This window comes from Pseudomonas sp. NFPP02 (assembly GCF_900119355.1).
GTDB classification, from domain to species: domain Bacteria; phylum Pseudomonadota; class Gammaproteobacteria; order Pseudomonadales; family Pseudomonadaceae; genus Aquipseudomonas; species Aquipseudomonas paracarnis.
The window spans coordinates 1-54,843 of sequence record NZ_FPJI01000022.1; the positions used below are offsets into that span (position 1 = coordinate 1).

The window sequence follows — 54,843 nt, forward strand, 5'->3', positions numbered from 1 at the left end:
GCGCATTTGAAGGCCATGGTCTGCGCGCCGATCTGCACCGTACCGCTGGACGGAATGTAGGCGCCGCCGAGGATTTTCAGCAGGGTCGACTTGCCGGCGCCGTTCTCGCCCATCAGCGCGTGCACCGAATGCGGCCGCGCTTCAAAGCTGATCTGCGCCAGGGCTTTCACACCGGGAAACTCCTTGCCGATGCCATTGAAACGCAGGGCCGCGCCGCTCATTTCCACAGGCCGATCTTGGTCAGTTCTTCCTGGAAATTGGCGCGGGTGATCAAGGTCACTTCGTCCATGGCGGTGTATTTGGCCGGTTCCTTGCCGGTGGTGACCCACTCGTACATCGCCAGCGCGGTGTTATAGCCCTCGATATGCGGGCTGGGCAGCATGGAGCCGAAGAAACCGCTGTCGGCTTTCTTCAATTCGCCAATGGCGTCGGTGCCATTGATGCCGATGCCGATGACGTTGGCGGCCTTGAAGCCGGCACTTTCGGTGGCGCGCACGCCGCCGAGCACGGTGTTGTCGTTCATGCCGCCGATGATCAGGTTCTTCGCCCCGCTCGGCAGCTTGACCAAGGCCGAGTTGGTGGCGTCCATGCTGCCGGGGACGTCGAGGGTTTTCAGCGCAGCGGTGAGGATGTGGTCCTTGGGAATACCGGCCTCCTCGAGGGATTTGATCGAGCCGTCTGTACGCTTCTTACCGGTGTCGAGTTCGTTGAAGGTATTGATCACCGCATAGGTGTCCTTCCAGTCCCAACCGCGTTTTTTCGCTTCGGCGGCCATGGCGGCGCCCTGCTTCTGGCCCACTTCAAACGCGGCCATTCCCAGGTATGGCACGTCTTCCATGAAGTTGCCCTTGGCATCGACAAAGCGATCATCCACGGCCATCACTTTCAAACCGTTGACCTTGGCTTTGGCAACGATGGCCGGGCCCAGGGACACGTCCGGCGGGCAGATCACAAAACCCTTGGCGCCATTGGCGGCCAGGCTGTCGATGGCCGACAAGGTTTTTTCGCCATCGGGCACGGCGATCTTGATCACGGTGAAACCATGCTCCTTGCCGGCTTTTTCCGCGAATGCCCACTCCGTTTGAAACCAGGGTTCCTCGGCCTGCTTGACCAGGAAACCGATCTTCACTTCTTCAGCCGATACCCAGCCGCAGAACGCCATTGCCAGTGCCACGGCACCGAGTGTTTGCTTGAACATGGACCACCTCCTTCTTGTTATTGGAAAACGCTTTAGTCGTGGTACATCACAGACCGCCCGCCATCGATCATCAGGCAAGTGGCGTTGATAAAGGGCGCCTCGTCGGTCGCCAGGAACAGTGCTGTCATGGCCACTTCGATGGGCTGGCCAATGCGTTTGGGCGGGTGCAGGTCGAACGCACGCTGGCGTTCGGCGTGGGGGTCTGGGAAACCGTTCCAGTAATCGACGTTGAGCTGGGTTTCGATATAGCCGGGGGCGATGGCATTCACGCGGATGCCCTTGGGCGCGTACTCGATGCCCAGGGCCCGGGTAAGGCCGAGCAGGCCGTGCTTGGCCACAGGGTAAGGAAAGCAACCGGGAATGATGTGGCTGGAATGGGTGGACGCGATATTGATGATGTTGCCGATGCCCTGCTCGATCATGTGCGGCAATACCGAACGGCAGCCGTACCAGGCGCCGTCGAGGTCGATGGCGAAACAGCGGCGCCAGTCCTCTTCGCTCATCTCCAGCGGGTCACGGAACACGTTGACCCCGGCACAGTTGACCAGCACATCCACGCGGCCAAAGCGCTCGATGGCCAGGTTGACCAGTGCCTGCCATTGATCCTTGGAAGTGATATCAACCGGTTGGGCGTAAACCTGCGCACCGTGTTCGCGCCAATGAGCGGCGATTTTCTCGACTTTGTCGCCCTGGATATCCGCAATGATCAACCGCGCCTGCTGGGCCTGGAAACAGGCAACGATGGCTTCGCCAATGCCTTGGGCGGCGCCGGTGACGATCACCACCTTGTTCTTCAGCCGCTCGCCATAAGTCGGCTCGGGCACGGCGGGTAGGGACAACGGTTGCGCCTGCATCGCTTCACCTTTTTATTTTTAGTAGTGAGTGCTGATGCTGGCGACTATAAACCCATCGCCTGAAATATCTCAATATATAAATTAAGATCCCATATATTGAGAAAAATAAAAAAATGTTCGAGCGGGTTAGCTGTGGCGAGGGAGCTTGCTCCCGCTGTCTGCGCAGCAGACTCCCGCTTTTGGGGGGCGCTTCGCACCCCAGCGCAAGCAAGCTTGCTCGCCACAGGAAAGCTCACATCTGGTTTTAGTGTTTACATAAATGAGGCTTCAGCCTTGGGCAAAGTCGCGCAGGGCATCGCCTTCCATGCGATAACGCACCCATTCTTCCTGAGGCTGGGCGCCTATGGATTTGTAGAAGGCAATCGCTGGCTCGTTCCAGTCCAGCACGCTCCATTCAAAGCGCCCGCAACCGTTGTCACACGCGATCTTGGCCAAGTGGCGCAGCAACTTCTTGCCGGCCCCGCCGCCGCGTTGTTCCGGGTTGATGTACAGATCTTCCAGGTACAGGCAGTTACTGCCCAGCCACGTCGAGTAACTGAAAAAGAACACCGCAAAGCCAATCGGCAAGCCGTCGCGCAAGCAGATAAGGCCATGGGCCGTGGCGCCTTCGCTGAACAGGCTGCGTTCGATATCCACCACGCTGGCGATCACTTCATGCCGGGCTTTCTCGTACTCGGCAAGTTCAGTGATAAAGGTCAGGATCTGCGCAGCATCGCTGGGCACGGCGGGGCGAATCTCGATGGTCATGGGCGAGCCTTGGGCAAATTCAAAGGCCACATACTAAGACGGTTTGATGGCCGTTTGCAGTGCAATTGATGCCAATCAGCGCGTTTCACTCCGGCGCGGGGTGAAGCAAGCATCAGCAACCACAGAACAAAGCCTGGGGACGCCCATGGTAAACAATGGGCATAAATCCAACGATCAGAGACCTGCTCATGCACGCCACGCCACCAGTGGGCACCAAGACATTCGCGCTGTTCTGCCTCGCCAGTTTCCTGCTGTCACTGTCTTACGGCTCGACCTTTTTGTTGTCACTGCTGATCCATGCCCGTGGCGGTAATGAACACGACGCGGGCAGTGTCATTGCCACGGCAATGCTCAGCACCTTCGTAGCGGTGGTGCTTTCCGGGCATCTGGCCGATGCGATGGGCGCGGCGCGAGCGATTGCGAGCACCGGCCTATTGTTAGTGGTGGCCTGCCTGGGGTTTGCCCTGACGCCAGGGTTTGGCCAGGGCTTGATGCTGTTTGGATTGTCCCTTGGCTTGGGCTGGGGCGTGTTCTATACCTTGGGTCCGATCATCGTGACGCTGCTGGTGGAACCCCGCCAGCGGGCCAAATATTTCGCCTTGCTCTCGGGCAGTATGTTGAGCGGCATAGGTTCCGGCCCTTTGCTGGGACGCGCCGCCACTGCGCTGGACCTGCCCCTGACAACGGCGTTTTATATTGCCGGGCTCGCCAGCCTCGCCGGGGTGGTGATGTTCTGGCGCATGGGCTCTCGGTTGCGACAGCACGCGAATGTACCGACCTCCAGGATTTCCTGGGCTGCAAGCCGCCGCGTACTGTCTTCCAAGGCGGCGTTCGCCATCCTGATGGTTGGCCTGGGTGGCTGCGTATTCGGGGGGCTATCTTCGTTCCAGACCAGCTATGCCGTTGCCCATAAGCTGGACTATTCGCTGTTCTTCGCGGGTTTCCTGACAGCGGCAATTATCAGTCGCCTGCTGATCGCCGGTTTCGTGGTCAAGCGCGATGCGTACCAGGCTGCCTGCGTATTATCCGGGGTGATGCTCGGCGCGATCACGCTGTTCGCGTTTGGTGTCAGCGGCAACCTCAGTTATGTGCTCGCCGCCGCCACGCTAGGGATCGGGTATGGCCTGACGTATTCAGTGATCAACGGCCTGGTAGCCAACGAAGCGCCCAGCGGCACCACTTCCCAGGCGTTGTTGTTGTTCAGCCTGGCGTACTTTATCGGCGTCTTCGGGTTTCCCTGGCTCGCAGGCAAGATCATCGTTGACTTCGGCCTTGCGACAATGATGTTGAGCGTACTGGTGATCGCGGCCTTCAACTGGGCGATCACGGTGGCACGTGTGATAGCGCGCCGAGTATCGGCACACAAAGTGATACAGGTGAGCTGATACCGTTCGTCGCCCTCCCGGCACGATCGGCAAACGCGGGCAGACCAATACAGGGTAAGGACATTAATCATATGGAGACACCCTGATGAAAAACTCCAAATTTGCTGCCCTCGCCCTCACCGGCCTGTTGTCTGCCGCGTCCTTGAGCGCCTTCGCGGCTAGCTCGACCACTGGCCCCACCGATCCAACGCCGGACGCCACTACCGAGTCGCAAAAATCCATGGGCACGGGCCTGGATACCAACGGTGGCGCGATCATCGACAACAGCGCCGACCCACGCACCAAAGGCAACGACACCCAGCGCCAGGCACCGCCTGCCGTAGGCAACGGCAAGATGGGCCCTGGCACGAGCAACAATGAGCCGAAGATCAACAAGGGCGACGACTCGAACATCCCCGGCGCGCAGAAACAACCAGCGCCTTGATGCACCCTTGGTACGACCAACACCCGACCATTTCCCAGTGAAGAGGTACGCATGAACGTCGATAGAAACCTTGAAAAAGAAGTCCTCACCCGCCTGCTGCACGCCCATCCGCAAGGCTTGGGCAAGGAGGTGCTGGACAATTACCGCGGTGAAAAAGAGGTCGCCAGTGTCTTGGCGTTCCTGCAGGACCGCGGGCTGATCAAGGATGGGCATGTGACCACCGACGACGCCGGCGAGTACGCGTTGAACCTGCCGATCAAGCTCACCGCTTCTGGTGTGGATGAGGCGCGCAAGCTCGACGCTCAAAGTACTCAGTAATCCATTTCTGGCCTGGCCCCGCGACTGGGGCCAGAGGGAGTTTTAGCGATGCCTCGTGGAAGCAAAGCCAAATACACCGACGAACAGAAACGCAAGGCCGCTCATATCGAAGACAGTTATGAGCACAAAGGGTTGCCCAAGGATGAAGCCGAAGCTCGTGCCTGGGCGACCGTCAACAAACAGTCCGGCGGTGGTGAAAAAGCCGGCGGATCAGGCAGGCGCAAAGCACCGGCCAAGAAAACCCAGGACCGGCAGGAATCGGCCAAGCGTGCCGCTGCCAGCCGTGAAGGCCACCCGCGCAGCAGTGGGGCTTCGCTGGGTACGCAGACCAAGGAAAGTTTGATGAAAGAGGCGCGGGCCAAGGATATTCCTGGGCGCTCAACCATGCGCAAAGATGAGTTGGTTCAAGCGCTGAAAAAAGCAGGTTAGACGCAGAACCCGTTGTGGGAGCGGGCTTGCTCGCGAATGCGGTGTGTCAGTCAGCACATGCTTTAACTGATACACCTCCTTCGCGAGCAAGCCCGCTCCCCCAGGGTTGTGCGTATTTATTCAGCCAGCAATGCGTCGACTTCGGTGACGCCAGGTGAAGTGGCCGGCCCCCAACGCGTCACCGCCAACGCCGCCGCTGCGTTCGCTCGACGCGCCGCCTCAACGGGTTTCAAGCCCTGCGCCAACCCGGCAATAAATACCCCTGCATGCGCATCCCCCGCACCATTGCTGTCTACCGCCTGCACCTTGAAGCCAGGTACATGCTCAGTCTCTGCCCCGCGCCCTACCCAGCAACCATTTGGTCCATCACGCACAACCAGCAGTGCCTGCAAGTGCTGATTCAGCATGGGCAGCGCCTGACTCATATCCGCCGCCCCGGTAAACGCGAGGGCTTCAGGGCCATTGCTGGTCCAGATGTCGATACGCGGCAACAAGGCACGCATCAACGCCGAGTCCGGCGCCTTGACCAGCGGGCCCGGGTCGAATACCACCACGATCTCTCGCGGAAGCGCCAGCAGCCAGTCAAGCAACGGCTGCGCCTTACCTTCAAGCAGCAAGCTGTAGCCACTGACGTACACATAATCATCGATACGCGGGACGATCTGAGCCAAGTCGTCGGCACTCAGCTCACCCTCGGCGCCGAGATGGGAGATGAAGGTGCGTTCGGTGCTCGCTTCAGTCAGCGACACGCACAACCCGGTATCTTTGCCAGCGCTGGCCGCCAAGGCCATTTCAACACCTTCGGCCTGCATCGCGGCACGCGCCAGCTCGCCAAAGCGCCCATCGCCATGGCGGCCCAGGTAAACCACCGGCAACCCATTGCGCCGTGCCGCAGCCATTACGTTGAAACCGCCACCGACTTGGAAACTGGCGGAGTTGGCCAGCACGTCACCGCCGCTTGCCGGCAGGGTGTCGAGGCCCATGACCAGGTCGACAATGACCTGGCCGGTGTGCAGCAATCTAGACATTGGCGCTCTCTGCTAAACCCGGACGACGGTCAGAGGCCCCGCCCAAGACTGCATATATTCCGCCAGCCACCACGAAGGTCACGATCCAGCCCAGCCCGTTGTGGCCAAGCCAGGAGTCGGACAGCGGCCCGGCAAACCAAATGTTTTCGGCGGTGGTGCCGATGGTGGTGAAGCTGAACCCCAGCACAATGGCCACGGCCCAGGCGCCAAATGCACGCCACTCCACGCCGCCGCGATACCAGTAGGCACTGTTGGGGCTGACGTCCAGCAGGTCGGTGGGGCTGTAGTAATGACGGTGAATCAGGTCGACCACGAAAATCCCAACCCACGCCGTGATCGGCACCGCCAGCAGCGAAATGAAGGTAATGAACGGGCCATAGAAGCTATCGGCGATCAGCATGAAATAGATGGAGCCGGCAAAAATCGCCACGATATCGACGATCACTGCATGCACGCGCTTGACCTTCAAGCCCAGGGTCAGGGTAGTGAGGCCGGCCGAGTACACCGACAGGTTGTTCGACAGCAACAGGCCGCCGAACGCGGTGATCAGGTACGGCACGGCCATCCAGGTCGGCAGCATGTCGCGGATCGCGATGATGGGGTCGGTGGCCGATGCCAGGTCATTGTTACCCACCGACAACAGGCCACCCAGGGTGATCAGTAGCACCAGCGGGATACCTGCACCAAACGCGGCGGAGGCCACCAGGCGCACGGCCTTGACGCTGCGGTGCTGGTAACGCGACATGTCTGCACCGGCGTTGGCCCAACCGATACCGGTACCGGCAGCCATGGTGCCTACGCCAATGATCATCGCGCTCAACGGCGCCGGGGTGGCGTTGAACACCGCGCTCCAGTCGATGGTGGCACACAGAAAGCCGCCCACCAGAATGTTCAGGCCGCCGAATACGTAGGTGGCCCACTTCTGGATCACCAGCAACGTGGCGTGGCCCAGGCCCGATACGGCCAGGGTCAACAGCACGAAGATGGCAATGAAGATCAGGGTGAGCACCGGCGCGCTCTTGGCCTCCACTGCCGAGCCGAACAGGATGGAGCTCAACGACAACAATACGAAGGCTGCGGTGGTGGTGTTGACGGTTTCCCAACCGAGGCGGGACATCAGCGACACCAATGTCGGGCCGATATTGCCGCGCACACCGAAAATGGCGCGGGACAAGGTCAGGCTGGGCGCACGACCACGGCGACCGGCGATGGAGATGATGCCCACTACGGCAAAGGAGCCCGCGGCGCCAAGAATCGCGACGATGATCGCCTGCCAGATGGCCAGGCCACGAAACGCCACCAGCGTTGCACCAAGGGGCAAACCGAGGATGCTGATATTGGCCGCGAACCACACCCAGAACAGTTGCAGCGGATGACCGTTGCACTCGCCTTCCGGGACCGGCTCAATGCCGCGTGTTTCCAGTTGCCCGGCGGTTTGGCCGGAAGAGGGGCTGCTCATTAAGGGGGGCTCCTGATGCCTGTATTGTTGTTGTGGTTGTGGCAGCGAGTCGAATCTTTATCCGGTCTTCCTGACCCAACGCTTTTGAATGTGGGAGCTGGCTTGCCAGCTCCCACATTTGGTTCCGTGTTTATCGCAAGGCCAATAACCCTTGGGCCAGCGGCTGCAAGTCCAGGCCATTGACCCGCTTGACCTGTTCAACCAACGCCTCAGGCCAGCACTGCATACCCAGGCACGCCCCCAGCATGGCGCCCAGAATCGCGGCAATGGTGTCGGTGTCGCCGCCCAGGCTGGCCGCCAGGCACAGGGCTTCGAAGGCATTCATATCACCCGACGCCACTTGCTGAGCCAAGGCAAACGAGACCACCACCGACTCCTGGGAAGCCACCGAAGTACCGATCAACTCGTAAAGCAGGTCGGCAAACAACGCTTTGTCGCCGCTGCCGACGCTCAGGGTGCGAGCCCAACTGATGCGGGTAGAAATGCGTCCGCCCGCGATCCAGTGACCATGGCTTTCGGCCTGTCGGGCAATCTGGGTCCCGATATTCAGGGCTTCCCCCAGGTCCACGCCATTGATGCCAGCCGAGACCACCGCCGCCACGGCCGCAGCGCTGGAAATACCCAGGTTGGTGTTATGGGTGACCTGGCACGCCTGGATCACCGCCTGGATAAACCGCGCCGGGTCGCTGACATCGGCGGCGATGCCCACCGGGGTGATGCGCATGGCCGCACCATTGGTGGTGCCGTAGCGCCCGGATTCCTCCGGAGTATGACCGGCGAGGATCATATCGATCGCGCGTTTGGTGGACGGCCCGAGCAAGTCCTGAGAACCCTTGGCGCGCATCCCCGCTTCCCAGTCGATCAGGCGCTGGGCAAGCACGGCGGGCTCGATCTGGCCCTGGCCTTGCACCAGTAACTCGGCAACCAGGATGGCTTGTTCGGTGTCATCGGTGATGGAACCGGCAGGCATGTTGGGCGCAATGGGCTGGTCCGCGTCGGCATCTTCCAAGGCGGTGATAGCACCGAAGCGCTTTTGTACCTGCTCGCGGCTCAAGGATTGGGTGGGCATGCCCAAGGCATCGCCCAGGGCCAGGCCATAAAAGGCGCCAAGTGCGCGATTTTCTCGGCTCATTTCGACGCTCCAAACTGCAGATGCAGGCGAAAGTGCAACGGGTCAAGCAGGCTTTCGACATGCTCCATGAAACGCTCGCGACGATCATAGGTGGTGCGCGACGCCTTGAGAAATACCGTACCGCTGGGGCGCCCGAGTAATTCGGCGTCTTCATCGCTCAGGGGTTCAGCACCGATCCACTGGTCACCGTCGGCCCCGACGTAGCCGTAGGCGGCCAGGGTGATGGTCAGGGAATTATCGATCAGCCCAATGTGGGGCAGGTTTTCCAGATCGCCAACGGCCGGCATCAACGAGCGTTCCAGCGACACCGCTGTACCGTCAGCCGTGCGCCGGAGGCGGTCAAGGGTAATGAACTGGTCGGTGCCGAAACGGCTGAACAGATCCGGGCGCGTCACGGCTTCGAAACGCAGGACGTCGGTGCTTACTTGGGCGCCCGTATCGGCCAGGGCCTGGGCCCAACCGCTGCGTTGGTCCAACACCATGCCGTCAAAGGTGACAATCGAACCGACGCCGCTCTGGGTGGCGATGTAGTTGCGACGCTTGAGCTCGGCCAGCGCCTCGCGCAGCGTGCCGCGGCTGACCGCAAACTCCTCGGCCAGTTGGTGCTCGCCCGGCAACAGAAAGCCGTCGGCCATGACTCCACCTTCGATACGGCGGATGAGCTCATCGACGACGCGTTTTTTCTTATCAAATCGAACATGTCTAATCATGTACAAATTGATAACCGAAAGCGCGCGTTTACCGCAAGAGGATTATTTCAGGCTAAAGACAAAAACCGCCTCAGGGCTCCAGGCCGATGGGGAAAAACTCCCCGCTGCTCCAGACGCCAAGCCAGTTCTGACCGTTGATCGGACGGCTCACCGCCAGCTCCACCAACTGGTAAAAAACGTTTCTATGCACTAGGGCTTCGAGGTTGGTGCGAACGCGCACATAGGGGGCGGGTTCCTGGGTGATAGGGTCGGTCACCACCCGCAGCGGGTGCTCGAGACCTGCCTCGACCTGTTCGTCGACGTTGGTGGTAAAGCGTAATACCTGGCTTTCGCCCTGCCCTTGCACTTCCAGTGTCACTGCAACAAAGGGTGCGTCATCGACACGGATGCCGACCTTCTCCACGGGCGTCACCAGGAAATAATCATCGCCGTCGCGGCGGATGATGTTGGAGAACAACTTGACCATCGGCTTTCGCCCGATAGGTGTGCCCTGGTAGAACCAGGTGCCATCGCGGGCGATGCGCATGTCGATGTTGCCGCAGAAATCCGGGTTCCACAAATGCACCGGTGCCGGCCCCTTGCCCTTGGGCAGTTGGGCCAATAGATCATTGGCCTTGGCGGAATCGGTCATGGCGGGCTCCTCTGTCTTACTGATCACTCATACCCAGCAAACCGCGGGCATATTGCGCCAGGGGGCGAGCGATCAAATCTTGTGGCGATGTGTCGTGGAACGTCAGTAAACCGCCACGACTGCGAATACGTGCAGTATCAATCAAATACTGGGTGCTGGTCTCGATCAACATGACTTGGATCACCCCGCTGTCCAGGCCAAGGCGGTCCAGGGCTTGCTGGTCGGTCCACTCGTCGGCGTTGCCGATACGGTCATCGGCTGCCGCAAAACGGCAATACAGCAGGTAGTGAGCACCGACGGCACGGGCTTCGGCCATGGCCTGTTCAAGACCTTCGGGCTGGCGGGCGCGACGCACCATGGGGAAATATTCAACGAAGCCATTGAATGCTTCCTCGGCCACCACATTGGGCCGCGGGTAGGCGCTGCCCGGCGGCACGAAGGCGCCTTGGGCGATAAATACAAAGGAATCCGGCTGTATGCGCACCGAGGCGGTACGGCGCGTATCGCTGTGATCGAGCAGCCCGGCATCGCTCATCTGATAGCGGGTGCCTTCGGCCATATCACTGACGGTCATGCAACCGCCCAGGGCCAATGACGCCAGCAGCAAAACCAGACTACGCATCCTAATCCTCCAGAGGCCGGTGACAGGAAACCGGCGAATGGGGCGTGGGATGCAGAATCCGCGCCATTCAGCTGCGCTACAAATCAAATGTGTGAACCCGCAATATCTAGCTTAGCCACCAATGATCTTCATGATCGTGGCACCGCCGGAGAACGCCACTTCCTGCTTGTCAGCCAAGGCCTTCATCAACAAGCCCTGCAACGCCGGCAACGCCTGGTGACGCGGTTGATCGAGCAAGTCACCGACATAATGGCGATTGCTGGACGACAGGCACCCATGCAGCCAACCGGTGGAGGACAACCGCAACCGCGAACAGGTACGGCAGAACGGTACGCTCTCGTTGGCGATCACACCGAAGAAGCCTTTGCCCGGCACTTCGTAGCGTACCGCCGTCGCATCGACGGGTGCGTTGGCTTGCAGGTATTCATGTTGCTCGCCGATCAAGCTGAGCAGCTGTTGCAAGCTGACGAACTGTTGCAGGAACGCGTTGGAGTCTTTGGCCAGGTGCCCCATGCGCATCAGTTCGATAAAGCGCAGCTCGTAGCCACGCGCCAGGCAGTAATCGAGCAACGGCATCACCTGGTCCAGGTTCTGGCCGCGCAACGGCACCATGTTGACCTTGATCTTGATTCCGGCAGCACTGGCCTGGTCCATGCCATCGAGCACGGTGGCCAGGTCGCCGCCACGGGCGATACTGCGGAAAGCGTCGGCATCCAGCGTGTCGAGGGAGACATTGATGCGCCGAATACCGGCTGCCACCAGCAACGGCAGTTTACGCGCCAGCAGTTGGCCGTTGGTGGTCAGGCTGATGTCGCTCAGGCCCATCTGCCCTACCGCCCCCATGAAGGCTTCCAACTTGGGGCTGACCAACGGCTCACCGCCGGTAATGCGCAAGCGCTCGATACCCGCCGCTTCGATCAGGTAAGCCACGCCTCGGGCCATGGCCTCGGCCGACAGTTCATCCTGGGCAGCCACCAGCCGCTTGCCGTCAGGCACGCAATAGGTACACGCATAATTGCAGGCTGAAGTCAGGCTGATCCGCAAATTGCGAAAACGCCTGCCTTGACGATCAACGATCATGGATCACTCCGGCAGAGGATAATTCGGGCGCGCTAAAAGCTGACTCATAACTCAGCTTTTAGCAAGGTCCTTGCCTGAGTATATTCCTGGGTTACTGCGCCTGGCAGTAAATCGTTGCGCCATCACTGTGGCGAATGACTTACGTGGCAGGGGTGTCGCCGCTCTTCTCGGCGCCCGGCAGTTCCGGGCTGTGCTTGCGCTTGTTGCCCATGCGCACGCCGATGTCCATCAGGAATTGGAAGAAACCTTCCTGGTCTTCCAGCACATTGCTCCAGAACGGCGAGTGGTACAGCGCCACAGCGCCATGCACCAAGGCCCAGGCGGCGCAGTAGTGGAAATACGGTGGCACGTCTTCAAGCTTGCCTTCGCTGATACGGCCCTTGATCAACAGGGTCAGGCGTTCGAAGTTCGAGGCGCGGATCTTGTGCAGCTCCTCGACCATCTCCGGCACCTGGTGACCTTTGACAACCTTCTCTTCCAGGCGGTCGAACAGGCGGTAGCGCTGCGGATCACGCATGCGGAACTCGAAGTAAGCGCGGGACAGGGCTTCCTTGTCTTTGTCGACATCCGCCGAGTGCAGCAACTCGTTCAAATCACGCTCGTAGTCGAGCATCAGGCGCAGGTAGATTTCGGCCTTGGACTTGAAGTGTTTGTAGATCGTGCCTTTGCCGATACCCACGGCATCCGCAATCATCTCGACGGTGACGCTGTCTTCACCTTGTTCGAGGAACAGCTTGAGCGCGGTGTCGAGAATTTCCTGCTCACGGCGGCGAAATTCACGGACCTTACGGGGTTCTTTGTGCATGAGGAAGAGTCTGCAAAGGTCGGAAATAGGGAGGGTTGCGCAGGGCCATGGATACGTGGCGATACGATTTACCCGGTGCGAGGGATTATCCCGACTGAACGGTCGTTGGGCAATGTCTATGTGAACCCGTCAGGCACATAACTTTCAATGCACCAACGATTTCGCCGTTATCAGTCAGAAATAATACGCAACACCTGAACCTGCCCATCAGCGCAATGAGAACTCAAGCGAAGGCCGCGTATTCCAAATCTGTTTAAAAAACGATCAATCACGACTGGACTGAATGGGATAGTGGTCAATACTTCAACTGTCGGCGCGACATCTCCCCCAAGTGACGCGTCGACCTGGGTACCGACGGACTGCGTGCCCTTGTTTTACTCCTAATGGTCTTAGCCCGGATTCACCCCCCAGAACCCGGGTTTTTTTTGCCTGGGATTCGACCGCCCTAACCGGCCACGTGGGCCAGCGGGAACAGGCGCTTGAAGTTCTCGGTAGTCTGCTCGGCAAAGCGCTCGTACGACTCACCGCGCAGCATCGCCAGGTAATCAGCCACGTCACGTACATATTCGGGCAAGTTCGGTTTGCCGCGATGGGGTATGGGCGCCAGGTACGGCGAGTCGGTTTCCACCAGCAGGCGGTCGGCGGGCACCTGGCGGGCCACATCGCGCAGCGCGTCGGCATTGCGGAAGGTGACGATGCCCGACAGGGAAATATAGAACCCCAGGTCTAGGGCCGCCTTGGCCATATCCCAGTCTTCGGTAAAGCAGTGCAACACGCCAGCCTGCGACAACGCGGCTTCACGCAGCAAAGCCAGGGTATCGGCACGGGCGCCTCGGGTGTGCACGATCACCGGCTTGCCCGTCTGCTGGGCGGCTTGCAGGTGCAGGCGGAACGAGGCCTGCTGCAACTCGGCAGCTTCAGGCTCGTAGTGATAGTCCAGGCCGGTTTCGCCAATGGCCACCACTCGCGGATGGTTGAGTTCGCCCAGTAGCCAGTCCAGAGCCGGCGCTTCGCCTGGCTTGAGGTCAAGCGGGTGAATGCCCACCGAGCAATCGACGTCGGCGTAGCGATCAGCCAGGGCTTTGACGTCGGCGGCGTTGTCGGCGCTGACGCCAATGCACAGGAAGTGCCCTACCCCACGCTGGCGGGCAGCTTCAAGGGCGACGTCGAGGGAGCCGCCGTGCTGGGCAAGGTCGAGGCGATCAAGGTGGCAATGGGAATCTACGAGCATAGGAATCTGAGCTTAAGTCACAAAAGAGGTAGGGCCAACGATACACCCGTCAGCCACGGAATTTAACGGCGCCCGAGCAGGCCGACCCACTGCACCAGCAACGCCTCGAGCAACAGCACGCGGTTGAGGTTGGCCTTGCCGAGGACTTTCTGGCGCTGGGCGAGGATCCAGTCCTGGATGTTCAGCACTTTGTCCTGGGCACTTTTTTGCGCCAGGTATTGCACGACCTTGCGCATATCCGCCAAGCCCAGGCCGTTCTCATCCTGGGTGAGCTGGTAGCGCAGGATCAGGCTGGACCAGTCGCAGAACCAGTCGAACAACAGCAACAGCGGAATATCCTTCCAGGCGCTTTCGGCCAGTTGCGTGGCGGACAATTCCTGCTTGAGCAGTTTCTTCACGCCATCCACGACCAGTGCACGCTGTTCGCGCACGCCCTGAGCCTGCAGCTTCACTGCCGCCAAAGGCGAGCCAGCCGCCAGGGTCAGCAACTCGCCTCGTTCTTCTGCGCTGCATTCCGGCAACGCCTGCGCCAGCCATTGCAGGCTCATGGCTTCGCTGGGCAACGGGCAAGCCTGCTGCACGCAACGGCTGCGAATGGTCGGCAACAAGCGGCTGGACTGGTGGCTCACCAGCAACAGCACGGTATCGCCGGACGGCTCTTCAAGGCTTTTGAGCAAGGCGTTGGCCGCGTTGATGTTCATCGCCTCGACCGGTTCGATCAGCACCACTTTGCGCCCGCCCATCTGCGCGGTCTGCACCACGAAGCTCACCAGGTCGCGCACTTGGTCGACCTTGATGGCCTTGTCCGCTTCCTCGGGCTCCAGCACATAGTTGTCCGGGTGACTGCCAGCCTTGAGCAACAGGCAGGACTTGCACTCGCCACATGCCTCCAGATTGACCGGGCGTTGGCACAACAGGCTGCCCATCAGGCGCTCGGCGAGGTGGCGTTTACCGATGCCCACCGGCCCATGCAGCAGATAGGCGTGGGCGTGCTGGGCGCGCCCCGCCAGTTGCTGCCAGAGGCCGTCCTGCCACGGGTAGGACTCAGCCACGGCTACGCTCCAACAAAGTGGGCAGCAGCGCGTCGATAGCCTGTTGCACCTGACTCAGCGGCTGGGCGGCGTCCAATAGATAATAACGTGCGGGTTCGGCCTTGGCGCGCTGCAGGAAAGCGCTGCGCACTGCATCAAAGAAGGCTTGGCCTTCCAACTCGAAACGATCCAGACGACCTCGCGCTCTGGCGCGGGCCATGCCCACTTCCACCGGCAGGTCGAACAACAGGGTCAGGTCGGGGCGCAGATCGCCTTGCACGAAGGTTTCCAGGGTGGTGATGCGCTCCATGGACAACCCCCGGCCCCCACCCTGGTAGGCGTAGGTGGAATCGGTAAACCGGTCGCAGATCACCACGGCACCCCGCGCCAGGGCCGGGCGAATCACTTCGGCCAGGTGCTGGGCACGGGCGGCAAACACCAGGAGCAACTCGGTGTCCGGATTCATCGGCTCGTCACCCGGGGTCAGCAGGACGTCGCGAATGCGCTCGGCCAACGGCGTACCACCCGGCTCACGGGTCAGCACCACCTCGATGCCCTGCGCACGCAGGCGCTCGGCCAGGTAGTCACGGTTAGTGCTTTTGCCGGCGCCTTCCGGGCCTTCCAGGGTAATAAACAAGCCAGTCACAGGCAGTCCTTAGTCAGAGTCATTGCGGGCTTTGCGGCGCGGTCGTGTCCGGCGCGGGCTCGATCGGAGCGTCGGGGGTAGGCGCATCGCTGGAAGGTGCCGAATCTTCAGGCGGTTTCACCACCGGTGCCGGGCTGGAACGGTAATCGGCACGGCGCTTGAGTTGGAACTCACGCACGGCGGCATTATGCGCATCCAGGTTATCCGAGAATATATGGCTACCATCGCCACGGGCGACGAAATACAGGCTGCTGCCCGGTACCGGGTTCAGTGCTGCATGGATCGCCTCGCGACCGACCATCGCGATGGGCGTGGGCGGCAGGCCAGCAACCATGTAGGTGTTGTAGGGGTTGGCTTCCTTGAGGTGGGCGCGGGTCAATTTACCGTTGTAGCGCTCACCCAAGCCGTAGATCACGGTGGGGTCGGTCTGCAGCAACATGCCGATCTTCAGGCGACGCACAAACACACCGGCAATCTGCCCGCGCTCCTGAGGCACCCCGGTCTCCTTTTCCACGAGCGACGCCATGATCAGTGCTTGGTAAGGGTCGGTGTAGGGCGCGTCGGCGGCACGCTTGCTCCACTCCTGGGCGAGTACATCGTCCAGGCGGTTGTAAGCTTTTTTCAGGAACTCGACATCAGTCATGCCGCGGACAAAACGGTAGGTGTCGGGGAAGAACCGCCCTTCAGGAAACACACCTGGGTGGCCGAGCTTATCCATCACTTCGCTGTCAGTCAGGCCCGCGAGGGTCTGCACGATCTTTTCATGCTTGGCCAGGGCGGTGCGCACCTGACGGAAATTCCAGCCCTCCACCAAGGTCAGGCTGTACTGCACCACTTCGCCGCGCTGCCACAGGCCGATCAAACCCTCGGCGGTAAGGCCCGGGCTCATGCGGTACTCGCCGCTGTGCAGTGGCTGGCCTTCGAGGTTGAAGCGCCAGTACAGACGCAACCAGAATGCATCGTCGAGCACGCCGTCGGCTTCCAGACGATTGAAGGTGCCCGTCGGCGTAGCGCCAGCGGGTACGTCGAGCAACTGCTCCTGAGGCAGCTTCAGGGGCTGCTTGAGGGCAGAGTCGAGTTTCCAGGCAGAAAAGCCCACGAGCAAAGCCGCCGAGATCAGGCTGATCTGCAGCAGTAACACCAGTTTTCGTATCAACTCAAATATCCAATAGCGCGCGAACAATGCCCTGCAGTTTACGGGTGAGCGGCCCAACCGGCCAGCTCATCGCAGCGCAGCCTCGCACCGGCCAAATGCCATAAACACTGTTGCAGACGAAGACTTCATCGGCCTGTTGCAACTGCTCCACACTGATGTCGGCCACGGCCACCGGGACGCCCAGCGCTTGTGCCTGGGCCAGCACTTCAGCGCGCATCACGCCCGCAACGCCACAACGGCTCAGATCAGCGGTTAGTAACAAGCCGTTGCTCACCAGGAATAGGTTGCTGAATATGCCTTCGATCACCCGGCCAGACATATCCAGCATGAGGCCTTCGGCATGTTCGGTATCTTGCCATTCCGCACGCGCGATCACCTGCTCCAGGCGATTGAGGTGCTTGATACCGGCCAGCAACGGCTGCTGCGCCAAGCGCGTGGCACACGCGAACAGGCGCACGCCTTCGACTTCATGGGTGGGCGGGTAAACAGCGGGCGCGCTGCCCTGCAAGATGCGGCGCACCGGGGCGCCAGGGTTGATCCCGTAACCGCGCAAGCTGTCGCCACGGGTGAGGATCAATTTGAGAATACCGTCGCCAAGGGCGGCGGCGAAGCTCAGCACTTCGTGGCGAATCAACCCGTGATCCACCACCAATGCCAAACGCCTGCAACCCTCTTCCAGGCGTTGCAGGTGACGGTCGAGCAGCAACGGCTGCCCGGCCTTGACGGCGATGGTCTCGAACACCCCATCGCCATAGGCCAGGCCGCGATCTTTCAGGGGCACGCTGTCCGCTGGCTGACCGTCGACCCAGCTGTGCATCACTCGGCGAACCGGCGGAACACCAGGGAACCGTTGGTGCCACCGAAACCGAACGAGTTGGAAATCGCCACGTCGATCGGCATGGGCTGCGCTTCGTGGGGCACGAAGTTCAGGTCGCAGCCTTCGTCCGGCTCATCAAGGTTGATAGTCGGCGGAGCGACCTGATCCCTGATTGCCATCACACTGAAGATCGCCTCGACCGCGCCCGCCGCACCCAACAGGTGGCCGGTCATGGACTTGGTGGAGCTGACCGCCAGCTTATAGGCGTGCTCGCCGAACACCGACTTGATGGCCTCTGCTTCCGCCAGGTCGCCGGTCGGGGTCGAAGTGCCATGGGCGTTGATGTACTGCACCTGGTTGGGGTTGACCTTCGCATCGCGCAGGGCATTGGTGATGCAACGCGCAGCACCCGCTCCGTCGGACGGCGGTGAAGTCATGTGGTAAGCGTCGCCGCTCATGCCAAACCCGATCAATTCGGCGTAGATAGTGGCACCACGCGCCTTGGCGTGCTCCAGCTCTTCGAGCACCAGCGCACCGGCACCGTCGGAGAGCACAAAGCCGTCACGGCCCTTGTCCCACGGACGACTGGCACGGGTCGGCTCGTCGTTGCGGGTCGACAGCGCACGGGACGCGCCGAAGCCGCCCATGCCCAGGCCGCACGCGGCCATTTCGGCGCCGCCGGCGATCATCACGTCGGCTTCGTCGTAGGCAATGTTGCGTGCCGCCATGCCAATGCAGTGCGTACCTGTGGTACACGCCGTGGCGATTGCGTAGTTCGGTCCCTGTGCACCCAGATGAATGGACAGGAAGCCGGAAATCATATTGATGATCGAGCCCGGTACGAAGAACGGTGAAATTCGACGTGGGCCAGTCTCATGCAAGGTGCGGCTGGTTTCTTCGATATTGGTCAGACCGCCAATGCCTGAACCCATGGCCACGCCGATGCGGTCACGGTTGGCGTCGGTGACTTCCAGTCCGGCGTTACGCACAGCCTGAAACCCGGCAGCCAGGCCGTACTGAATGAACAGGTCGAGCTTGCGGGATTCTTTGATCGAGAGATATTCCTCGACATTGAAGCCCTTTACCGAGCCGCCAAAACGGGTGGAATAGGCAGAAAGGTCCGTGTGTTCGATCAGACCAATACCACTGCGGCCAGCCAGAATGCCCTGCCAACTGCTCGGCACATCCGTACCCAGTGGCGACAACATACCCATACCGGTGACTACGACGCGTCTACGCGACACAGCACTCTCCTTTTTCTAATGACGACACTTTTCATCGCCGCTAAAGAAAAAACCGCACGCCTTTACAGCAGTGCGGTTTTTCCCTGACAGCAAGCGACGACTACAAACTATTACGCCTGGTGGCTAGTAACGTAGTCGATGGCAGCTTGAACAGTAGTGATTTTTTCAGCTTCTTCGTCCGGGATTTCGGTCTCGAATTCCTCTTCCAGAGCCATCACCAGCTCAACGGTGTCAAGGGAATCGGCACCCAGGTCTTCTACGAAGGAAGCAGTGTTGACCACTTCTTCTTCCTTAACGCCCAGTTGCTCGGCGACGATTTTCTTGACGCGCTCTTCGATGGTGCTCATACCTTGTTTAACTCCTAATGGACAAATTCAGGCAGCTGGCCAGTGGGTAAGTGTATAGAAAGCCATTTCAGCTTTTCAACTGAAAGCTTCACCCTGTACCCGGTCGGCCACCTGCCTATAAATTAAGTTGCAGCTTTATAACGGATTTTAGACAGCTCGTATGACATTTTTTTGAAGCGATCCGTCACAATTTAACTCATGTACATCCCGCCGTTAACCGGGATTGTAGCCCCAGTCACGTATGCCGCACCGTCAGATGCCAGGAAAGTGACCACATTCGCGATCTCTTGGGCCTGGCCCAGACGGCCCAGCGGAATCTGCGTCAGCAAGGCTTCGCGCTGTGCTTCCGGCAGTTCGCGGGTCATATCGGTGTCGATGAACCCAGGGGCCACCGAGTTGACCGTAATCGACCGCGAGCCGACTTCACGCGCCAGTGCGCGGCTGAAACCTTCCAGGCCGGCCTTGGCAGAGGCGTAGTTTACTTGGCCTGCGTTGCCCATGGCACCCACTACGGAGCCAATATTGATAATTCGGCCCCAACGCGCCTTGGTCATGCCGCGCAAAACGCCCTTGGACAGGCGAAACAGACTGTTCAGGTTGGTATCGACCACGTCGTACCACTCGTCGTCTTTCATGCGCATCATCAGGTTGTCACGGGTGATCCCGGCGTTGTTCACCAGGATAGCCGGTGCACCGAACTGAGCAGTGATCTGGGCCAGTACGGCAGCCACGGACTCATCGCTGGTCACATTCAGTTCAAGACCGGTACCTTGCACGCCGTTTTCCTTCAGGGTCGCGGCGATACGCTCGGCGCCCGAGGCGGAGGTGGCGGTGCCGATCACAACGGCGCCCTGACGGCCCAGCTCCAGGGCGATCGCCTGGCCAATGCCACGGCTTGCGCCGGTAACCAGTGCAACTTTACCTTGCAGACTCATGCAGGCTTCTCCTAAGTACGGGATTCAGGCCAGTGCCGCGCGAGCGGCAGCGAAGGCTTCTGGGGTATTGAGGTTGGCGGTCGACACACCGTCGGCGCAGCGCTTGTTCAAGCCGGCCAGGACTTTGCCCGGGCCGCACTCGACCAGTTCGGTGGCACCGTTGGCGGCCAGGGTCTGGACCGATTCAACCCAGCGAACTGGCTTGTACAGCTGCTCCAGCAGGTCGCGCTTGAGGGTGTCGAGGTCGGCGGCCACGGCCGCGCTGACGTTCTGCACCAGCGGGATCTGCGGCGCCTGCCAGTTGATGGCAGCGATAGACTCGGCAAAGCGCTCTGCCGCCGGGCGCATCAGTTCGCAGTGGGACGGTACGCTCACCGGCAATGGCAGCGCTCGCTTGGCGCCACGGGCCTTGCAACCCTCGATGGCACGCTCGACGGCCGCCTTGGCACCAGCGATCACCACCTGACCTGGGGAGTTGAAGTTCACCGCGCTGACCACTTCGCCTTGCGCCGCTTCGGCGCAGGCCTCGATCACCACCGCGTCGTCCAGGCCCAGGATAGCGGCCATGCCGCCCTGCCCGGCCGGAACGGCTTCTTGCATCAGTTGACCACGACGCTCGACCAGCTTGACCGCTTCAGCCAAGGTCAGGCTGCCCGCGGCCACCAGGGCGCTGTATTCGCCCAGGCTGTGACCCGCGACGAAGGCAGGGCGTGCGCCGCCTTCTGCCAGCCACAAGCGCCACAGGGCGATCGAAGCGGTCAGGATGGCCGGCTGGGTTCTATCGGTTTGGTTGAGCAATGCTTCCGGCCCTTGCTGGGTCAGTGCCCACAGGTCATAACCCAGGGCGTCGGAAGCTTCCTTGAAGGTGTCCAGGATCAGCGGGTATTGCGCGCCCAGCTCGGCCAACATGCCGAGGGACTGCGAACCCTGCCCTGGAAAGACGAATGCGAGGGATGTAGACATGTAACAAGCCCCTAATGATCTGGTCGTCAAAAATGCTCGCGCCTACTGTGGGCGCGAACGAAACTGACTGATTGGATGGTCAATTGAACTGGCCGGTCACATTTAAGCACTCCCGGGCCAATTCGCCTAAGGCAACAGATCCTCGAGACGGCCGTGCAAGCGTTGCGGCAGGTTCTCCTGAATCTCGATCAAGGCCCGCGCAATTGCACTTTGAAAGCCCAGCACACCGGCCGAGCCATGGCTTTTTACCACAATGCCCTGCAAGCCAAGAAAGCTTGCACCGTTGTGCCGTGCTGGCGCCAGGTCAGCCTGCAAGCGTCGCATCAGGGGCAACGCCAAGGCACCCACCATACGTGCCCCCAGGTTGCGCTTGAACAAAGCTTCAATACGCGTGGCAATCATGGTTGCCAGGCCTTCGCTGGACTTGAGCAGGATATTACCGACAAAGCCGTCGCACACCACCACATCAGCTTCACCACGGTACAAACCATCACCTTCAACAAAGCCGATGTAGTTCAAGCCCCGCGCGCTTTGTAGCAAGGTGGCGGCAAGCTTGACTTGCTGGTTGCCCTTGATGTCCTCGGTACCGATATTCAGCAGGGCAATCCTGGGTCGGGCCACGCCCAGCGCTTCGGCGGCCACCGAGCCCATTACGGCGAACTGCAGCAGATGCTCGGCGCTGCAATCAACATTGGCGCCCAGGTCCAGCAGTTGGCAATAGCCCTTCTGCGTCGGGATCGCCGCCACCATTGCCGGCCGATCAATACCCGGCAGGGTTTTGAGCACGTGCCGCGACAAGGCCATCAACGCGCCGGTATTACCGGCACTGACACAGGCGTGCACCTTGCCATCACGCAATAGCTCAAGGGCCACCCGCATTGAAGAATCGGGTTTGCCACGCAGGGCAACCGCCGGCTTTTCATCCATGCTGATGGTTTCGCTGGCTGGCGTAATCGTCAGGCGCGCGCGATCCACCGCCGGATGGCTGGCAATCAGTTCTTCAAGTAGGGAGGGTTGACCGACGAGGGTCAGATGCAGCGAGGGCGTGGCAGACAGGCTGGCAATGCAGGCCTGAACAATGCTGCGGGGACCGAAGTCCCCGCCCATTGCGTCAATCGCGATGACTTGAGCAGACAAGTGATTACTCGTCAGCGCCCTTGTCGATCACTTTACGGCCACGGTATACGCCTTCTGGCGATACGTGGTGACGCAGGTGAACTTCACCAGTGGTCTTTTCCACGGACAGGGTGCTAGCCTCGAGAGCGTCGTGCGAACGGCGCATGTCACGGGCGGAGCGGGATTTTTTGTTCTGCTGAACAGCCATAATTGATTAACTCCTAAACGTTTGGGTCACGCTTTAACTGCGCCAATACACTGAACGGGTTGGACCGCGTTACCTCGTCCTCGCTCGGCTCGGCCTCGTCATCGAGACCCTCCGGCTGCTGGCATTCTTCCGGATGATGAGCAGGCACAATGGGCAAGGCGAGCAAAAGCTCCTCCTCGATCAGTGCATGCAGATCCAATGGATCTTCGCCCAGTTCCAGCACGTCATAACCTTTCGGCAACGACTGGGTATTCGCACCCTCTTTCACCACAGCATAACTGCATTCGCTGTGGATCGGCAGGGTGACCAGCTCAAGACAACGCTGGCAAACCATTTTGACTTCGGTGTCGATAACGCTGTGGATTACCACAGATTTACGTTCATCTCGTTCAAAAACGAATTTCGCCTGCACCGTACCGACAGTGTCGGAAAGCGGGTCGCAGAGTCTCTCCAAATCGGCCAGCAGCACTTCACCTTGAAGGGTGGTGCCACGATCAGCCAATTTGCGCGGGTCAACGTGAGGTGGAATCGGGTCATTCAACATAGGCGCAGCATTATAGGGATGCACCCGGCCATGTCAAAGGAAATTCAGCCCTGTGCGTCAGCCGGTCACGTCGATAGAATCGGCGACTGCCTTGAGGAGACGTATATGCTGCCTTTATTACTCGCGTCCAGCTCGGTTTATCGCCGGGAATTACTGAGTCGCCTGCACCTGCCGTTCACCTGCAGCTCGCCGGATATCGACGAAAGCCACCGCCCGGATGAATCCGCCATCGAACTGGTCAAGCGCCTGGCCGAACAAAAGGCCCGCGCCCTCGCCACCAGCCATCCTGGCCATTTAATCATTGGCTCGGATCAGGTCGCCGCACTGGAAGGCCGGATCATCGGCAAGCCGCACACCTTCGAAAATGCTCGCGAGCAACTGCTTGCTGCCAGCGGCAAGCGTGTGAGCTTCCTCACGGGCCTGGCACTGCTCAACAGCGAAACCGGGCACTGCCAGGTGGACTGCGTGACGTTTACCGTACACATGCGCGAACTGGATGCAGAACGTATCGAGCGCTATCTGCGGATCGAGCAGCCTTATGACTGTGCGGGCAGCTTCAAAGCAGAAGGGCTCGGTGTGAGCTTGTTCCGGAGCACCGAGGGACCGGATGCGACCAGCCTGGTTGGGCTGCCACTGATTCGACTGGTGGACATGCTGCTGACCGAAGGCGTACAGATCCCTTGAAACCCTCGTAAAGCAATGTGGGAGCTGGCTTGCCTGCGATAGCGATGTACCAGGCGACACTTATATCGACTGATCCATCGCTATCGCGGGCAAGCCCGCTCCCACAGTTGATCTACACCTAGCTTGGAATTTCAGCGCAGGGACGGCCCCTGGAAGCCCATGTACAGGGCTAGCTTCTCCGCCACGCTAGCACCGAGCTTTTTGGAGAAGCGATCAAACGGCGATTCCTCGACCGTAAAATCCACCAACTCCTTCTCGCCAATCACATCCCGCGCCACCGAGCTGGCACTGCCCAAGCCGTCAATCAGGCCCAGCGGCAATGCCTGCTCGCCCGACCAGACCAGGCCGGAGAACAGCTCCGGATGCTCCTTATCCTTCAACCGGTCACCACGGCCCTGCTTGACGCTGGCAATGAACTGACGATGGGTAGTGTCGAGCACGCCTTGCCAGAACGCGGTTTCATCCGCCTTCTGCGGTTGGAAAGGATCGAGGAACGACTTATGCTCGCCCGAGGTGTAGGTGCGACGCTCCACCCCCAGCTTCTCCATGGCACCCACAAAACCGTAACCGGCCGCCGTGACACCAATAGAGCCCACCAGGCTGGCCTTGTCGGCATAGATCTGGTCTGCGGCGCTGGCAATGTAATAGGCACCCGAGGCACCCAGGTCGGAGATCACGGCATAGAGCTTGGTATCCGGATGCAAGGTGCGCAGACGACGAATTTCGTCATACACATAACCCGACTGCACCGGGCTACCGCCTGGGCTATTGATGCGCAGGACCACGCCTTTGACCTTGGGGTCCTCAAACGCCGCGCGCAGGCTGGTGACGATATTGTCGGCACTGGCGGGCTCCTTGTCGGCAATCACGCCGCGCACCTCGATCAAGGCAGTGTAATGACTGCCACGGGCGGCGCTCTTTTCCATGTCCATCAGCGGACTGAACAGCGCCAGCATCCCAAGCAGGTATACAAAGGTCAGCAGCTTGAAGAAAATCCCCCAGCGCCGCGAACGTCGCTGCTCCTGGACGCTGGCCAGGAGGGTCTTCTCCAAAAGCTTCCAGCTTTTATCATCACTGCTCTGTGCCTTTTCAGGCGCCTTCCACTCGTCACTCATGCCATTAACCCCAGCAAAGACTTACAGGGCCCGGCTGAGCCAGGCCTGCAGTTCAGAAAAATGATCAATCGTCAGCCTCGGCTCGTATTGCTGCAACGCCTCGGCAGACTGGGCGCCATAGCTGACAGCGACGCTGTCCATGCCCGCATTGCGTGCCATCATCAGGTCGAAAGACGCATCACCCACCATCAATGCCTCGCGTGGCGTTACGCCACAGTGCGCAAGGATCTGCTCCAGCATCAAGGGATGAGGCTTGCTGGCGGTTTCATCCGCAGCGCGGGTGATATCAAAGTAATCTTCCCAGCCGTGAGCCTTGAGCACACGGTCCAGGCCGCGACGAGCCTTGCCGGTGGCGACCGCCAGGTGATAGCCCTCGGCACGAAACGCTTGCAGCGATTGCACCACACCTTCAAACAGCGGCGAAGGCGTAGCTTCCAGCGCAATGTAGTGGTCGGCGTAGTGCTCGCGAAACGCTACCAACTCGGCGTCGCTGATGTCGGGGTACAAGGTGCGAATGGCTTCAGGCAAACCCAGGCCGATAATGCCCTTCACCGCCAGGTCCGTGCACAACTCAAAGCCCGAGCGGGTCGACGCCATGTGCATGGACTCGACGATGCGGCCAATGGAATTGGCCAGCGTCCCGTCCCAATCGAAGATCAGCAGCTTGTAGTCAAGGTGCGACACTCAAACGCTCCACGGTCTTGGCCCACATTTCATCGACCGGCGCCTGCAATTTCAGCTCGCCGCCATCGGGTAGCGGCACGGTGAGCATGTAGGCGTGCAGGAACAGGCGCTTGCCGCCCAGGTCGCGAATTTCCTTGGAGAAATCTTCGTCGCCGTACTTGGTGTCGCCCGCAATGCAGTGGCCCGCATGCAGGGTGTGCACACGAATCTGGTGAGTGCGGCCAGTGACCGGCTTGGCCTCGACCATCGTGGCGAAGTCACCGAAGCGACGCAACACCTTGAACAGGGTCAGGGCTTCTTTGCCCTCCTCGTCCACTTCGACCATGCGCTCGCCGGAGCGCAGATTGCTCTTCTGCAGCGGCGCACGCACGCTCTTGATCGAGCTGGCCCAATTGCCGCGCACCAGCGCCATGTAGCGTTTGTCCACACCATCGCCACGCAGGGCGGTGTGCAAGTGGCGCAACATGCTGCGCTTCTTGGCGATCATCAACAGGCCGGAGGTGTCACGGTCCAGGCGATGCACCAGTTCCAGTTCCTTGGCATCCGGGCGCAACTGACGAAAGGCTTCGATCACGCCGAAGTTCAAGCCACTGCCACCATGAACCGCAATGCCACAGGGCTTGTTGATCACGATCAGCTTGTTGTCTTCGAACACGATCGACGCTTCCAGGCGCTGCAACAACCCCTGGGCCAGCGGTACCGGTTCGTCGCGTTCAGGCACGCGCACTGGCGGCACACGGACGATATCGCCCGCCTGCAGCTTGTACTCAGGCTTGATGCGCCCCTTGTTCACGCGCACTTCGCCTTTACGCAAAATGCGATAAATCAAGGTCTTGGGCACGCCTTTGAGCCTGGCCAAAAGAAAGTTGTCGATGCGTTGGCCGGCATATTCCGGCGAGACCTCAAGCAGCTGGACGCTGGGGGTCGGGGGGGTGGTAGTCGTCATGGCGGCGATGATAACAATTTTTTATGGAATTGAAGCACTTAATCATTACTGCTATAGTCGCGAACGCCGCCAAAAGCGGCCTGGACAGAGGACATGCGGCAAACTGCCGGCCCTGACCATCGCAATTCATCAGGACGCGAGGCCGTCCTACGGGGCTTTCGCCACCCAGGAAGGCTCAAGATTGTAACAAGCGCAGGTGACATGAGGCCTGAAGCGAGTGCAGAAAGCAGAGTGAATACTCGCCTTTTGCGCCGATATTTACGGCCAGTTCACAAAGTGCAGTCAGTTTTGAGCCAGACCATGGCGAATGCTTCGGAAACAACGCCTGTTAAGAGCTGAGTGAGAGCGCAACCGCCCACACCTAGTCTTGTTTAGCCATGAGCGTGGACTCCCCATTGGAGAACACGGTAAATGCCAACCCGCTGCGGATTCTGCGCGCGGCAGCACCCGAATTATCAGGGATACGTGTAGGGTGGAGATGCACAACCGTCGGACTGTGTAGCACTAGGCTTGTTTTAGACGCTTCATCTCGTCCACAGTCGCCGGTTGATTCCTCCTCCTGACCTTAGCTTTTGTTGAAGTGGTGCCTTTGTCACCACCGCTAACGAGCAGGACGCGTCCGTCGCGATACCGGCCCAATTGGCCGATTTTGCTGGACACTGGAGTGGCCAACCACTCTTGACGCACCTGACACCGACCGTGAGAAGTCGTGTGTGCCGAACGCCGTTTCCGGCAGCCCGGAAACCGACGGTACAACATGAAAAGAATGCTGATTAACGCAACTCAACCCGAAGAGTTGCGTGTTGCACTGGTAGATGGCCAACGCCTCTACGACCTGGACATCGAATCCGGTGCACGCGAGCAGAAAAAGGCCAACATCTATAAAGGCCGTATCACTCGCATCGAACCAAGCCTTGAGGCTGCCTTTGTCGATTTCGGCTCCGAGCGCCACGGCTTCCTGCCCCTCAAAGAAATCTCCCGCGAATACTTCAAGAAAGCCCCTGAAGGCCGCGTGAACATCAAGGACGTCCTGAGCGAAGGCCAGGAAGTCATCGTCCAGGTCGAAAAAGAAGAACGTGGCAACAAGGGCGCAGCCCTGACCACCTTCATCAGCCTCGCCGGTCGTTACCTGGTGCTGATGCCGAACAACCCACGTGCAGGCGGTATTTCCCGTCGCATCGAAGGCGAAGAGCGCAACGAACTGCGTGAAGCGCTGAACGGCCTGATCGCACCGGCCGACATGGGCCTGATCGTTCGCACTGCAGGCCTTGGCCGCAGCAGCGAAGAAATGCAGTGGGACCTCGACTACCTGCTCCAACTGTGGACCGCTATCAAAGAAGCGTCCCTGGATCGTTCCGCGCCGTTCCTGATCTACCAGGAAAGCAACGTAATCATCCGCGCCATCCGCGATTACCTGCGCCAGGATATCGGCGAAGTGCTGATCGACAGCGTTGAAGCCCAGGACGAAGCCCTGACCTTCATCCGCCAGGTAATGCCGCAGTACGCCAGCAAGATCAAGCTGTACGAAGACAGCGTTCCGCTGTTCAACCGTTTCCAGATCGAAAGCCAGATCGAGACCGCCTTCCAGCGCGTGGTCGAACTGCCTTCCGGCGGCTCCATCGTGATCGACCCGACCGAAGCCCTGGTGTCCATCGACATCAACTCGGCACGTGCGACCAAAGGCAGCGACATCGAAGAAACCGCCCTGCAGACCAACCTGGAAGCGGCTGAAGAAATCGCCCGCCAACTGCGTCTGCGTGACATCGGCGGCCTGATCGTGATCGACTTCATCGACATGACCCCTGCCAAGAACCAGCGCGCCGTGGAAGAGAAAGTCCGCGAATGCCTGGAAGCTGACCGCGCTCGCGTGCAAGTCGGCCGCATCTCGCGCTTCGGCCTGCTGGAAATGTCCCGTCAGCGCCTGCGTCCATCCCTGGGCGAGAGCAGCGGCATCGTCTGCCCGCGTTGCAACGGCACCGGCATCATCCGTGACGTTGAATCGCTGTCCCTGGCGATCCTGCGCCTGATCGAAGAAGAAGCCCTGAAAGACCGCACCGCCGAAGTTCGCGCACAAGTGCCGATTCCGGTTGCCGCCTTCCTGCTCAATGAAAAACGCAACTCGATCACCAAGATCGAACTGCGCACCCGTGCCCGTATCGTCATCCTGCCGAACGATCACCTCGAGACGCCGCACTTCGAAGTACAGCGCCTGCGTGACGACAGCCCGGAAGCCCATAGCGGGCAGTCCAGCTATGAAATCGCCGCGGCTGCCGCCGAAGTCGAAGAAGTCCAGCCAGCCGCTGCGACCCGCACCCTGGTTCGCCAGGAAGCCGCGGTGAAGACTGCACCGGCCCGTGCCAACGCACCGGTACCGACCGAAGCTGCCGCCCCGGTTGCCGCGCCGGCCGCGCTGCCTGAGCCAAGCCTGTTCAAGGGCCTGGTGAAGTCGCTGGTCAGCCTGTTCGCCACCAAGGAAGAGCCTGCTGCACCGGTTGTGGTTGAAAAGCCTGCCACCGAGCGCCCAGCACGCAATGAAGAGCGTCGCAACGGTCGCCAGCAGAGCCGTAACCGCAATGGCCGCCGTGACGAAGAGCGCAAGCCTCGCGAAGAACGTGCCCCGCGTGAAGAACGCGCACCACGTGAAGAGCGTGCGCCTCGCGAAGCCCGTGAAGACACCCCGACGGTAGCCCGTGAAGAACGTGCACCGCGTGAAGAGCGCGCCCCACGTACCCCACGCGCTCCACGTGAAGATCGCAAGCCGCGTGGCGAGCGTGAAGAACGCGTGCGTGAACTGCGTGAGCCTCTGGACGCGGCACCTGCCGTTGCCGTTGCCGCAGCCGTTAGCACCGAAGAACGCCCGGCCCGCCAGCCGCGTGAAGAACGCGCACCACGCGAAGAGCGCCAACCGCGCCCGCCACGTGAAGAGCGTCAACCACGCGCCGAGCAAGCCGCTGCTGCCACCGAAGAAGAAGTACTGACCGGCGAAGAGCAGTTGCAGGAAGACGGCCAGGACAACGCCGAAGGCGATCGTCCACGCCGCCGCTCCCGCGGCCAGCGTCGTCGCAGCAACCGTCGTGAGCGTCAGCGTGATGCCAACGGCAACGTAATCGAAGGTTCGGAAGAAACCGGCGAGAACGCAGAAGCTGCCAACAACGAGCCAACAGGCGCCGAACTGGCTGCCGGCTTGGCCGTTACCGCTGCCGTTGCCAGCTCAGTCATCAGCGCACCTGCTGAAGCCCAGGCTCACGAGCAAGCCGAACGCGCTACCGCTGCCGTCGAAGACACTGTTGCCGTAGAAGCGCCAGCCGCCGAAACCCCAGCGGTTGAAGCGCCGGTTGTTGAAGCGCCAGTCGTTGAAGCCACGACCCCTGTCGAAGCCCCAGCGGTTCCGGAAGTGGAAGTTGCCCCGGTTCGCGATGCACAGCCAGAAACCGACGTGGTTGCCGTTGAACCAGCTCCATCGGTTGAGCCTCAGCCAGTAGTCGAAGCGGCTGTAGAAGCTCCGGTGGTCGAAGAAGCTGCCCCGGCTGTGCGTGAAGTTCGCGAAGAACAGACCGCCTTCCAGTGGACCGCCGAACCGGCTGCACCGGTTGAAGCGCCAGCGCCTGCCCCAGTGGTAGAAGAAGCACCGGCACCGGTTGCTGAAGTCGTCGCCGAGCCAGCCCCAGTGGTTGAGCCGACGCCGGTTGCTGAGCCTGCGCCCGTGGTTGAAGTTGAAGCCCCAGTGGTTGCCGAAGTGGCCGCCCCTGTGGTTGAAGCTGCACCTGCAAGCGCCCTCACCGAAAACGGCCGTGCGCCGAACGACCCGCGTGAAGTGCGTCGTCGCCGCAAGGAAGCCGAAGCTGCTGCAGCCGCAGCCAAGGCGGTAGAGCACGAGGCCCAGGAAGCAGAGCACGAGCCTAAACCCCTCGTCTGATTCCATAAGCCACTAAAAAGCCCCGCCTGAGTGATCAGGCGGGGCTTTTTAGTGGCTGATTATCTCGACCTGGAATGCGATCACTGCGGGAGCTGGCTTGCCTGCGATAGCGTCGATTCAGCCAGCGTGGCGGTGACTGACACACCGCTATCGCAGCTGAGGTATCTACACAACTTTGTGGGCTGTAACGGCAGACGGTAACCACGATGCGAAGCGAGTCGCTCTTGATCTGCTTTTGATCTTAGGCGCCCCGTCAAACCACGCCGGCCGGTATTCGACAGGGATTTTGGGGGTGAACCGGCAGCGATTTAGCCGCCGTCAGGGCGGAACCTTAAGTGGCCGTTACCGCAGGAATGGATATGTACACAATCCAACTGTGTTGACTGTCAGGCCGCTATCGCAGGCAAGCCAGCTCCCACATTGGACGGTGGTGCGTCAGGTAGATAAGCGCCGGCTATCAGGCCGTTACGGGAGCAAGCTCCCTCGCCACAGGTCCAACGTCGGCTCTAAGTAGATACCTATGGCTATCGTAGGCAAGCCAGCTGCCACACTTAACCTGCAGTAAAACTCAACCGTTGCGGCACATCCACATCCCAATGCACACCAGGATCATCTACCTGCACTTCTCGCACCTGAGTTTGTGCAAACAACGGCCTGGCCCCACGATCCCCACTCAGAGCCATCAGCGCCGGCCCAAACCTGTGATGGAAAGCCACCGGGTGCCCGTACTGCCCGGCAGATACCGGTACAGTGACGCCCTCCACGCAGGCAATCACCCGTTCGATACTCGATGACCGAATAAACGGCATATCCCCCAACACCACCAGCCACCCATCCGCTGCACCGCTGGCCTTGACCGCCGCCGCAATGCTGTCGCCCATACCGCTCGAATCCAGCAGTACAACCTGACAGCCATAAGCCTCTGCCAGGCGGATAACCTCCCCGCGCTCCGGCGACGTCACCAGCCAGCGCGTTACCACACGCTCAGGCAAGTTGCGCAACACCTGCTCGATGACCGGCCGGCTAACGCCATCCAGCCCCACACACGCGGCGAGCAATTTGTCTTGATCAGCTCCAGCTTCGGCACGAAAACGACTGCCCTGCCCCGCCGCCAGCACAATCGCCGTCACCGTCACTCGGCCACCACTGCCATCGGTTTTTTCTGCATCGGTGCCACCCCGTTTTTGATCGCAACAATTTCCGCCATCAGCGACAGCGCAATTTCCGCCGGCGTATGGCTGCCGATGTGCAGGCCGATCGGCCCGTGCAAACGCGCAATGGCCTCCGCCGACAGGCCCAGCGCGGCCAGGTTCTCCCGACGCTTTTGGGTATTGACCCGCGAACCCAGGGCGCCGATATAGAAGGCCGTGGAGTTCAGCGCCGTCAGCAACGCCATGTCATCCAAACGTGGATCGTGGGTCAGGCAGACAATGGCCGTGCGTTCATCGGTATGGATGTTCAACACCGCCTCGTCGGGCATGCCCGGCACAAAGCGTCCATGCTGGTCTTCCCAGCCGTAGACGAACTCTTCGCGGGGGTCGCAGATCAGCACTTCGAAATCCAGCAGACGTGCCATTTCCGCTACGTAGCGCGACAGCTGCCCGGCGCCGATCAACAGCAGGCGCCAGCGCGGGCCATAGATGGCGCGCAAGCGTTCGCCGTCGAAGCTCACCACGTCGGTCTTGCTGGCGGCGCTCAAGGTCACTTCGCCGGTGGCCAGGTTCAGCTCGCGAGCGATAATCTGATGATCTTCACAACGCGCCAGCAGCGTTTCGACCCAACCCCACTCTTCCACGCGCTCCTCGGTGAGCCGCAGGGTGCCGCCGCAGGGCAGGCCAAAACGCGCCGCCTCGTCGCGGGTGACGCCGTAGGTCACCAACTGCACGGGCGGGCCGTCAGCGGGTAAGCGGCCGTCCTGCAGGCGCGCGATCAAGTCATCCTCGATGCAACCGCCCGACACCGAGCCAATCACCACGCCATCACCGCGCAGGGCCAGCATCGCCCCCGGCGGGCGCGGCGCGCTGCCCCAGGTTTGCACCACGCTGTACAACATCACGCGCTGCCCGGCGCGGCGCCATTGCAGCACGCTGCGCAGGACGTTCAGATCCACACTGTCCATCAGGCCTCCGGTAAGTACTGTCGCGCTCACTGTAAACCAAAAATATCGGTTGTATCCCGCCAGAAACGCAAACGCCCCGAACCAGTCGGGGCGTTTACGGATAGCGCTGGCGTCAGTTCACGCCCGCAGCCACTTACTTGACGACAGGCGCCGGGCCTTCAGCCACGCCCAGGTCATCGAGCTCGCGGGTTTCGGAGATACCGGTACCGCCAGACGCCAGCTCGCTTTGCAGCTTGTCGGTGTCCAGTTCCTTGACCCACTTGGCCACAACGATGGTGGCAACTGCGTTACCCACCAGGTTGGTCAGCGCACGGGCTTCGGACATGAAACGGTCGATACCCAGGATCAGCGCCAAGCCGGCAACCGGCAGGTGACCAACGGCCGACAGGGTGGCGGCCAGTACGATGAAGCCCGAACCGGTCACGCCAGCAGCGCCTTTGGACGACAGCAGCAGCACCAGCAGCAGGGTGATCTGGTGAGTGATGTCCATGTGGGTGTCGGTCGCCTGAGCGATGAACACAGCCGCCATGGTCAGGTAGATCGACGTACCGTCGAGGTTGAAGGAGTAACCGGTTGGAATCACCAGGCCGACCACGGACTTCTTCGCGCCCAGGCGTTCCATCTTGATCAGCATACGCGGCAGTGCGGATTCCGACGACGAGGTGCCCAGTACGATCAGCAGTTCTTCACGGATGTAGCGGATCAGCTTCAACACGCTGAAACCGTGAGCGCGGCAGATAGCGCCCAGCACCAGCACCACGAACAGAATGCAGGTGATGTAGAAGCAGATCATCAACTGGCCCAACTGCACCAGGGAACCGACACCGTAGGCGCCGATGGTGAACGCCATGGCACCCAGGGCACCGATTGGCGCGAGCTTCATGATCATGTTGATGATGTTGAACATCACATGGGCGAAGCGATCGATGAAGTCCAGCACCGGCTTGCCGTAGGCACCCAGGCGGTGCAGGGCGAAACCGAAGATCACCGAGAACATCAGCACTTGCAGGATGTCGCCGTTGGCGAAGGCGCCGACGATGGTGTTCGGGATGACGTTGAGGATAAAGCCGACGATGCTCTGGTCTTTACCGGCGGTGACGTAGGCCGCCACTTTGGAAGCATCCAGGGTCGCGACGTCGATGTGCATGCCGGCGCCCGGCTGCACCACGTTGACCACGACCAGGCCAATCAGCAGGGCGATGGTGGAAACGATTTCGAAGTACAGCAGCGCGTAGCCGCCGGTCTTGCCCACCGACTTCATGCTTTGCATGCCAGCGATGCCGCTGACCACGGTACAGAAGATGATCGGGGCGATGACCATTTTGATCAGCTTGATAAAGCCGTCACCCAGTGGCTTGAGGGCCACGCCGGTCTGCGGGTAGAAGTGGCCGAGCAAAATACCGATAACGATTGCAACGATCACCTGGAAATACAGGGATTTGTAGATTGGCTGACGAGTCGTCATTGCAAAGTTCCTCAATCGTCCCGTGTGGCAAATATCCGCCATTGCCCACGGCACTTGAATTGCGAACCCTCCTGCACTGGAGGGATTTGTTGTTTGCGAAGCCTGTAGGAGCAAGCCTGCGCTGTAATCCTTATCGCAAACAGCGTGCCACTTTGCTTAAACACGCTGAAGGCCTTTAGACATCAGGGCTTTGGGTTCACGGGCGACTCCGGAGAGTGCAACACAGTGGCGGATTTCCGCCCACTCATCCTGTCTCGTCCTACAATTTGGCGGATATCCGCCTTGTCGCGCCACTGGGTGATGGCTACCATCCGCCACTCCATGGATGAGGCCGTTGCATGCGTGAACGTACCATCGCCAGCCATTACGCCCGAGCGGCCCTCGGCGGTGCGCGCCGAGCCGGTTTCGACTACTCGGGGGTGTTGCAGCAGGTGGGCATCACCCCGGAACTGCTGACCGAACCCCGCGCCCGCATCGCTCCAGAGCAATTTGCCCGCTTGCTGCAAATGCTCTGGCTGGGGTTGGATGACGAATACCTGGGGTTTGCCGAAGGGCCGAGCAAACGCGGCACTTTCGCCATGATGTGCCACGCGCTGATCCATTGCCGCACGCTGGAGAAGGCGCTGGAGCGCGGCTTATTGTTTTATAGCCTGTTCCCCCAAGGCCCACGCTGGCAACTGACCAAAGAAGGCGACATGGCGCGCCTGAGCCTGGACGACTCACAGCTATGGGACCCGGACCACTTCCTCAGTGAATGCCTGCTGGTGATCTGGCATCGCCTGGGCAGTTGGTTGATCGGCCAGCGTATCCGGCTGCAGCAGGCCACCTTCAGTTACCCGATGCCGGCCCATGCCGGTGAATATGACCTGCTGTTCCCCTGCCCCCAGGTGTTCGGCGCGCCGACCAGCAGCCTAGTGTTTCCCAGCCGCTACCTGAGCCTGCCGCTGTTGCAGGATGAACGCACCCTCAAGCACTTCTTGCAGCGCTCCCCTGCCGACTTGTTGTCCCGGCCGGATGAAGGTGACAGCCTGAGCAGCCAGTTGCGCCGCCTGCTGAGCCGCGACCGCACGCCCTGGCCAGACCTGGAAGCCGTCGCCCAGCACTTGCACATCAGCCCACAGACCCTGCGTCGGCACCTGCGCGAAGAAGGCACGAGCTTTCAAGCATTGAAAGATGAGTTACGCCGGGATATCGCCATTTACCACCTGGGGCGGGCGGATTTGTCTTTGCAGGAGATCGCCGAGCAGTTGGGGTTTTCCGAACCGTCGGCGTTTCATCGGGCGTTCAAGAAGTGGACAGGGCTGACGCCGGGGGCCTATAGAGCGCAGGAGAGTTAGCGGTGTATTGGCTGGGAGGGCCTCATCGCAGGCAAGCCAGCTCCCACACTTGAATGTATTCACACATCAAAATTTGTAAACCCGATCAACTGTGGAAGCTGGCGTGCCTGCGATGAGGCCAGTGCAGATCACAAGGCAGGAAAGTGAATCCTGAACGCCGCCCCACCCAACGCTGAATCCCCCAACGTCAACCGCGCGTGATAGCTTTCGATGATGTCCTTGACCACCGCCAGCCCGATCCCCTGCCCCGGGTGCTGGCGATCTAGCCGTTCGCCGCGCTGCAGGATCCGTGCACGCTGGTCCGGTGGTACGCCGGGGCCGTCGTCTTCGATACACAGCTCAATGCCATCGAGGTTTTCCACCAGGCTGATACGCACTTGCTTGAGGCACAGGCGGTAGGCGTTTTCCAGCAGGTTGCCGAGCATTTCGAGCAACGCGCCCTTCTCGATGGGCACTTCGCAGGCCTGCGGTAAATCGAAGGTCACGGTGACCCGCTTGTCGCGGTAAACTTTTTCCAATGTATCGCACAGGCTTTGCACCACCGGTTCCAGGCGGACCTGGTGGCGCACCAGGCCACTTTTACGCAGGCTGGCACGCTGCAGTTGGTAACCGATCTGCTGGCTCATGCGTTCGATCTGCGATTGCAGCACCCACGCCTGGCTACGTTCTTCGGGGCGCTGGGCCATGTCTTCGCTCACGCCCTGCAACACCGCCAGTGGCGTTTTCAGGCTGTGAGCCAAGTCATCGAGGGAGTCGCGGTAGCGCGCACGCTGTTCGCGCTCGCTGTGCAGCAAGCGGTTCAGGGAGCCGGTCAGGCGCAGCAGTTCGCGGGGGTGTTCTTCGCTGAGGCTTTCGCGGGTGCCGCCTTCGATCTGGTCGAGTTCATGGCTCAGGCGTCGCAGGGCTTGCAGGCCCCAGGTCAGGCCCAGCCACAACAGCGTCAACAACACCAGCAAGGCCGCGCCGAACCCGAGGTAGAGGTTCTCGCGCAGGCCTTCGAGGGTCAGTTGGTATTCGCGTACCGGCTGCAGGGCGACAATGCTGAACGCCGCGCTCTTGCCTCCCAGCAGCCGGACCTCGACGTCATACACGAAAAATTCCTGGCCATTGGCCTCGCGAATGCGCGCAAACTCGTTGCCGCGCCCGTCGTAGCGCGGTTTGTAGTTGATGTTTTCTTCCTGGGTCGCCCGCGAGCGCCATACCAGATGGCCTTCACGGTCGTAGATATAACCCAGCAGCCGACTGTCGGTGAGGTTGAAACGCTCATCGGGCAGCTGCGCCGGCATCAGCAGGCGGTTATTGTCGACCCGCGCCGCAGATATCAGGGTGGTCACATCCGACGCCAGGCGCTGTTCGATGGAATCCTGCAACGCCAGGCTGAACGCGCCTTGCATGGCCGGCAACAGGCCGAGCATAAACAGCACGGCCAGGGTGGCGGCCGCCAGCATCAGGCGCACACGTAGCGAACGAATCAACGGCAGCGCTCATTGAACAGGTAGCCCAGGCCACGCACGGTGTCGATCGGCTTGAACCCGGCCGGGCCTTCCAGCTTGCGGCGCAGGCGGCCGACCAGCACTTCGATCACGTTTGGATCGCGCTCGTCGTCATCCGGGTACAGTTGCTCCATCAAACGGTCTTTGGCGACCACTTGTTGATGATGACGCATCAAGTATTCGAGGATCCGATACTCGTAGGCGGTCAGCGCCAAGGGTTGCTCGTCCAGGGAGGCTTGCTTGCGGTTGAGGTCCAGCAGCAGCGGCCCGGCAACGATAGTCGACTGGGTAAAACCGCTGGAGCGGCGCAGCAAGGCGTTCATGCGTGCCTCCAGCTCTTCGAACTGGAACGGCTTGACCACGTAGTCGTCGGCCCCGGCCGCCAAGCCTTCAACCTTGTCCTGCCAGTTGCCGCGGGCGGTGAGGATCAGGATCGGGAAGGTCTTGGTCTGGGTGCGCAACTGGCGAATCAGGTCCAGGCCGCCCATGCCGGGCAGGCCAAGGTCGATGATCGCCAGGTCATGGTTGAATTGGCCGGTCTGGTACAGGGCTTCTTCGGCATTGGCCACGGCTTCGACCACATGCCCGCTGTCGGTCAGGCGGGTAAACAGGTGATGACGCAGCAGCGCCTCATCTTCCACCACCAGCAATTTCATAAGGTTCTCCACTGCAATTCAACTAGCCGACAGGGGGATATCATAGCGGCCCTGCAGCTCTTGGGGGCGCAGTTTTATGCCATTGTAGTGGCCAGTCAGGTGCGCGTAGCCGCTGCGATAGTCGGGTTGCGCAGGGGTAGCGCCCAGGGCCTGGCCCCACGGCGCGGCCTGGGTGCCGGCGTCTTCGAAGCTGACACGATGGATCAGGTTGCTGGATTTCTTGGTTTTCTCGCTGCCAAAGGCCGCAAAGGCGCCATCGGACGCCTGCACGCCGGCAGTGGCGCCGAGCATGGTCAAGGCCAACATCAGCTTTTTGATCGCAGTCATGGTGGTTACCTCATACGCATTTAAGCTGTGGGGCCCAGACTACGCAGGCGCCCCTGAACTCCCCCTGAACAGGCTCTGAACCGCAGCTGAACCGCATCGGGCTATCCACTGGCGCACCAACTCGGCAAAATACCGCGCATGACGCCCCTACCCGCTTGCTGCACCCCACTCGATGATCATTGGCCGTTGCCGGTTTCTTTGCCGGGCACGGTGTTTTTGAGCACGCGATTCGACCCGGCTTTATTGAGCCACGGCGATTTTCAGCGCTGCGATGTGCCGCCGCCCGCGAGCATCCAACGCTCGGTCGCCAAGCGCCAGGCGGAATTTCTCGCCGGCCGCCTGTGCGCGCGCGAAGCGCTGCAACGACTCGATCATCTGCACTGCATCCCGGCCATCGGCGAAGACCGTGCCCCGGTCTGGCCAGGGCATATCAGTGGTTCCATCACCCACAGCACCGGGCACGCTGCGGCGATTGTCGGGCACAAGGCGCAATGGCGCGGGCTGGGCATGGACCTGGAGCATCTGCTGACGGTGGAACGGGCCGAACGCCTGGCCGGGGAAATTCTGACGGCCGATGAGCTCCAGCGCATGGCCGCCCTGCCCCGTGAGCAACACGCCTTGCTGGTGACGCTGACGTTTTCGGTGAAGGAAAGCTTGTTCAAGGCGCTCTATCCGATCGTGCACAAGCGCTTTTATTTCGAGCATGCCGAGGTGTTGGAGTGGTCAGCGGCTGGGAAGGTGCGCCTGCGGTTGCTGACCGATCTTTCGCAAGAATGGAAGCATGGCAAAGAGCTGGAAGGGCAGTTTGTGGTGCAAGGGGAGCAGTTGTTGAGCTTGGTGGCTATCGCAATGTAGGAGCGAGCTTGCTCGCGAAAAACTCACAGGCGCCGCGTTTATTCAGGCAGCACGCGTTATCGTTGAGGTTTTTCGCGAGCAAGCTCGCTCCTACAGTTAGGTTTTCAGGGTTTATCTTGATCCCTGGGCCAGCTCAGGCTGAAACACGCCCCACCCAGGTTATTGCTCTTGCTGATCAGCGCCCGCCCGCCGTGCCAATAGATAATCCGCCGCACGATCGACAAGCCCAGGCCATGCCCGCCAGAAGCGCGGGTACGGCTGTCATCCAAGCGCAGGAACGGCGTGAAGATCCGCTCCCAGGCGCTTTCCGGCACACCAGGGCCGTCGTCTTCCACATCGATGCGACAGCGCACCTGCCCCACCTGATAACTGATCAACACCTGGCCTCTGGCGTGGCGCATGGCGTTACTCACCAGATTTTGCAGGGCACGGTGCAAGTAGCGCGGTTCAGCGTCGACCCAGGCGTCATCCCAATGTGCCGAAGACAGGCAAATACCCCGAGTGACGGTGACCTGCGGGCGCAATGGCGATAATTCGCCAATCACCTGATCGAGCAATGCATCAAGGTCTACGCGCTGGAAATTCAGCTCCGGCGCACCCTGTTCCAAGCGCGCATAAGTGAGCATCTCGTCCACCAGGCCATCGAGGTCCTGGATATCGCCATCCATGCCTTCCAGGTATTTGCGCCGCGCCTCGGGCGTGGCGGCGTCACCGATCATCTCCAGGCCAAAACGCAGGCGCGCGACGGGTGTGCGCAACTCGTGGGAGACCGCGCGCACCAGCTCACGCTGAATCGCCAGCAATTGCTGCAGGTGCTCGGCCATGCCATTGAAAGCTGCCGCCAGCCGCCCGACCGAGTCTGCACCGCGCGCGGGTACGCGCACTTCCAGGTTGCCCTTGGCGATACGCGTAGCCGCCGCCTCAAGGCCTTTGAGCCGACGCTCAAGTTGACGCACCAGCAGATAGACGATCAAGCCGATCAGGGTCAGGCCGATCAAGGTGATCAGGATCAGCCATTGCGCCGGGTACGGGTTCATCTGGTACAGCGGGCCGATCTCCAGTACCCACGGGGTGCCGACCATGCCGGCAAACACGCGAATCGAATCGCCGCCCTTGCCCAGCGCCATCACCGTATCGCCCTCCGCCACGCGACGACGCTGGTCGTCGTCCATGTCGGCCTGGTCAAGGGCCATCAGGTGCATTTCAAAACCAAAACCCTTGGCGTGTTTGATGTCGGCCAGGCGCTGGGGCTGTTCGGCCACCGGGAAACGCACCAGTTCGTCGGCCAGCAGGTAAATAGTCGCACGGGCCAATTGCTCGCTGATCTGCTGCACTTCGCCCGTGAGCACCAATTGCTCTTGCTCGCTGACTAACCGCAGCACTCGCGCCGCATGAGGCCCGGTCTGCTCAACCAGGACCTGGCCGCGTTGCAGGCGGTTGCGCTGGCCCAGGTCCAATTGCGCATCGGTGAACGTGCGCAGCTCTAGCGGGATGCCCAGCAAGCGCTCCCACACCGCCAAGGCGCGCTGCCGTTCAATGGTGCTCATGGGTTGCAGGTTATCGCCCATCAACGCAAAGGTGCCGTGGGCCAGGCGCTCACGGTACTGGCCGCTGCGCACGTCATTAAGCAGGTGCAGTGCCAGAGCGCCGAGCAACGCCACCAGGATCAGCGCCGCGCACATGCCGCCGTAGATGCGCAGGAAGATCGAGTTCACAGCGGCATATCGGCAGCGGCTTCGGGGACGAACAGGTAGCCTTTGCTGCGGATGGTCTTGATCAGGCGTGGGTGGAGCGGATCGTCGCCGATCTTTGGCCGAATGCGCGAGATACGCACGTCAATGGAGCGATCCTGGCCGTCATAGCCGATACCACGCAGCGCTATGAAGATTTCTTCGCGGGACAGGATGCGCCCGGCGTTCGCAACCAGCAGCCACAGCAAGTCGAATTCAGCGCTGGTCAGTTCGATGCTGCTCTCATGCAACCAGGCTTCGCGCAAGGCATTGTCCACCACCAGTGGGCCAAACTGCAGGCGGCGTTGATGTTCCATTGCGGGCGGCAACACCGGCTCGCTGCGGCGTAGCAGCGCCTGGATACGCGCCAGCAACAACCGCGGGCGCACGGGTTTGCACACGTAGTCGTCGGCGCCCATGTCGAGGCCCAGCACCTGGTCCATGTCGTCGGTGCGCGCGGTAAGCATCAGGATCACGCCGTCATAGCGCTCGCGCACTTTACGGCAGATGCTCAGGCCGTCTTCGCCGGGCAGCATCAGGTCGAGGATCACCAGGTCCGGCTGCTCGGCGATGATGCGCGCCGCGGCCTTGGCACCATCGCCTTCCACCGACACACGCAGGCCGTTGCTTTCCAGGTACTCACGGGTCAACTCGGCGAGTCGCTCGTCGTCCTCGACGATCAGTATCTGCCAGGCTTCTTGCTCCATGCGCTACCTCGGTTCTCTATTGTAGGAGCGAGCTTGCTCGCGAAGAACGCAAGGGCACCGCGGTTATCCGGGTTTACCGCATTATCGTTGACGATTTTCGCGAGCGAGCTCGCTCCTACAGTTGTCATATGGAGCAAGCACGCTATCGCCCAGATCAAGGCCGATTGTAGCCATGCACCGGCCCTTGAACACAAGCCGGGAAATCCATTCGGTCATGGCGATTTTTTGTGGTAGGGTTCGCGCCCTCAAAATTCCCGCCGGCAGTTTCTACCCGGGAATATTCGGTGACAAACGGTGTAATCCAGTAGTAATGCGGCCTACACGGGTGTTCCATGATTCATACACATTTTACCCACAGCGTTATCCACAGGTAGTGCGTTGCTAAGCCCCCAAAAACGCATTATCTTGTACCTCGGCGCTAAAAAAACCCTACATGTAGGGTTTTCAGCGAAAAGACCAAACACAGATCAGACAAGAAACTCAAGCGCTTTCTTGCTCGCGTTTGGTTGAACCAAAGCATTTTTTGAAAGCCCAAACCGCGCACGCGGATGGCGGCCGTTTTCCAACCCGATTGGCAGAAAACGGTACGGGTGTTGCAGGGCTTGAATGGGGCCACTGTCACCCACCAGGAATACGGCGAAGGGCTCCCCGGCCCCGAACCAAAGACTTCGGCATGGAAGCGGCGCGATGAGCTCCCTTCCTCCTGTCCCGAAGTTGTTATGCCAGGCCCAGGCCTGCTGTAAGTGCTTCAGGACGGAACGGTGGGCACCGTGATGGTGCCCAAATAAATATAGAATGTGGAGACACCCCCTCATGCAAACCGACACAACTCGCGAGAACCCGCAGGGCTCCGTGCCGCAGGCCGCTGATTCGAACCTGGATCTGTCCGCCACTGCACCTGGCCAACTGCGCGTGATCAAGCGTAACGGCACTGTCGTTCCTTATACCGATGACAAAATCACCGTCGCCATCACCAAAGCGTTTCTTGCAGTTGAAGGCGGCACCGCTGCCGCTTCGTCGCGCATCCACGACACCGTTGCACGCCTGACCGAACAGGTCACCGCGACCTTCAAGCGTCGCATGCCATCGGGCGGCACTATCCATATCGAAGAAATCCAGGACCAGGTAGAACTGGCCCTGATGCGTGCCGGCGAGCAAAAAGTGGCCCGCGACTACGTGATCTACCGTGACTCGCGCGCCAAGGAGCGTGCAGTACGTTCTCCGGCCGAAGAAGCCGCCGTACAAGCGCACCCGTCGATCCGCATCACCCTGGCCGACGGCAGCTTCGCACCGCTGGACCTGGGCCGCCTGAACACCATCATCACCGAGGCCTGCGAAGGCCTGGAAGAAGTCGATGGTGACCTGATCCAGCGCGAAACCCTGAAGAACCTGTACGACGGCGTGGCCCTGACCGACGTCAACACCGCCCTGGTGATGACCGCCCGTACCCTGGTCGAGCGTGAGCCGAACTACTCGTTCGTGACCGCCCGCCTGCTGATGGACACCCTGCGTGCCGAAGGCCTGGGCTTCCTGAAAGTCGCCGACAGCGCCACTCACCACGAGATGGCCGACCTGTACGCCAAGGCCCTGCCGGCCTACATCGCCAAAGGTATCGAATTCGAATTGCTGAACCCGATCCTGGCCACCTTCGACCTGGAAAAACTCGGCAAGGCGATCAACCACGAGCGTGACCAGCAGTTCACCTACCTGGGCCTGCAAACCCTGTACGACCGTTACTTCATCCACAAGGACGGCATCCGCTTCGAACTGCCGCAAGTGTTCTTCATGCGCGTGGCCATGGGCCTGGCGATCGAAGAGAAGAACAAAGAAGACCGTGCGATCGAGTTCTACAACCTGCTGTCGTCCTTCGACTACATGTCGTCGACCCCGACCCTGTTCAACGCCGGCACCCTGCGTCCACAGCTGTCGAGCTGCTACCTGACCACCGTGCCGGATGACCTGTCGGGCATCTACCACGCGATCCACGACAACGCCATGTTGTCCAAATTCGCCGGTGGCCTGGGCAACGACTGGACCCCAGTGCGTGCACTGGGCTCGTACATCAAGGGCACCAACGGCAAGTCCCAGGGCGTCGTACCGTTCCTGAAAGTGGTGAACGACACCGCCGTTGCCGTGAACCAGGGTGGCAAGCGCAAAGGCGCTGTATGTGCCTACCTGGAAACCTGGCACATGGACATTGAAGAGTTCATCGAGCTGCGCAAGAACACCGGTGATGACCGTCGTCGTACCCACGACATGAACACCGCCAACTGGATCCCTGACCTGTTCATGAAGCGCGTCTTCGATGACGGCAAGTGGACCCTGTTCTCGCCATCCGAAGTGCCGGACCTGCACGACCTGACCGGCAAGGCCTTCGAAGAGCGCTACGAGTACTACGAAGCCCTCACCGAGTACCCAGGCAAGGTCAAGCTGTTCAAGACCATCCAGGCCAAAGACCTGTGGCGCAAAATGCTGTCCATGCTGTTCGAAACCGGCCACCCATGGTTGACCTTCAAGGACCCATGCAACCTGCGCAGCCCGCAGCAGCACGTGGGCGTGGTCCACAGCTCGAACCTGTGCACCGAGATCACCTTGAACACCAACAAGGACGAGATCGCCGTTTGCAACCTGGGCTCGATCAACCTGCCGAACCACATCGTCAACGGCAAACTGGACACCGCCAAGCTGGAGCGTACCGTCAACACCGCCGTACGCATGCTCGATAACGTCATCGACATCAACTACTACTCGGTGCCACAGGCGCAGAACTCCAACTTCAAGCACCGTCCGGTTGGCCTGGGGATCATGGGCTTCCAGGACGCGTTGTACCTGCAGCACATCCCTTACGGTTCCGATGCAGCGGTCGAGTTCGCCGACAAGTCCATGGAAGCGGTCAGCTACTACGCGATCCAGGCTTCCTGCGACCTGGCCGACGAGCGCGGCGCCTACGAGACGTTCCAGGGTTCGCTGTGGTCCAAGGGCATCCTGCCGCTGGATTCGCAACAGATCCTGATCGAAGCCCGTGGCCAGAAGTACATCGACGTCGACCTGAACGAAACCCTGGACTGGGCCCCGGTACGTGCCCGTGTGCAGAAGGGTATTCGTAACTCCAACATCATGGCCATCGCACCGACCGCCACCATCGCCAACATCACTGGCGTGTCGCAGTCGATCGAACCGACCTACCAGAACCTGTATGTGAAATCGAACCTGTCGGGCGAATTCACCGTGATCAACCCGTACCTGGTTCGCGATCTGAAGGCCCGTGGCCTGTGGGACTCGGTCATGATCAACGACCTGAAGTACTACGACGGTTCCGTGCAGCAGATCGAGCGCATCCCGCAAGAACTCAAAGAGCTCTACGCGACCGCCTTCGAAGTGGACACCAAGTGGATCGTTGACGCCGCCAGCCGTCGTCAGAAGTGGATCGACCAGGCCCAGTCCCTGAACCTGTACATCGCCGGCGCTTCGGGCAAGAAGCTGGACGTGACCTACCGCATGGCGTGGTACCGTGGCCTGAAAACCACTTACTACCTCCGTGCCCTGGCCGCCACCAGCACCGAGAAGTCGACCATCAACACCGGCAAGCTGAACGCAGTGTCCAGCGGCAACCACGGTGATGACTCGGTACTCGCAGCGCCAGCCGGCCCGGCGCCGGTGCCAAAGGCCTGCGCCATTGACGAGCCGGATTGCGAAGCTTGCCAATAAGCTGAACCTGCCCTGGGTTTAACCACCCGAGGCAGAAAAGCCCCCGATACACCTAGGGTGTATCGGGGGCTTTTCCTTGGGCGGGCATAAAGCCCTTGTTGCGGTATTGCTGTTCGGTCAATACCTGGATGGACAGCGTGAAGCAGATGCAAATGTGGGAGGGGGCTTGCTCCCGATAGGGTGTCAGTCAATGGATACTTGGCTGATTCACCGCTATCGGGGCAAGCCCCCTCCCACATTTTAAAGCGCTAACCTATCAGGTCATCTGAATGATGGTCTGCATGATGGTGCTTTGGGTGGAGATGGTCTTGGCGTTCGCCTGGTAGTTGCTCTGGGCCTTGATCAGGTCCACCAGCTCGTTGGTCAAGTTGACGTTGGAGTTCTCCAGGGAACTGGCCTTGATCGACCCCAGAGTGCCAGATTCCGGTGCGTCGTAGCCCGGCTGGCCCGACGCGAAGGTCTCTTTCCAGGTCGTACCGCCGGCGGGCTGCAGGCCCTGCTCGTTGTTGAAGCTGGCCAGGGAAATCTGGCCGATGGCCTTGCTCTGCTGGTTACTGAAGGTGGCGAAGAGCACGCCGCTGCCATCGATTTTCAGGCCGGTGATCTGGCCGGTGGCGTAACCATCTGTGACCGGCGGGTTACGGTAGCTGGCCGAGTTGTACTGGGTGACGGTGCCCATGTTGATGGCGATGCCATCCTTGTTAGCCGTCGCATCGTTAGCTTTCCATACTCCATCGGTCACCGTGCCAGGTACCCAATCCTTGATGGTCAAGGTGTTACCGGCAACACCGCCGGTCACGATGCTCTTGAGGTTACCAGCACCATCGAAGCTCAACGTCGACGGCACAGGCGCCTTCACGTCAGCACCGGTACCGGTAGGAGCCGAACCATCAGGATTGCGGCCATCGATCAAGGTGTAGGCCTGCCACTGGTTGGCATCGGTTTTGACCAAGTACTGCACCATCGGGTGCGCATTGCCCTGGGAGTCGTACAAGGTGGTGCTGTATTGCGTGGTGAAGCTTTCGGACTTGGTTGGATCAAACGGGTTCTTGGACTGATCGATCACCGGCGACGAGGAGTTCAGGTTGCTGGAAGAGTCCACCTTGGTAGACGCCTTCGGCGGCAGGTTCGCCAGGTTCAGCTGCAGGTCAACCAGGCCGCCTTTGGTGATTTTGCCATTCTCGTCCGCGGCATAGCCTTGCAGGCGCGAGGTGCCGGTATTGTTGGTGATATAGCCGTCTTTGTCCGCACGGAAAGCACCGCTACGGGTGTATTCCAGCGAACCGTCGCTGCCCTTCTGCACGAAGAAGCCACCACCCTGGATCGCCATGTCGAGGATGCCGCCACTCCCGTTGACGTCGCCCTGGGTGAACTGCTGGGACACCGCCGCCAGGTTCACACCGTTGCCGATGCTGTTCTGGCCGGTGCCCAGCTTGGAGGCCGCGTAGATATCCGCGAATTCCGCACGGGATGACTTGAAGCCAGTGGTCGCGACGTTGGCGATGTTGTTGCCGGTCACGTCCAGTTGTTTGTTGGCCGCATAGAGGCCGCTAAGGCCGATGTTAAAAGACATGTTTCTCTCCTCTGCCGTATTTAGCCGGCTCTATGTACCGATAGTCTGAATTTGCGACAGCTTGACGCTGCCCATACCGCCTGCAAGGTTGAGCAGCATTTCGCCGCCGGTCTTGCTCAGGGTCACGCTGGTGACCGTGGCTGGTAGCGAGGTGGTCAGGGCCACCGCGTCACCTTTGTCGTTCTTGGTGGAGGCATTGAAGGTGTAGGTGCCGGCTGGGGCGACCTCACCCTTGTCGTTCTTGCCGTCCCAGATAAAGCTCTGGCTGCCGGCACTCTGCGCGCCCATATCCACGGTGCGTACGACGTTGCCGTCCTTGTCGGTGATCTTGACGGACACGTTGCCCACCGCCGATGGCACCGCCACTGAACCGTTCATGCTCTTGCTGGTATCCACCATGGCTTTGTCGGTCTGGATAATGATCGACCGCCCCACCAGCGACGAAGCCTGCAGCGCTTGAGAAGAGCTGAAGTTGCTGGAGATGTTGTTCACCGAGTCGTTCAGGGTGTTGATGCCTTCCAGGCTGCTGAACTGGGCAAGCTGGGCCACGAACGCGCCGTTGTCCTGGGGCGACAGCGGGTTCTGGTTTTTCAGCTGGGTCACCAGCAACTGCAGGAATGCGTCCTTGCCCAGCGCCTGGTTACCCGTGGCCGCTTTGGAAACATTCGAGACATTGTTCGACGCGTCCTTGACCTTGGAGTTGAACAGGTCCTGGACAGCCGTGTTGTTTGACGTATCAACGATGGCCATTATTTGGCGCCCCTTATCACTGACCCAGGGTCAGGACCTTCTGCATCATGGTTTTGGCGGTGTTCATCATTTCCGCGTTGGTCTGGAACGAACGGCTGGCGGAAATCATGTCAGCCATTTCCTCGACCACGTTGACGTTGGGGTAGTAGACGTAACCCTTTTCGTTCGCGGCAGGATGGTTGGGCTCGTAACGGGCCTCCAGGTTGCTCTGGTCTTCGACGACGCCCAACACCTGCACGCCGGAGCCAGCTGCGTCCTGATTCTGGAACAGCGACTCGCTGCCGCCTGCCTGGCCACCCTGGAACATGGTGGCGAATACCGGATGGCGGGCGCGATAGGTCTGGTCAATGCTCGAGGAGACGGTCTCGGCGTTGGCGATGTTACTGGCGACGGTGTTCAAACGCGTGGTCTGCGCGCTCATGCCACTGCCGGCAATATTGAAAACACTGGACAGGGACATGGCTTACTCTCCGCGCAGGGCTGACATCAGCCCTTTGAATTTGCTGTTGAGCAGGGTGAAGCTGGCTTGGAAGTTCACCGAGTTTTCGGCGTAGTTCGATTGCTCCAGCTGGGCGTCAACGGTGTTCTGGTCGATCGACGGCTGCATCGGCGTGCGATACAGCAGCGACTCGTCACCATTGCCCAGGCCTTGCGCTTCGATATGACGGCTATTGGTCATGTTCAAGGCGAAGGTGCCGTTCTTGGTCTTGTCCTGTTGTGCGGCGAGCACGGCGGAGAAGTCCAGGTCCCGAGCCTTGTAGTTCGGGGTGTCGGCGTTGGCGATGTTGTTGGCCAGGACTTCGGCACGCTGGGCGCGGAAGCCCAGGGCTTGTTCGTGGATACCGAGCGCTTTATCGAAGCTGATGCTCATGGCGGAAACCTTTAGGCTGACCTGCTGTTCGTTAGCAGGGTTATAGCAAGGTGTATGCCAAACTTGCGAAAGCCCCGTATATAAAGGGTTTCGAGGGAAGTTGCCGGCGACTATGCCAGAAAAGCGGCAAGCGATTTCCGCGTAGTGCCAGTAAAGCGGCAATGGGCAGTTGCCGCTTTACGCCAGCTTGCCGAGAAAACAAATGTGGGAGCTGGCTTGCCTGCGATGGCGGAGTGCCTGCCGACCTATTCGTCGACTGACAAAACGCTATCGCGGGCAAGCCCGGCTCCCACAGTTTTATTGCATACACCCAGGCTACTTGGCCTGGTAGATGATCCCCGGGCTGCATTGCACCATCTGGAAGTGATCCGGCAGCCCATTGAGCGCCTCGGAAGCACCGAGGAACAGATAACCTCCGCGCTTGAGCGTGCCATGGATACGCAGCAGGATGTCTTTCTTCACTTCAGCGGAGAAATAGATCAGCACATTGCGGCAGAACACCATGTCGAACTTGCCCAGGCTGGCGTAGCTGTCGAGCAGATTGAACGAGCGGAATTCGACGCGATTCTTGATCGGCGCCTTGATCGCCCAACGCCCCGCCCCTTTGGGATCGAAGTAACGTTGAAGGCGCTCCTGGGACAAGCCTCGGCCCAACGCCAGGCTGTCGTACTCACCGGTCTTGCAGTTGGTGAGCATAGTGCCGGACAAGTCCGTGGCCACAATTTGCGCGCCGGCTTTCAACTGGCCCATGTTGGTCCGCTCGAACTCGTCGATGGACATCGAGATCGAGTACGGCTCCTGCCCCGAGGAACAGGCCGCCGACCAGATACGCAGGCGCTGGCCCGGGCTGGCCTTGATGGCTTCCGGCAAGACTTTGTTCTTGAGCACTTCAAAGGGATAGGTATCGCGAAACCACAAGGTTTCGTTGGTGGTCATGGCGTCGACCACCATTTCCTTGAGCCCACTGCGCGGCTGCCCCTGGATCCGCTGGACCAACTCACCCAGGGACTTGATGCCCTGCTGTTCCATCAGCTTGTTGAGACGGCTGGATACCAGGTACTGCTTGTTTTCACCGAGCAATATGCCACAGGCTTTTTCCAGGAAGACCCGGAACTGTTCGAAATCCAAATTACCCGTAGACAATGATGCCGCCTCTTAAATCGTGTGACCGCCGGGGGAAATCCCCTAGCCGTGATCTGCTGCCTTGATCCGGTCAACTACCCGGGATGCGAGGTCATCAGGACGGAACTTGGCCAGAAAGTCATCCGCACCGACCTTCTTGACCATTGCCTGATTGAATACCCCCGACAACGAAGTATGCAGGATGATATGCAACTTTTGCATGCGTGGATCGTTACGTATTTCGGCCGTGAGCGTGTAGCCATCCATTTCCGGCATCTCGATGTCAGAGATCATCATCAAGAATTCTTCTTCAGGCCTCTTGCCTTCGTCTGCCAGCTTGCGCAGGTAATCCAAGGCCTGGCGGCCATCATTGAGGGCTACCACCTCAACCCCGACCGTTTGCAGGCAACGCGTGACCTGCTTGCGCGCTACAGAAGAGTCGTCCACGGTCAACACACGCAGCGAAACCGCCTTGTGTGCCGTTTCGGCATCCACCACCCCGACGGAGATGGTTTCCGAGGTGGGGGCCACTTCGGCGAGGATCTTCTCCACGTCGATGATTTCCACCAACTGGTTATCGACCCGCGTCACCGCCGTCAGGTAGTGATCGCGCCCCGTGCCCTTGGGCGGCGGATGGATCTCTTCCCAGTTCATATTGACGATGCGCTCCACCGAGCGCACCAGGAAACCCTGGGTCTTGGTGTTGTATTCGGTGATGATCACGAAGGGGTTCTGGCGGTCTTGCAAACCCGCGGCCCCCGTGGCCATGGCCAGGTCAAGAATCGGAATGGTCGCGCCACGGATGTTGGCCACGCCGCACACCACTGGACTGGACTTGGGCATGATCGTCAACTTGGGACATTGCAGCACTTCACGCACTTTAAACACGTTGATGCCATACAACTGTTTGCCATCCAGGCGGAAAAGCAACAACTCCAGGCGATTCTGCCCTACCAGCTGTGTGCGCTGGTTTACTGAATCCATTACACCTGCCATGCCCAGACTCCTAAATCCTAGGGGTACGACGCGTACCCAACACTAAACGGCACGAGCTTTGCTATTTACTGAGTATGGATATTAAAACGACAGTTTCCCGACACCCTGGCCGCTCACGCTACCGTAGACTGCTCTGCGCCGCGATGGCACTGCTTGTCTCGGGCCTGGGCGTCACGGCCCGTGCCGACAACGTCACCCTGCCTGATCTACTTATCGGCGTCACCCAAGGCTTTCTTGAGTTCACTGTAGAAGATTATCTGGCGACTACCCAGACGCCGGGGCGTTATGAAATTCAGGTCAACCAGTTGGACCCTCGCTTGCGCATGCCAATGTGCGACAAGGAATTGACAGCCACTCTGGAAAGCCCCGCCCAGCCCATCGGTCGTGTGACCGTAAAGGTACGCTGTGAGGGCGCCTCGCCCTGGACGGTTTTCGTACCAGCTCAGGTCAAGCTGTATCGCGATGTGGTGGTAGTGGCGCGACCGTTGAAGCGCACGGGCATCATCGGCTACGACGACGTGGCGTTGCGCGAGCGGGATATAAGCTTGATCAACCAGGGCTACCTGACGTCGCTGGACCAGGCCGTCGGGCAGAAACTCACGCGGCCAGTGGTCACCGACCAAGTCCTCACGCTGGTTCATCTGGAACAGGCCGAGGTGATTCGCAAGGGTGACCAGGTGGTAATTTCCGCCAGCAGCGGCGGCCTGAACGTCAGGATGCCGGGCGAGGCGCTGTCAAATGGCGGCATGAGCGAACAGATCCGCGTCAAGAACCTCAACTCCAATCGCGTGATCAAGGCGCGGGTCACGGCACCAGGCCAGGTCGAGGTGGCGCTATAGATGACTGGAATCAAATGCCAGCTTTTCCTACACTGTGTGCTGGATATTGAGCCGAACAGGTTTATTGTCAATCGAGCCTAAAGTTTGCCCGGGTATGGCCGAAAACATGGCAAGCGTCCAAATACCCAGAGGTTTTTCATCATGGTCATTGATTTCAGTCGTTTGAATAACGCCCCGGCCTTGTCCGGCAATACGCGCACCGGCGGTACCAAGGACAGCGTAGAGGCCAAGCCGCAGCCCTTGCCTGCCAAAGCAGAACAGGCCGCCGCCAGCCAGAGTGGGGAATCGGTACACCTGAGCAATGAGGCTCAACAGTTGCAAAAGGTCACTGACTCGCTGCGCGATCAACCCGTCGTCAATAAAGCCCGCGTGGCCGAGTTGAAACAGGCTATCGCCGATGGCAGCTATAAAGTCGACAGCAACCGTGTAGCCAGCAAGCTGCTCAACTTCGAAGCCGAGCGCTAGGCAAAAGCCTGCGCAGGGCTTTTGGACGCTTAAAACCCAAGGCCAGCCATGCACCACGACGAACATTTGCTCCAACTGATCATTGATGATCTTGCGCCGACGCAACAATTGCTCGAGCTGCTCAAGGAAGAATCCCTGGCCTTGTACGGCCGGGATATGCCCTTGCTGGAAGAAATCCTGGCGCGCAAACAGTCGCTGATTGTCTTGCTCGAACAGCACGGCAAGAAACGCAGCGAGATTCTGATCAGCCTGGGCCTGCCCGCCGATCATGATGGCCTGGCACAACTGGCCAGCCACTCCTCAGTCGGCGATCAACTGCTGGCACAAAGCAAAGAACTCAATCATTTGCTCGCCCAGTGCCAGGAAGCCAACCTGCTCAACGGTCAGTCGATCCAGCTTCAGCAAGCCACCACCGCCAATCAGTTGCGCATACTGCACGGCGGAGAACCTCCGGCCCTGTATAACGCCCAAGGCTCCACCTCACGCCTGATCAAACCAAGCACCCGCAGCCAAGCCTGACGCCGGTTTACAGCGCGACCTATCCAAGGCGCGCTACATACTGGCAAAATGCCGGTTCTTGCGTGTAGTCGTATTTTGCCTGGAGATGGAAGAACCGTGTTCAACGCCCTTAATGCGGAAGATGCACCGCAGCCACCCAAGGTGCTCACCACGCCTCTGGAAATCGCCAGCACGTTGCGGATGCTGCAAGAAAGCCATGACCCGCTGATCATCACTTTCCACGAACGTAGCCAGCGCTTCCAGAGCTACCTAGTGGACATCGACCGGGACAGCAAGACGCTGGTACTGGACGAAATGATTCCCCGCGACGGTGAACGCTATCTTGAGAATGGCGAAGCCTTCCGTATCGAAGGCTTCCATGAGGGCGTGCGGGTTGCCTGGGAAAGCAACGGCACCTTGACCATCAGCGAGAAAGGCGGCCACCGCATCTACAGCGGCAGCCTGCCCGGCGAAGTGGTTTACCACCAAAGACGCAATGCCTTCCGCGCCGCACTGAAACTCGCGCAATTGGTGGATATTCAGTTAGGTGGCGAGAAGCTCAAGGCCCCTGTCAGCGGTAAGCTGTTGGATATCTCGGCAACCGGCTGCAAATTGCGCTTTGAAGGCGACATCTCTGAGCGTCTGCAGTTAGGCCAAGTCTATGATCGCTTTATCGCTGCCCTGCCCTTCGGCAGCATGACCACCTCCGTGGAACTGCGCTATCTACACTTCGAAGACAAGATCAACACCACCTTTGCCGGCGTGCGCTTTCACAACATGAGTGGCTTGGTGCAGCGACAAGTGGAACGCTTTGTCTACCAATTACAGCGTGAAGCTCGGCGCTTCGATAAAGACGACGATCTTTAAGCGTTAGACGCTGAGATAAAAAAACGGGCAGATCCTGATGGGATCTGCCCGTTTTTTCGTTCAGGGGCGTGCCCTGCTTAAGTCATGGGGATGTTCGTCCGGGTCTGGTGGCTCGTGCGGCTCTTCGCTCGTCGGCTCATCGGTTTCAGGGGCAGGCTCTGGATCGGGCACAGTGACTTGCATCTGATCCTGTACCACCTGCTCATCCACCCGCGGGTCAAGGGCAGCCACCAAAGGCGAACTGGACATGCTGTCGGGCATCGCCACGTGATGCAGCGGCGCGTCATCGACCTGATGCAGGTTGGTCACCGCCTTGGGGCGAATGCGCCACACCAGGATCAATGCACACAGGCTGAAAAACGCATAGAGCATCTGGCTGCCGAATAGCTTCATTACCACACCGGCCAACAGCGGCCCCACGCTGGCGCCGATCCCGTAGGTCACCAGCAACATGGCCGTCAGCGATACCCGACGATCGCCTTCCACATGGTCGTTGGAAAAGGCCACTGCCAAAGGGTAAAGGCAGAACTGCACCAGCGAACAGAAGAAGCCCGCCACGAACAACACTTCCAGCGGAACCTGCGTCATGATTGCCAACGGCAAGGCCGTCACCGCCAGGCACAAGGCGAAGCAGCGAATCAGCAGCGCGCGGTCATATCGGTCCGACAACCAGCCCAGTGGCCACTGCACGACCAATCCAGCAAAAATGCAGCACCCCATGAACAGGCCGACTTGCTCGGTCGTCAGGCCTTGCTGAGAGGCGTACAGCGGTGCCAAGCCGTAGAACGAACCGACGATCAACCCAGCGCCCAACACGGTGCTGAGCGACTGCGGCACGCGCTTGATAAAGAAGCGCGGCTCCATCGGGGCCGGGTGCAGTGGGGCCGGGTGAATGCGTCGAGTCATTGCCACCGGGACCAGGCACAGCGCAAAGCACAACGCCACGAGCATCAACAGCTCAAGCCCAAGATGGGGATGCATGACCAGGATCAGTTGGCCCAGCACCAACCCAAGATAGGACGCAATCATGTAGCCGCTGAACACTACACCGCGCTGCTTGGCATCCGCCTGCTCGTTGAGCCAACTCTCGATGACCATGTACTGGCACATCATCCCCAGGCCCACGATCATCCGCAGCACGATCCAGGCTGGCAGCCAATCAATCAAACCGTGCCCCAGCACCGCTGCACCGACGATGCCCGCGCAGGTGGCGTAGGCGCGAATATGCCCGACCCGGGCGATGAGGCGGTGTCCGAGCTTGCCGCCCAGCACCAAGCCAAAATAGTTGGCGGCCATCAGCGCACCGACCCACAGGCTGTCGACATTGTCTGCTGCCAGACGCAAAGCCAGATAAGTACTAAGTAGGCCGGAGCCGATCAGCATCATCAAAGAGGCGAAATAAAGGGCTCGAAAAGATTTCCAGATCTGGCGCATCGGCGTTCCGAGCGGCTCCTTGCGGTGAGGGGTAGGGCTATCAGCATGATAGTCCGGGGCGGTTGGATCCGGACAGGCAGCAGGGCCTGTTCCCGGCGATTATTTTGTTTCACAGCTCAGACGCTACGTGGGTGTCTGCGAGGTACATAACCGTGGAGATAAATACATGGCGCACCACCTGTGAACCTTGATAACACGCAAGGTTCGACTGGTATTCGGGTATCTGTACAAAAGGTTTCAATGGAACGCTATGCAGGCTTTGGAAGTTGGCGTGCTTTTAGAGCGCCCAAAACAAAACCCCAACTGCTTTCGCAATTGGGGTTTCGGAATTTAATCTTGACGATGACCTACTCTCACATGGGGAAACCCCACACTACCATCGGCGATGCATCGTTTCACTGCTGAGTTCGGGATGGGATCAGGTGGTTCCAATGCTCTATGGTCGTCAAGAAATTCTGTGTACTGAGTCGTGGCCAGCTGGCCTCGCTTCAGCAAATTGGGTATGTGATAGATCGTGGTGTTTTGTGAGCGTCGAACTTTCGGTTCATTGCGTCTTCACACACCGCAATCTGGCCTTTCGACTCAAATTGCTTGGGTGTTATATGGTCAAGCCTCACGGGCAATTA

Annotated in this window: 55 protein-coding genes and 1 rRNA gene; 13 read left to right on the forward strand and 43 right to left on the reverse strand. The window is 60.1% G+C overall.

Annotated features, from left to right (window positions below; all coding sequences use genetic code 11):
• From BT204_RS26055 to BT204_RS26070, 4 genes are all read right to left on the reverse strand, one after another.
• Positions 1–221: ATP-binding cassette domain-containing protein (locus BT204_RS26055; protein WP_127882192.1), on the reverse strand; the 221-nt coding region annotated here is incomplete at its 3' end.
• Complete coding sequence (locus BT204_RS26060; RefSeq protein WP_014719544.1) at positions 218–1,198, reverse strand: substrate-binding domain-containing protein; 981 nt, start codon at positions 1,196–1,198, stop codon at positions 218–220. The genes BT204_RS26055 and BT204_RS26060, both read right to left, overlap by 4 nt.
• Positions 1,199–1,230: 32 nt before the next feature.
• Positions 1,231–2,052 carry an SDR family oxidoreductase gene (locus tag BT204_RS26065; RefSeq protein WP_072448768.1) on the reverse strand — a complete coding sequence of 274 codons (822 nt, stop codon included), beginning with the start codon at positions 2,050–2,052 and terminating at the stop codon, positions 1,231–1,233.
• Between the two features lie 267 nt (positions 2,053–2,319).
• On the reverse strand, positions 2,320–2,799 hold the full coding sequence (locus tag BT204_RS26070; protein ID WP_034128422.1) for a GNAT family N-acetyltransferase: 480 nt from the start codon (positions 2,797–2,799) through the stop codon (positions 2,320–2,322).
• 188 nt (positions 2,800–2,987) lie between these two features.
• Between BT204_RS26070 and BT204_RS26075 the strand changes: the two genes are divergently transcribed.
• The 4 genes from BT204_RS26075 (at position 2,988) to BT204_RS26090 (ending at position 5,355) form a co-directional block, all read left to right on the forward strand.
• Positions 2,988–4,184, forward strand: coding sequence for an MFS transporter (locus BT204_RS26075; RefSeq protein WP_072448769.1), 1,197 nt, complete (start codon positions 2,988–2,990; stop codon positions 4,182–4,184).
• 85 nt (positions 4,185–4,269) lie between these two features.
• On the forward strand, positions 4,270–4,608 hold the full coding sequence (locus BT204_RS26080; protein WP_034128424.1) for a hypothetical protein: 339 nt from the start codon (positions 4,270–4,272) through the stop codon (positions 4,606–4,608).
• 51 nt (positions 4,609–4,659) lie between these two features.
• Complete coding sequence (locus BT204_RS26085) at positions 4,660–4,926, forward strand: hypothetical protein (RefSeq protein ID WP_032895690.1); 267 nt, start codon at positions 4,660–4,662, stop codon at positions 4,924–4,926.
• 48 nt (positions 4,927–4,974) lie between these two features.
• Positions 4,975–5,355, forward strand: a complete 381-nt coding sequence (locus BT204_RS26090; protein ID WP_054897938.1) for a hypothetical protein — start codon at positions 4,975–4,977, stop codon at positions 5,353–5,355.
• A 116-nt stretch (positions 5,356–5,471) separates the two neighbouring features.
• Here the strand turns inward: BT204_RS26090 and BT204_RS26095 are convergent, their stop codons facing one another.
• The 20 genes from BT204_RS26095 to BT204_RS26190 form a co-directional block, all read right to left on the reverse strand.
• A complete protein-coding gene (locus BT204_RS26095; RefSeq protein ID WP_072448771.1) occupies positions 5,472–6,383 on the reverse strand; it encodes a PfkB family carbohydrate kinase in 912 nt (303 codons plus the stop codon).
• Positions 6,376–7,842, reverse strand: coding sequence for a purine-cytosine permease family protein (locus BT204_RS26100; protein ID WP_054922125.1), 1,467 nt, complete (start codon positions 7,840–7,842; stop codon positions 6,376–6,378). Before BT204_RS26100 ends, BT204_RS26095 begins: the two co-directional genes overlap by 8 nt.
• A gap of 130 nt (positions 7,843–7,972) precedes the next feature.
• A complete protein-coding gene (locus BT204_RS26105; RefSeq protein ID WP_072448772.1) occupies positions 7,973–8,974 on the reverse strand; it encodes an ADP-ribosylglycohydrolase family protein in 1,002 nt (333 codons plus the stop codon).
• On the reverse strand, positions 8,971–9,684 hold the full coding sequence (locus tag BT204_RS26110; RefSeq protein ID WP_057976379.1) for a GntR family transcriptional regulator: 714 nt from the start codon (positions 9,682–9,684) through the stop codon (positions 8,971–8,973). The genes BT204_RS26105 and BT204_RS26110 overlap by 4 nt, the downstream gene beginning before the upstream one ends.
• 70 nt (positions 9,685–9,754) lie before the next feature.
• Complete coding sequence (locus BT204_RS26115) at positions 9,755–10,315, reverse strand: DUF1285 domain-containing protein (RefSeq protein WP_034128430.1); 561 nt, start codon at positions 10,313–10,315, stop codon at positions 9,755–9,757.
• A 16-nt stretch (positions 10,316–10,331) separates the two neighbouring features.
• Positions 10,332–10,937: a DUF4823 domain-containing protein gene (locus BT204_RS26120; protein ID WP_034128431.1), complete on the reverse strand. Its 606-nt coding sequence runs from the start codon at positions 10,935–10,937 to the stop codon at positions 10,332–10,334.
• A gap of 111 nt (positions 10,938–11,048) precedes the next feature.
• The gene (locus BT204_RS26125; protein WP_019817203.1) at positions 11,049–12,017 is read right to left on the reverse strand and encodes a GTP 3',8-cyclase MoaA; all 969 of its coding nucleotides are present in this window, start codon (positions 12,015–12,017) and stop codon (positions 11,049–11,051) included.
• A 139-nt stretch (positions 12,018–12,156) separates the two neighbouring features.
• The gene (locus BT204_RS26130; protein ID WP_034128432.1) at positions 12,157–12,822 is read right to left on the reverse strand and encodes a TetR/AcrR family transcriptional regulator; all 666 of its coding nucleotides are present in this window, start codon (positions 12,820–12,822) and stop codon (positions 12,157–12,159) included.
• 445 nt (positions 12,823–13,267) lie between these two features.
• Entirely contained in the window at positions 13,268–14,053 is a 786-nt protein-coding gene (locus BT204_RS26135) for a TatD family hydrolase (protein WP_034128433.1), read from the reverse strand.
• A gap of 62 nt (positions 14,054–14,115) precedes the next feature.
• Complete coding sequence (locus BT204_RS26140) at positions 14,116–15,105, reverse strand: DNA polymerase III subunit delta' (RefSeq protein WP_034128434.1); 990 nt, start codon at positions 15,103–15,105, stop codon at positions 14,116–14,118.
• The gene (gene tmk, locus BT204_RS26145) at positions 15,098–15,730 is read right to left on the reverse strand and encodes a dTMP kinase (RefSeq protein ID WP_072448774.1); all 633 of its coding nucleotides are present in this window, start codon (positions 15,728–15,730) and stop codon (positions 15,098–15,100) included. Before tmk ends, BT204_RS26140 begins: the two co-directional genes overlap by 8 nt.
• Before the next feature lie 19 nt (positions 15,731–15,749).
• Positions 15,750–16,886 (reverse strand): endolytic transglycosylase MltG, encoded by a 1,137-nt coding sequence (gene mltG, locus BT204_RS26150; RefSeq protein ID WP_054922136.1) that lies wholly within the window; start codon positions 16,884–16,886, stop codon positions 15,750–15,752.
• Between the two features lies 1 nt (position 16,887).
• Entirely contained in the window at positions 16,888–17,703 is an 816-nt protein-coding gene (gene pabC, locus BT204_RS26155) for an aminodeoxychorismate lyase (RefSeq protein WP_072448776.1), read from the reverse strand.
• Entirely contained in the window at positions 17,703–18,947 is a 1,245-nt protein-coding gene (gene fabF, locus BT204_RS26160; protein ID WP_034128438.1) for a beta-ketoacyl-ACP synthase II, read from the reverse strand. Before fabF ends, pabC begins: the two co-directional genes overlap by 1 nt.
• Positions 18,948–19,057: 110 nt before the next feature.
• The gene (acpP, locus tag BT204_RS26165; RefSeq protein ID WP_003175607.1) at positions 19,058–19,294 is read right to left on the reverse strand and encodes an acyl carrier protein; all 237 of its coding nucleotides are present in this window, start codon (positions 19,292–19,294) and stop codon (positions 19,058–19,060) included.
• A gap of 191 nt (positions 19,295–19,485) precedes the next feature.
• Positions 19,486–20,229 (reverse strand): 3-oxoacyl-ACP reductase FabG, encoded by a 744-nt coding sequence (gene fabG / locus BT204_RS26170; protein WP_003189275.1) that lies wholly within the window; start codon positions 20,227–20,229, stop codon positions 19,486–19,488.
• A gap of 24 nt (positions 20,230–20,253) precedes the next feature.
• Positions 20,254–21,192, reverse strand: a complete 939-nt coding sequence (fabD, locus tag BT204_RS26175; RefSeq protein ID WP_054897933.1) for an ACP S-malonyltransferase — start codon at positions 21,190–21,192, stop codon at positions 20,254–20,256.
• Positions 21,193–21,318: 126 nt separating this feature from the next.
• Complete coding sequence (gene plsX, locus BT204_RS26180; protein ID WP_072448778.1) at positions 21,319–22,329, reverse strand: phosphate acyltransferase PlsX; 1,011 nt, start codon at positions 22,327–22,329, stop codon at positions 21,319–21,321.
• A 4-nt stretch (positions 22,330–22,333) separates the two neighbouring features.
• Positions 22,334–22,516 carry a 50S ribosomal protein L32 gene (gene rpmF, locus BT204_RS26185; RefSeq protein ID WP_003179396.1) on the reverse strand — a complete coding sequence of 61 codons (183 nt, stop codon included), beginning with the start codon at positions 22,514–22,516 and terminating at the stop codon, positions 22,334–22,336.
• A 13-nt stretch (positions 22,517–22,529) separates the two neighbouring features.
• A complete protein-coding gene (locus tag BT204_RS26190; RefSeq protein ID WP_003175611.1) occupies positions 22,530–23,060 on the reverse strand; it encodes a YceD family protein in 531 nt (176 codons plus the stop codon).
• A 105-nt stretch (positions 23,061–23,165) separates the two neighbouring features.
• On the opposite strand from BT204_RS26190, the gene BT204_RS26195 reads away from it, so the two are divergent.
• A complete protein-coding gene (locus BT204_RS26195) occupies positions 23,166–23,744 on the forward strand; it encodes a Maf family protein (protein WP_072448780.1) in 579 nt (192 codons plus the stop codon).
• Positions 23,745–23,875: 131 nt separating this feature from the next.
• On the opposite strand, the gene BT204_RS26200 is transcribed toward BT204_RS26195, so the two are convergent.
• From BT204_RS26200 to rluC, 3 genes are read right to left on the reverse strand one after another with little or no spacing between them, the layout of a single operon-like run.
• Positions 23,876–24,859: a S49 family peptidase gene (locus BT204_RS26200; protein ID WP_014719566.1), complete on the reverse strand. Its 984-nt coding sequence runs from the start codon at positions 24,857–24,859 to the stop codon at positions 23,876–23,878.
• Between the two features lie 21 nt (positions 24,860–24,880).
• Complete coding sequence (locus tag BT204_RS26205; protein ID WP_072448782.1) at positions 24,881–25,543, reverse strand: HAD-IA family hydrolase; 663 nt, start codon at positions 25,541–25,543, stop codon at positions 24,881–24,883.
• Entirely contained in the window at positions 25,530–26,489 is a 960-nt protein-coding gene (gene rluC / locus BT204_RS26210; protein WP_034128444.1) for a 23S rRNA pseudouridine(955/2504/2580) synthase RluC, read from the reverse strand. Before rluC ends, BT204_RS26205 begins: the two co-directional genes overlap by 14 nt.
• 766 nt (positions 26,490–27,255) lie before the next feature.
• Between rluC and rne the strand changes: the two genes are divergently transcribed.
• Positions 27,256–30,405, forward strand: a complete 3,150-nt coding sequence (gene rne / locus BT204_RS26220; protein WP_175550990.1) for a ribonuclease E — start codon at positions 27,256–27,258, stop codon at positions 30,403–30,405.
• A gap of 551 nt (positions 30,406–30,956) precedes the next feature.
• On the opposite strand, the gene BT204_RS26225 is transcribed toward rne, so the two are convergent.
• The 3 genes from BT204_RS26225 to BT204_RS26235 all read right to left on the reverse strand — a co-directional run bounded on the left by BT204_RS26225 (position 30,957) and on the right by BT204_RS26235 (position 33,989).
• A complete protein-coding gene (locus BT204_RS26225) occupies positions 30,957–31,541 on the reverse strand; it encodes a nucleotidyltransferase family protein (RefSeq protein ID WP_072448787.1) in 585 nt (194 codons plus the stop codon).
• A complete protein-coding gene (locus BT204_RS26230; RefSeq protein WP_072448789.1) occupies positions 31,538–32,524 on the reverse strand; it encodes an XdhC family protein in 987 nt (328 codons plus the stop codon). The genes BT204_RS26225 and BT204_RS26230 overlap by 4 nt, the downstream gene beginning before the upstream one ends.
• Positions 32,525–32,657: 133 nt before the next feature.
• Positions 32,658–33,989, reverse strand: a complete 1,332-nt coding sequence (locus tag BT204_RS26235; RefSeq protein WP_003189258.1) for a dicarboxylate/amino acid:cation symporter — start codon at positions 33,987–33,989, stop codon at positions 32,658–32,660.
• 338 nt (positions 33,990–34,327) lie between these two features.
• Between BT204_RS26235 and BT204_RS26240 the strand changes: the two genes are divergently transcribed.
• Complete coding sequence (locus tag BT204_RS26240; RefSeq protein ID WP_054897925.1) at positions 34,328–35,326, forward strand: AraC family transcriptional regulator; 999 nt, start codon at positions 34,328–34,330, stop codon at positions 35,324–35,326.
• Between the two features lie 128 nt (positions 35,327–35,454).
• Here the strand turns inward: BT204_RS26240 and BT204_RS26245 are convergent, their stop codons facing one another.
• From BT204_RS26245 to BT204_RS26255, 3 genes are read right to left on the reverse strand one after another with little or no spacing between them, the layout of a single operon-like run.
• The gene (locus tag BT204_RS26245; RefSeq protein WP_019817208.1) at positions 35,455–36,801 is read right to left on the reverse strand and encodes an ATP-binding protein; all 1,347 of its coding nucleotides are present in this window, start codon (positions 36,799–36,801) and stop codon (positions 35,455–35,457) included.
• Positions 36,798–37,475 (reverse strand): response regulator, encoded by a 678-nt coding sequence (locus tag BT204_RS26250; RefSeq protein WP_003193559.1) that lies wholly within the window; start codon positions 37,473–37,475, stop codon positions 36,798–36,800. Before BT204_RS26250 ends, BT204_RS26245 begins: the two co-directional genes overlap by 4 nt.
• Positions 37,476–37,493: 18 nt before the next feature.
• Positions 37,494–37,802 carry a hypothetical protein gene (locus BT204_RS26255; RefSeq protein ID WP_003193560.1) on the reverse strand — a complete coding sequence of 103 codons (309 nt, stop codon included), beginning with the start codon at positions 37,800–37,802 and terminating at the stop codon, positions 37,494–37,496.
• Positions 37,803–37,940: 138 nt separating this feature from the next.
• Here BT204_RS26255 and BT204_RS26260 point away from each other — a divergent pair, with 138 nt between their 5' ends.
• A complete protein-coding gene (locus tag BT204_RS26260) occupies positions 37,941–38,657 on the forward strand; it encodes a 4'-phosphopantetheinyl transferase family protein (RefSeq protein ID WP_072448791.1) in 717 nt (238 codons plus the stop codon).
• Positions 38,658–38,761: 104 nt separating this feature from the next.
• Here BT204_RS26260 and BT204_RS26265 read toward each other — a convergent pair whose 3' ends face one another.
• Both BT204_RS26265 and BT204_RS26270 read right to left on the reverse strand, forming a co-directional pair.
• Positions 38,762–40,372, reverse strand: coding sequence for an ATP-binding protein (locus tag BT204_RS26265; protein WP_054922153.1), 1,611 nt, complete (start codon positions 40,370–40,372; stop codon positions 38,762–38,764).
• A complete protein-coding gene (locus BT204_RS26270) occupies positions 40,369–41,094 on the reverse strand; it encodes a response regulator (RefSeq protein ID WP_034128451.1) in 726 nt (241 codons plus the stop codon). The genes BT204_RS26265 and BT204_RS26270 overlap by 4 nt, the downstream gene beginning before the upstream one ends.
• Positions 41,095–41,907: 813 nt before the next feature.
• Here BT204_RS26270 and BT204_RS26280 point away from each other — a divergent pair.
• Entirely contained in the window at positions 41,908–44,802 is a 2,895-nt protein-coding gene (locus BT204_RS26280; protein WP_032879843.1) for a ribonucleoside-diphosphate reductase subunit alpha, read from the forward strand.
• A 256-nt stretch (positions 44,803–45,058) separates the two neighbouring features.
• Here the strand turns inward: BT204_RS26280 and flgE are convergent, their stop codons facing one another.
• From flgE to BT204_RS26310, 6 genes are all read right to left on the reverse strand, one after another.
• Complete coding sequence (gene flgE / locus BT204_RS26285; protein WP_054922158.1) at positions 45,059–46,375, reverse strand: flagellar hook protein FlgE; 1,317 nt, start codon at positions 46,373–46,375, stop codon at positions 45,059–45,061.
• 30 nt (positions 46,376–46,405) lie between these two features.
• Positions 46,406–47,125, reverse strand: a complete 720-nt coding sequence (flgD, locus tag BT204_RS26290) for a flagellar hook assembly protein FlgD (protein ID WP_034128455.1) — start codon at positions 47,123–47,125, stop codon at positions 46,406–46,408.
• A gap of 16 nt (positions 47,126–47,141) precedes the next feature.
• Positions 47,142–47,585: a flagellar basal body rod protein FlgC gene (gene flgC / locus BT204_RS26295; protein WP_032895649.1), complete on the reverse strand. Its 444-nt coding sequence runs from the start codon at positions 47,583–47,585 to the stop codon at positions 47,142–47,144.
• A gap of 3 nt (positions 47,586–47,588) precedes the next feature.
• Entirely contained in the window at positions 47,589–47,996 is a 408-nt protein-coding gene (gene flgB / locus BT204_RS26300; RefSeq protein ID WP_034120825.1) for a flagellar basal body rod protein FlgB, read from the reverse strand.
• Between the two features lie 315 nt (positions 47,997–48,311).
• Positions 48,312–49,139, reverse strand: a complete 828-nt coding sequence (cheR, locus tag BT204_RS26305) for a protein-glutamate O-methyltransferase CheR (protein WP_014719581.1) — start codon at positions 49,137–49,139, stop codon at positions 48,312–48,314.
• 42 nt (positions 49,140–49,181) lie between these two features.
• A complete protein-coding gene (locus BT204_RS26310) occupies positions 49,182–50,114 on the reverse strand; it encodes a chemotaxis protein CheV (RefSeq protein WP_034128456.1) in 933 nt (310 codons plus the stop codon).
• Positions 50,115–50,188: 74 nt separating this feature from the next.
• Between BT204_RS26310 and flgA the strand changes: the two genes are divergently transcribed.
• From flgA to BT204_RS26330, 4 genes are all read left to right on the forward strand, one after another.
• Complete coding sequence (flgA, locus tag BT204_RS26315) at positions 50,189–50,953, forward strand: flagellar basal body P-ring formation chaperone FlgA (RefSeq protein WP_054922160.1); 765 nt, start codon at positions 50,189–50,191, stop codon at positions 50,951–50,953.
• Between the two features lie 141 nt (positions 50,954–51,094).
• Complete coding sequence (flgM, locus tag BT204_RS26320) at positions 51,095–51,418, forward strand: flagellar biosynthesis anti-sigma factor FlgM (protein WP_072448793.1); 324 nt, start codon at positions 51,095–51,097, stop codon at positions 51,416–51,418.
• A gap of 48 nt (positions 51,419–51,466) precedes the next feature.
• Complete coding sequence (locus BT204_RS26325; protein WP_034128459.1) at positions 51,467–51,937, forward strand: flagella synthesis protein FlgN; 471 nt, start codon at positions 51,467–51,469, stop codon at positions 51,935–51,937.
• Between the two features lie 96 nt (positions 51,938–52,033).
• Complete coding sequence (locus tag BT204_RS26330; RefSeq protein WP_072448795.1) at positions 52,034–52,783, forward strand: flagellar brake protein; 750 nt, start codon at positions 52,034–52,036, stop codon at positions 52,781–52,783.
• A 60-nt stretch (positions 52,784–52,843) separates the two neighbouring features.
• On the opposite strand, the gene BT204_RS26335 is transcribed toward BT204_RS26330, so the two are convergent.
• Together BT204_RS26335 and rrf are read right to left on the reverse strand one after the other, a co-directional pair.
• Entirely contained in the window at positions 52,844–54,217 is a 1,374-nt protein-coding gene (locus BT204_RS26335; protein WP_072448797.1) for an MFS transporter, read from the reverse strand.
• Positions 54,218–54,551: 334 nt separating this feature from the next.
• Positions 54,552–54,667, reverse strand: a 5S ribosomal RNA gene (gene rrf / locus BT204_RS26340).
• Positions 54,668–54,843 lie beyond the last annotated feature (176 nt).

What these genes read in the sequence shown, in the direction of transcription:
- BT204_RS26060 (WP_014719544.1), bottom strand. Translation starts at nt 1,198, where the DNA reads ATGTTCAAGCAAACACTCGGTGCCGTGGCACTGGCAATGGCGTTCTGC.
- BT204_RS26065 (WP_072448768.1), bottom strand. Translation starts at nt 2,052, where the DNA reads ATGCAGGCGCAACCGTTGTCCCTACCCGCCGTGCCCGAGCCGACTTAT.
- BT204_RS26070 (WP_034128422.1), bottom strand. Translation starts at nt 2,799, where the DNA reads ATGACCATCGAGATTCGCCCCGCCGTGCCCAGCGATGCTGCGCAGATC.
- BT204_RS26075 (WP_072448769.1), top strand. Translation starts at nt 2,988, where the DNA reads ATGCACGCCACGCCACCAGTGGGCACCAAGACATTCGCGCTGTTCTGC.
- BT204_RS26080 (WP_034128424.1), top strand. Translation starts at nt 4,270, where the DNA reads ATGAAAAACTCCAAATTTGCTGCCCTCGCCCTCACCGGCCTGTTGTCT.
- BT204_RS26085 (WP_032895690.1), top strand. Translation starts at nt 4,660, where the DNA reads ATGAACGTCGATAGAAACCTTGAAAAAGAAGTCCTCACCCGCCTGCTG.
- BT204_RS26090 (WP_054897938.1), top strand. Translation starts at nt 4,975, where the DNA reads ATGCCTCGTGGAAGCAAAGCCAAATACACCGACGAACAGAAACGCAAG.
- BT204_RS26095 (WP_072448771.1), bottom strand. Translation starts at nt 6,383, where the DNA reads ATGTCTAGATTGCTGCACACCGGCCAGGTCATTGTCGACCTGGTCATG.
- BT204_RS26100 (WP_054922125.1), bottom strand. Translation starts at nt 7,842, where the DNA reads ATGAGCAGCCCCTCTTCCGGCCAAACCGCCGGGCAACTGGAAACACGC.
- BT204_RS26105 (WP_072448772.1), bottom strand. Translation starts at nt 8,974, where the DNA reads ATGAGCCGAGAAAATCGCGCACTTGGCGCCTTTTATGGCCTGGCCCTG.
- BT204_RS26110 (WP_057976379.1), bottom strand. Translation starts at nt 9,684, where the DNA reads ATGATTAGACATGTTCGATTTGATAAGAAAAAACGCGTCGTCGATGAG.
- BT204_RS26115 (WP_034128430.1), bottom strand. Translation starts at nt 10,315, where the DNA reads ATGACCGATTCCGCCAAGGCCAATGATCTATTGGCCCAACTGCCCAAG.
- BT204_RS26120 (WP_034128431.1), bottom strand. Translation starts at nt 10,937, where the DNA reads ATGCGTAGTCTGGTTTTGCTGCTGGCGTCATTGGCCCTGGGCGGTTGC.
- BT204_RS26125 (WP_019817203.1), bottom strand. Translation starts at nt 12,017, where the DNA reads ATGATCGTTGATCGTCAAGGCAGGCGTTTTCGCAATTTGCGGATCAGC.
- BT204_RS26130 (WP_034128432.1), bottom strand. Translation starts at nt 12,822, where the DNA reads ATGCACAAAGAACCCCGTAAGGTCCGTGAATTTCGCCGCCGTGAGCAG.
- BT204_RS26135 (WP_034128433.1), bottom strand. Translation starts at nt 14,053, where the DNA reads ATGCTCGTAGATTCCCATTGCCACCTTGATCGCCTCGACCTTGCCCAG.
- pabC (WP_072448776.1), bottom strand. Translation starts at nt 17,703, where the DNA reads ATGCACAGCTGGGTCGACGGTCAGCCAGCGGACAGCGTGCCCCTGAAA.
- acpP (WP_003175607.1), bottom strand. Translation starts at nt 19,294, where the DNA reads ATGAGCACCATCGAAGAGCGCGTCAAGAAAATCGTCGCCGAGCAACTG.
- fabG (WP_003189275.1), bottom strand. Translation starts at nt 20,229, where the DNA reads ATGAGTCTGCAAGGTAAAGTTGCACTGGTTACCGGCGCAAGCCGTGGC.
- fabD (WP_054897933.1), bottom strand. Translation starts at nt 21,192, where the DNA reads ATGTCTACATCCCTCGCATTCGTCTTTCCAGGGCAGGGTTCGCAGTCC.
- rpmF (WP_003179396.1), bottom strand. Translation starts at nt 22,516, where the DNA reads ATGGCTGTTCAGCAGAACAAAAAATCCCGCTCCGCCCGTGACATGCGC.
- BT204_RS26190 (WP_003175611.1), bottom strand. Translation starts at nt 23,060, where the DNA reads ATGTTGAATGACCCGATTCCACCTCACGTTGACCCGCGCAAATTGGCT.
- BT204_RS26195 (WP_072448780.1), top strand. Translation starts at nt 23,166, where the DNA reads ATGCTGCCTTTATTACTCGCGTCCAGCTCGGTTTATCGCCGGGAATTA.
- BT204_RS26200 (WP_014719566.1), bottom strand. Translation starts at nt 24,859, where the DNA reads ATGAGTGACGAGTGGAAGGCGCCTGAAAAGGCACAGAGCAGTGATGAT.
- rluC (WP_034128444.1), bottom strand. Translation starts at nt 26,489, where the DNA reads ATGACGACTACCACCCCCCCGACCCCCAGCGTCCAGCTGCTTGAGGTC.
- rne (WP_175550990.1), top strand. Translation starts at nt 27,256, where the DNA reads ATGCTGATTAACGCAACTCAACCCGAAGAGTTGCGTGTTGCACTGGTA.
- BT204_RS26230 (WP_072448789.1), bottom strand. Translation starts at nt 32,524, where the DNA reads ATGGACAGTGTGGATCTGAACGTCCTGCGCAGCGTGCTGCAATGGCGC.
- BT204_RS26235 (WP_003189258.1), bottom strand. Translation starts at nt 33,989, where the DNA reads ATGACGACTCGTCAGCCAATCTACAAATCCCTGTATTTCCAGGTGATC.
- BT204_RS26240 (WP_054897925.1), top strand. Translation starts at nt 34,328, where the DNA reads ATGCGTGAACGTACCATCGCCAGCCATTACGCCCGAGCGGCCCTCGGC.
- BT204_RS26250 (WP_003193559.1), bottom strand. Translation starts at nt 37,475, where the DNA reads ATGAAATTGCTGGTGGTGGAAGATGAGGCGCTGCTGCGTCATCACCTG.
- BT204_RS26255 (WP_003193560.1), bottom strand. Translation starts at nt 37,802, where the DNA reads ATGACTGCGATCAAAAAGCTGATGTTGGCCTTGACCATGCTCGGCGCC.
- BT204_RS26260 (WP_072448791.1), top strand. Translation starts at nt 37,941, where the DNA reads ATGACGCCCCTACCCGCTTGCTGCACCCCACTCGATGATCATTGGCCG.
- BT204_RS26270 (WP_034128451.1), bottom strand. Translation starts at nt 41,094, where the DNA reads ATGGAGCAAGAAGCCTGGCAGATACTGATCGTCGAGGACGACGAGCGA.
- BT204_RS26280 (WP_032879843.1), top strand. Translation starts at nt 41,908, where the DNA reads ATGCAAACCGACACAACTCGCGAGAACCCGCAGGGCTCCGTGCCGCAG.
- flgE (WP_054922158.1), bottom strand. Translation starts at nt 46,375, where the DNA reads ATGTCTTTTAACATCGGCCTTAGCGGCCTCTATGCGGCCAACAAACAA.
- flgD (WP_034128455.1), bottom strand. Translation starts at nt 47,125, where the DNA reads ATGGCCATCGTTGATACGTCAAACAACACGGCTGTCCAGGACCTGTTC.
- flgC (WP_032895649.1), bottom strand. Translation starts at nt 47,585, where the DNA reads ATGTCCCTGTCCAGTGTTTTCAATATTGCCGGCAGTGGCATGAGCGCG.
- flgB (WP_034120825.1), bottom strand. Translation starts at nt 47,996, where the DNA reads ATGAGCATCAGCTTCGATAAAGCGCTCGGTATCCACGAACAAGCCCTG.
- BT204_RS26310 (WP_034128456.1), bottom strand. Translation starts at nt 50,114, where the DNA reads ATGGCAGGTGTAATGGATTCAGTAAACCAGCGCACACAGCTGGTAGGG.
- flgA (WP_054922160.1), top strand. Translation starts at nt 50,189, where the DNA reads ATGGATATTAAAACGACAGTTTCCCGACACCCTGGCCGCTCACGCTAC.
- flgM (WP_072448793.1), top strand. Translation starts at nt 51,095, where the DNA reads ATGGTCATTGATTTCAGTCGTTTGAATAACGCCCCGGCCTTGTCCGGC.
- BT204_RS26325 (WP_034128459.1), top strand. Translation starts at nt 51,467, where the DNA reads ATGCACCACGACGAACATTTGCTCCAACTGATCATTGATGATCTTGCG.
- BT204_RS26335 (WP_072448797.1), bottom strand. Translation starts at nt 54,217, where the DNA reads ATGCGCCAGATCTGGAAATCTTTTCGAGCCCTTTATTTCGCCTCTTTG.